The 57,671-nt window shown below is 61.2% G+C and carries 47 protein-coding genes (1 of these 47 only partly in view); 15 read left to right on the top strand and 32 right to left on the bottom strand.

The genetic code is table 11. From position 1 onward, the window contains the following. Positions 1–238 carry the beginning of a polyphosphate polymerase domain-containing protein gene (locus tag FTE24_RS03535; protein ID WP_150234199.1) on the bottom strand. It extends 590 nt beyond the left edge of the window, so only the first 238 of its 828 coding nucleotides appear in the window; the start codon lies at positions 236–238; the stop codon falls past the left edge of the window. A gap of 107 nt (positions 239–345) precedes the next feature. Here FTE24_RS03535 and FTE24_RS03530 point away from each other — a divergent pair, with 107 nt between their 5' ends. From FTE24_RS03530 to FTE24_RS03515, 4 genes are all read left to right on the top strand, one after another. Continuing rightward, positions 346–675, top strand: coding sequence for a hypothetical protein (locus FTE24_RS03530; RefSeq protein WP_237401608.1), 330 nt, complete (start codon positions 346–348; stop codon positions 673–675). A 166-nt stretch (positions 676–841) separates the two neighbouring features. After that, on the top strand, positions 842–1,231 hold the full coding sequence (locus tag FTE24_RS03525) for a toxin-antitoxin system HicB family antitoxin (protein WP_150234201.1): 390 nt from the start codon (positions 842–844) through the stop codon (positions 1,229–1,231). Between the two features lie 138 nt (positions 1,232–1,369). Beyond that, positions 1,370–2,050 (top strand): response regulator transcription factor, encoded by a 681-nt coding sequence (locus tag FTE24_RS03520; RefSeq protein ID WP_150234203.1) that lies wholly within the window; start codon positions 1,370–1,372, stop codon positions 2,048–2,050. Then, the gene (locus tag FTE24_RS03515; RefSeq protein WP_150234206.1) at positions 2,050–3,534 is read left to right on the top strand and encodes a sensor histidine kinase; all 1,485 of its coding nucleotides are present in this window, start codon (positions 2,050–2,052) and stop codon (positions 3,532–3,534) included. The genes FTE24_RS03520 and FTE24_RS03515 overlap by 1 nt, the downstream gene beginning before the upstream one ends. Positions 3,535–4,292: 758 nt before the next feature. Here the strand turns inward: FTE24_RS03515 and FTE24_RS03510 are convergent. The 5 genes from FTE24_RS03510 to FTE24_RS03490 all read right to left on the bottom strand — a co-directional run bounded on the left by FTE24_RS03510 (position 4,293) and on the right by FTE24_RS03490 (position 8,251). Continuing rightward, entirely contained in the window at positions 4,293–5,393 is a 1,101-nt protein-coding gene (locus FTE24_RS03510; RefSeq protein WP_150234208.1) for an S-layer homology domain-containing protein, read from the bottom strand. Between the two features lie 132 nt (positions 5,394–5,525). Next, entirely contained in the window at positions 5,526–6,239 is a 714-nt protein-coding gene (locus FTE24_RS03505) for a hypothetical protein (protein ID WP_150234210.1), read from the bottom strand. Continuing rightward, a complete protein-coding gene (locus FTE24_RS03500; protein WP_202111738.1) occupies positions 6,236–6,832 on the bottom strand; it encodes a sigma-70 family RNA polymerase sigma factor in 597 nt (198 codons plus the stop codon). Before FTE24_RS03500 ends, FTE24_RS03505 begins: the two co-directional genes overlap by 4 nt. Before the next feature lie 216 nt (positions 6,833–7,048). Continuing rightward, positions 7,049–7,627, bottom strand: coding sequence for an SEC-C metal-binding domain-containing protein (locus FTE24_RS22930; protein ID WP_337190007.1), 579 nt, complete (start codon positions 7,625–7,627; stop codon positions 7,049–7,051). Between the two features lie 42 nt (positions 7,628–7,669). Further along, the gene (locus FTE24_RS03490) at positions 7,670–8,251 is read right to left on the bottom strand and encodes a hypothetical protein (protein ID WP_141447682.1); all 582 of its coding nucleotides are present in this window, start codon (positions 8,249–8,251) and stop codon (positions 7,670–7,672) included. Positions 8,252–8,479: 228 nt separating this feature from the next. On the opposite strand from FTE24_RS03490, the gene FTE24_RS03485 reads away from it, so the two are divergent. Continuing rightward, complete coding sequence (locus FTE24_RS03485; protein WP_415663146.1) at positions 8,480–9,367, top strand: phosphatidate cytidylyltransferase; 888 nt, start codon at positions 8,480–8,482, stop codon at positions 9,365–9,367. Positions 9,368–9,461: 94 nt separating this feature from the next. On the opposite strand, the gene FTE24_RS03480 is transcribed toward FTE24_RS03485, so the two are convergent. After that, entirely contained in the window at positions 9,462–10,217 is a 756-nt protein-coding gene (locus FTE24_RS03480; RefSeq protein ID WP_150234215.1) for a class I SAM-dependent methyltransferase, read from the bottom strand. Positions 10,218–10,269: 52 nt separating this feature from the next. Beyond that, entirely contained in the window at positions 10,270–10,851 is a 582-nt protein-coding gene (locus tag FTE24_RS03475; protein WP_150234217.1) for a LysE family transporter, read from the bottom strand. A gap of 136 nt (positions 10,852–10,987) precedes the next feature. Between FTE24_RS03475 and FTE24_RS03470 the strand changes: the two genes are divergently transcribed. Beyond that, positions 10,988–11,542 carry a helix-turn-helix domain-containing protein gene (locus FTE24_RS03470; RefSeq protein WP_150234219.1) on the top strand — a complete coding sequence of 185 codons (555 nt, stop codon included), beginning with the start codon at positions 10,988–10,990 and terminating at the stop codon, positions 11,540–11,542. A gap of 29 nt (positions 11,543–11,571) precedes the next feature. On the opposite strand, the gene FTE24_RS03465 is transcribed toward FTE24_RS03470, so the two are convergent. Then, entirely contained in the window at positions 11,572–12,540 is a 969-nt protein-coding gene (locus FTE24_RS03465; protein WP_150234221.1) for a DMT family transporter, read from the bottom strand. 179 nt (positions 12,541–12,719) lie between these two features. Between FTE24_RS03465 and FTE24_RS03460 the strand changes: the two genes are divergently transcribed. Beyond that, positions 12,720–13,562 carry a TrmB family transcriptional regulator gene (locus FTE24_RS03460; RefSeq protein ID WP_150234223.1) on the top strand — a complete coding sequence of 281 codons (843 nt, stop codon included), beginning with the start codon at positions 12,720–12,722 and terminating at the stop codon, positions 13,560–13,562. 356 nt (positions 13,563–13,918) lie between these two features. Here the strand turns inward: FTE24_RS03460 and FTE24_RS03455 are convergent, their stop codons facing one another. From FTE24_RS03455 to FTE24_RS03445, 3 genes are all read right to left on the bottom strand, one after another. After that, a complete protein-coding gene (locus FTE24_RS03455; protein ID WP_237401614.1) occupies positions 13,919–17,587 on the bottom strand; it encodes an S-layer homology domain-containing protein in 3,669 nt (1,222 codons plus the stop codon). Positions 17,588–17,873: 286 nt separating this feature from the next. Further along, the gene (locus tag FTE24_RS03450) at positions 17,874–19,019 is read right to left on the bottom strand and encodes a response regulator (protein ID WP_150234227.1); all 1,146 of its coding nucleotides are present in this window, start codon (positions 19,017–19,019) and stop codon (positions 17,874–17,876) included. Further along, positions 19,016–20,791: a sensor histidine kinase gene (locus FTE24_RS03445; protein ID WP_150234229.1), complete on the bottom strand. Its 1,776-nt coding sequence runs from the start codon at positions 20,789–20,791 to the stop codon at positions 19,016–19,018. Before FTE24_RS03445 ends, FTE24_RS03450 begins: the two co-directional genes overlap by 4 nt. 154 nt (positions 20,792–20,945) lie before the next feature. Between FTE24_RS03445 and FTE24_RS03440 the strand changes: the two genes are divergently transcribed. Continuing rightward, the gene (locus FTE24_RS03440) at positions 20,946–22,085 is read left to right on the top strand and encodes a low temperature requirement protein A (protein ID WP_150234231.1); all 1,140 of its coding nucleotides are present in this window, start codon (positions 20,946–20,948) and stop codon (positions 22,083–22,085) included. A 188-nt stretch (positions 22,086–22,273) separates the two neighbouring features. Here FTE24_RS03440 and FTE24_RS03435 read toward each other — a convergent pair whose 3' ends face one another. The 4 genes from FTE24_RS03435 to FTE24_RS03420 form a co-directional block, all read right to left on the bottom strand. After that, the gene (locus FTE24_RS03435) at positions 22,274–24,676 is read right to left on the bottom strand and encodes a GH36-type glycosyl hydrolase domain-containing protein (protein ID WP_150234233.1); all 2,403 of its coding nucleotides are present in this window, start codon (positions 24,674–24,676) and stop codon (positions 22,274–22,276) included. A 198-nt stretch (positions 24,677–24,874) separates the two neighbouring features. Next, the gene (locus FTE24_RS03430) at positions 24,875–26,470 is read right to left on the bottom strand and encodes a protein adenylyltransferase SelO (protein WP_150234234.1); all 1,596 of its coding nucleotides are present in this window, start codon (positions 26,468–26,470) and stop codon (positions 24,875–24,877) included. Positions 26,471–26,675: 205 nt separating this feature from the next. Continuing rightward, positions 26,676–27,140, bottom strand: coding sequence for a VOC family protein (locus FTE24_RS03425; protein WP_150234236.1), 465 nt, complete (start codon positions 27,138–27,140; stop codon positions 26,676–26,678). Positions 27,141–27,176: 36 nt separating this feature from the next. Continuing rightward, on the bottom strand, positions 27,177–27,779 hold the full coding sequence (locus tag FTE24_RS03420; RefSeq protein WP_150234238.1) for a GNAT family N-acetyltransferase: 603 nt from the start codon (positions 27,777–27,779) through the stop codon (positions 27,177–27,179). Between the two features lie 218 nt (positions 27,780–27,997). On the opposite strand from FTE24_RS03420, the gene FTE24_RS03415 reads away from it, so the two are divergent. Further along, the gene (locus FTE24_RS03415; RefSeq protein ID WP_141447695.1) at positions 27,998–28,456 is read left to right on the top strand and encodes a hypothetical protein; all 459 of its coding nucleotides are present in this window, start codon (positions 27,998–28,000) and stop codon (positions 28,454–28,456) included. Positions 28,457–28,696: 240 nt separating this feature from the next. Here FTE24_RS03415 and FTE24_RS03410 read toward each other — a convergent pair whose 3' ends face one another. Beyond that, the gene (locus tag FTE24_RS03410) at positions 28,697–31,618 is read right to left on the bottom strand and encodes a glycoside hydrolase family 3 C-terminal domain-containing protein (RefSeq protein WP_150234240.1); all 2,922 of its coding nucleotides are present in this window, start codon (positions 31,616–31,618) and stop codon (positions 28,697–28,699) included. 228 nt (positions 31,619–31,846) lie between these two features. On the opposite strand from FTE24_RS03410, the gene FTE24_RS03405 reads away from it, so the two are divergent. Continuing rightward, positions 31,847–32,509 (top strand): GNAT family N-acetyltransferase, encoded by a 663-nt coding sequence (locus FTE24_RS03405; protein WP_150234242.1) that lies wholly within the window; start codon positions 31,847–31,849, stop codon positions 32,507–32,509. A gap of 360 nt (positions 32,510–32,869) precedes the next feature. Here FTE24_RS03405 and FTE24_RS03400 read toward each other — a convergent pair whose 3' ends face one another. Next, a complete protein-coding gene (locus FTE24_RS03400; RefSeq protein WP_150234245.1) occupies positions 32,870–33,946 on the bottom strand; it encodes a threonine aldolase family protein in 1,077 nt (358 codons plus the stop codon). 90 nt (positions 33,947–34,036) lie between these two features. Beyond that, complete coding sequence (locus FTE24_RS03395) at positions 34,037–35,119, bottom strand: hypothetical protein (protein WP_150234247.1); 1,083 nt, start codon at positions 35,117–35,119, stop codon at positions 34,037–34,039. 249 nt (positions 35,120–35,368) lie between these two features. On the opposite strand from FTE24_RS03395, the gene FTE24_RS03390 reads away from it, so the two are divergent. Next, positions 35,369–36,115, top strand: coding sequence for a DUF4386 domain-containing protein (locus FTE24_RS03390; RefSeq protein WP_150234249.1), 747 nt, complete (start codon positions 35,369–35,371; stop codon positions 36,113–36,115). Here FTE24_RS03390 and FTE24_RS03385 read toward each other — a convergent pair. Together FTE24_RS03385 and FTE24_RS03380 are read right to left on the bottom strand one after the other, a co-directional pair. Then, positions 36,090–36,668 carry a Crp/Fnr family transcriptional regulator gene (locus tag FTE24_RS03385; protein WP_150234251.1) on the bottom strand — a complete coding sequence of 193 codons (579 nt, stop codon included), beginning with the start codon at positions 36,666–36,668 and terminating at the stop codon, positions 36,090–36,092. The genes FTE24_RS03390 and FTE24_RS03385 overlap by 26 nt on opposite strands. 55 nt (positions 36,669–36,723) lie before the next feature. Further along, complete coding sequence (locus FTE24_RS03380; RefSeq protein ID WP_150234254.1) at positions 36,724–37,398, bottom strand: GDSL-type esterase/lipase family protein; 675 nt, start codon at positions 37,396–37,398, stop codon at positions 36,724–36,726. Between the two features lie 212 nt (positions 37,399–37,610). On the opposite strand from FTE24_RS03380, the gene FTE24_RS03375 reads away from it, so the two are divergent. Then, positions 37,611–38,294, top strand: a complete 684-nt coding sequence (locus tag FTE24_RS03375) for an S-layer homology domain-containing protein (protein WP_150234255.1) — start codon at positions 37,611–37,613, stop codon at positions 38,292–38,294. Between the two features lie 162 nt (positions 38,295–38,456). Further along, positions 38,457–39,314, top strand: coding sequence for a helix-turn-helix transcriptional regulator (locus tag FTE24_RS03370; protein ID WP_150234257.1), 858 nt, complete (start codon positions 38,457–38,459; stop codon positions 39,312–39,314). A gap of 359 nt (positions 39,315–39,673) precedes the next feature. Here the strand turns inward: FTE24_RS03370 and FTE24_RS03365 are convergent, their stop codons facing one another. Then, entirely contained in the window at positions 39,674–42,982 is a 3,309-nt protein-coding gene (locus FTE24_RS03365; protein ID WP_150234259.1) for a glycosyl hydrolase 53 family protein, read from the bottom strand. Between the two features lie 228 nt (positions 42,983–43,210). Between FTE24_RS03365 and FTE24_RS03360 the strand changes: the two genes are divergently transcribed. Beyond that, complete coding sequence (locus FTE24_RS03360; protein WP_150234261.1) at positions 43,211–44,203, top strand: alpha/beta hydrolase; 993 nt, start codon at positions 43,211–43,213, stop codon at positions 44,201–44,203. Positions 44,204–44,510: 307 nt separating this feature from the next. Here the strand turns inward: FTE24_RS03360 and FTE24_RS03355 are convergent, their stop codons facing one another. Next, on the bottom strand, positions 44,511–46,010 hold the full coding sequence (locus FTE24_RS03355; protein ID WP_150234263.1) for a malate:quinone oxidoreductase: 1,500 nt from the start codon (positions 46,008–46,010) through the stop codon (positions 44,511–44,513). A gap of 225 nt (positions 46,011–46,235) precedes the next feature. Between FTE24_RS03355 and FTE24_RS03350 the strand changes: the two genes are divergently transcribed. After that, on the top strand, positions 46,236–46,451 hold the full coding sequence (locus tag FTE24_RS03350; RefSeq protein WP_150234265.1) for a hypothetical protein: 216 nt from the start codon (positions 46,236–46,238) through the stop codon (positions 46,449–46,451). Positions 46,452–46,622: 171 nt separating this feature from the next. On the opposite strand, the gene FTE24_RS03345 is transcribed toward FTE24_RS03350, so the two are convergent. From FTE24_RS03345 to FTE24_RS23555, 9 genes are all read right to left on the bottom strand, one after another. Next, positions 46,623–47,633 carry a glycoside hydrolase family 43 protein gene (locus FTE24_RS03345; RefSeq protein WP_150234267.1) on the bottom strand — a complete coding sequence of 337 codons (1,011 nt, stop codon included), beginning with the start codon at positions 47,631–47,633 and terminating at the stop codon, positions 46,623–46,625. Between the two features lie 97 nt (positions 47,634–47,730). After that, entirely contained in the window at positions 47,731–48,750 is a 1,020-nt protein-coding gene (locus FTE24_RS03340; protein ID WP_150234269.1) for a Gfo/Idh/MocA family protein, read from the bottom strand. Positions 48,751–48,799: 49 nt separating this feature from the next. Then, positions 48,800–49,663, bottom strand: coding sequence for a M15 family metallopeptidase (locus FTE24_RS03335; RefSeq protein ID WP_150234271.1), 864 nt, complete (start codon positions 49,661–49,663; stop codon positions 48,800–48,802). 84 nt (positions 49,664–49,747) lie between these two features. Beyond that, a complete protein-coding gene (locus tag FTE24_RS03330) occupies positions 49,748–50,896 on the bottom strand; it encodes a sensor histidine kinase (RefSeq protein ID WP_150234273.1) in 1,149 nt (382 codons plus the stop codon). Then, entirely contained in the window at positions 50,889–51,584 is a 696-nt protein-coding gene (locus FTE24_RS03325) for a response regulator transcription factor (protein WP_150234275.1), read from the bottom strand. Before FTE24_RS03325 ends, FTE24_RS03330 begins: the two co-directional genes overlap by 8 nt. Before the next feature lie 134 nt (positions 51,585–51,718). Then, positions 51,719–52,585: a GNAT family N-acetyltransferase gene (locus FTE24_RS03320; RefSeq protein ID WP_150234277.1), complete on the bottom strand. Its 867-nt coding sequence runs from the start codon at positions 52,583–52,585 to the stop codon at positions 51,719–51,721. A gap of 3 nt (positions 52,586–52,588) precedes the next feature. After that, on the bottom strand, positions 52,589–55,453 hold the full coding sequence (locus tag FTE24_RS03315) for an S-layer homology domain-containing protein (RefSeq protein WP_150234279.1): 2,865 nt from the start codon (positions 55,451–55,453) through the stop codon (positions 52,589–52,591). 80 nt (positions 55,454–55,533) lie between these two features. Beyond that, positions 55,534–57,216 carry a hypothetical protein gene (locus FTE24_RS03310; protein WP_160441632.1) on the bottom strand — a complete coding sequence of 561 codons (1,683 nt, stop codon included), beginning with the start codon at positions 57,214–57,216 and terminating at the stop codon, positions 55,534–55,536. Further along, complete coding sequence (locus FTE24_RS23555; RefSeq protein ID WP_337190008.1) at positions 57,185–57,508, bottom strand: immunoglobulin-like domain-containing protein; 324 nt, start codon at positions 57,506–57,508, stop codon at positions 57,185–57,187. The genes FTE24_RS03310 and FTE24_RS23555 overlap by 32 nt, the downstream gene beginning before the upstream one ends. Positions 57,509–57,671 lie beyond the last annotated feature (163 nt).

Raw genomic sequence — 57,671 nt, 5'->3', positions numbered from 1 at the left:
CGCCAGGCACGCCGTAAGCGCGGAGGCGCAGCTTTTCCTTGTACTTCGGCTTGGCGAGGCTCTGGCGGATCAGCGAGTCGTGCGGCGTGTCGAAGTACAGATTGCTGATGCAGTAAAATTCGTTTTTGTTATATTCGTCTTTTTCCATATATTCCAGCAGCGCCGTGTAAATCCTGAGGTAAGCGGCGTGATCCATCACATATTTGCTCTCGTACCGGTTGAAGACTTCGATTGCCATGATTCATCGTTCCTTTCGCTGTGGGGTCGGCGTCGTCTTGCCCTATCCGTATCTTAGGCCGGTAACCTTTAGCGAATCTTAAACAAATCGAGAGTTTTGTAAAAGGCATGCGAGAAGATCTGTTTGTACATTTCTTTATAAAAGAAGGTCTTTCATTGTTGAAATATGATATCACAAGCGATATCATATTGAGTGGAGGTGATGATATGGCGGCGGTACACAAGATCATCGAAAAGATGAGAAGCCAGCCGCACGGGATTCGCTATGAAGAAGCCGTAAAAGTCTTGAATCATTATGACTATACGCTTGTTCGAAAACGCGGAACGTCCCATCGGATATTTAAGAATACAAGAGGAGACGTTTTTGTATTGAAAGATGCCTCTCCTGTGAAAATTTCTTACATAACCGAGATTCTGGCGATGGTAGAAGGGGAATAACCCCGTTCTACCTGCCAAGCTCGGTATGAATCAAAGGCTCTTACATAATCGGTACGTTGGCCGTAGCGAATTCGGGAAGGAATACCTGCGGCACCCGCAACTTCTCTTTTCCTATCGGTCAAGGTACTGGGTAAAATCCAATTAAACGAGGGAGGTTTTTCGATAGATGAACGAGCCTATTAAAGACCTTGAATACTACATGAATTTACCTTACACCACCTCTATTCAAAAAGTGGAAAACGATGCTGCCCCTTATTTTTTCGCCAAGATCGAAGAACTGCCGGGATGCCATACCGACGGTCGAACTCAAATAGAAGCCTTACAGGAACTTGAAGAAATCAAGCGCGATTACCTTGAGATCAAACTCGAGGCAGGTGTCGAAATCCCGGAACCGAACGACCTCCCTTCCGGAAAGCTGCTTTTGCGGCTTCCCAAGTCTTTGCACAAACAAATCTTGCAAGACGCCCAAAAAGAATCGACATCCGTCAACCAATTAATCGTATACCGCTTAGCCCGCCAGACCGGATATGAAGAAGCCGTTCACAACGCCGATTGACACAAAGCTCCCGCAGGGGAGCTTTTTATTTTGCCTGAATCGCTTAAGGTTCACTAAAGCCTTTCCCGATATAATGAAAGAAATTCAGCGCCAAGCGGCGAACGCACTCAACCAAACTCAAACAGAGGGTGACTACAGATGAGAATCCTGATCGTGGAAGACGAAGAACACCTGGCGGAAGCCTTGTCCCAAATTTTGAAAAAAAACAATTATTCGGTCGATGTCGTGCACGACGGCGAAGACGGCCTGGATTACGCGCTCAGCGGCATTTACGATCTGCTGCTGCTCGATATCATGCTGCCGGGCATGGACGGGATTAGCATTCTCCAAACGGTGCGCAGCCAGAACATGGCCGTGCCGGTGATCCTGCTGACGGCCAAAGGCGAGATTCCCGACAAAATCGCGGGGCTCGATCACGGGGCGGACGACTATGTGGCGAAGCCTTTTTCCTCGGACGAGCTGCTGGCGCGCATCCGGGCGGCCATGCGGCGCAAAGGCGAGGTCATGCCCGAAGACGCGCTGAAATACGGGGATCTGGAACTGAACGCGACCAATCCGAAGCTGACCGTGCGCGGCAAAGAGATCAAGCTCAATCCGAAGGAAAGCGAGCTGCTGGAGCTGCTGATTTTGCGCAAGCAGGCCGTGACGTCCAAAGAGCAAATCATCGAGAAGCTGTGGGGGTTCGATTCGGAAGCGGAGCATAATAACGTGGAAGTGTATATTTCTTTTTTGCGCAAAAAATTGAATTTTCTCGGCTCGGACACGCGCATCTCGACGATCCGGGGCGTAGGCTACGTGCTGGAGGAGGGTAAGGGCTAATGGAAAAAAGCATCCGCTCGAACGGCCGGCACGACCTGTCGAATCCGCTGTTCAAAAAACTGCGCGACCGCTTCCTGATCGTCAATCTGGTCACGATCGTCCTCCTGATGCTGGCGGCGTTCGCGACCATCTACACGATCACCTACCGGCAGGTGCAGGGCGAGATCAACATGGATCTTGCGCGCACGATCAATATGTACCGCGACGGCTTGAACGGCGGCATTCCCCGGGACGACGGCGGGGGGAACGGCGGCGGGGCGGGGGCGGGGGCTGGTGCGGGCGCAAGTGCGGGCGCGAATGCGGGTGCGGACGCGGGCAAGAATGCAGGCGCGGGCGATAGTGCAGGCGCGAATGCGGGCGCAAGTGAGGGTGCGAACGCGGGTGCGGGCAGCGGGGCTTTTGAAGGCGGGATGGGCGGGCCGCCCGAGGACGGCGGCTTCGGCGCGAACGGTACGCCGCCGCAGCGTTCCGTGTCGTTCATGCTGCGTACCGATTCGACGGGAACGCTGACGGAGACGGAGTCCCGTTTCAGCATGACCGACGAATTTTATGCCGCGGCGCTGGCGGAAGCTGCCGCGGCCGACCGCGAACGCGGCAGCTTCGTGCTGGACGACAGCCGCTGGACGTTCGGCCGGATTCAATCCGCAGACGGCACGATGTACGTCTTCATCGATACGACGGCCCGCCAGGAAATTCTGAAGACGCTGATCTACGCGTTTTCGGCCGTCGGTCTCGTCATGCTCGTCGTGCTGTTCTTCTTCAGCCGCTTCTTCGCGAACCGCTCGATTGCGCCGGTGCGCGAAGCGTTCGAGAAGCAGAAGCAGTTTATCGGCGATGCTTCGCACGAGCTCAAGACGCCGCTTGCGGTCATCAACACGAACGCCGACGTGCTGCTAGCGAACCGCGACGAGAGCATCCGCAGCCAGGAGAAATGGCTGCTGTACATCAAGTCGGAGACCGAGCGCATGGCGAAGCTGACCGGCGACCTGCTCTATTTGACCGAGATGGACGACTCGCGGACCGGCATGGTCCAGTCGCGCTTCGACCTAAGCGACGCGGTCGAGAACGTCATGCTGACAATGGAAGCCGTCATTTTCGAAAAGGATCTGTCGCTCGATTACGATATCGAGCCCGACCTTGCGATCGTCGGCAGCCGCGAGCAGATCGTGCAGGTGACGATGATCCTGCTCGACAACGCGATCAAATACGCCGATCCGCGCGGCGCCGTGACGCTCTCGCTCAAGCGCGGCCAGGGCGAGATCGCGCTCGCGATCCGCAACACCGGCGCGGGCATTCCCGCCGAACAGCTGCCGCGGGTATTCGACCGCTTCTACCGCACCGACCAGTCCCGCACCCGTTCCCAGGGCGGGCACGGCCTGGGTCTCGCGATCGCCAAATCGATCGTCGATCAGCACAAAGGCCGCATTTCCGCCGCCAGCACGCCCGGCGAACAGACGACGTTTACCGTGGAGCTGCCTGCTTGAAGCGGCTTCTTCAACGGATTCGCCAAGCTGTTAGCGGGCTGTGGCGAACCAAGCGGTTCGCTTCCCCCGCGCGCCGGCCCGTCGGCCCGTCGACGCTTCGCCAAGCCGAGTCCCTAACTGCGATAGATGCAGTCAGGGACTTTCTTCGGATGCAGTCCGCCTAAACGGCTGCGTCCGAACCCTTATCGGCGCTGCCTTCGCTGCTTTCACCCAAATAACTGCGAAAATACACTTATTCCTCCCATCCGCGCCGCCTTCGCTCAAATAACTGCCTGACAACACTTATTTCCACCCTTTCTGCCGAAACCGCCGGCTTGAAGGCGAAATAGCTGTATTCTCGCAGCTATTCCCGCTTTTCATCCAAACTGCGGCAAATTAAATGCATTCTCGCCGTTAATTTGCCGCCCGCCGCGAAAATTCCGCAGCTGCCGCCGAAGTTCCGCACGCGCCGCCGCAAAAGCGGCGTACCTCCTGGCGCCTTGGTGCTGTCACCCGAATAACCGCGCGAGGAGGCTTATTCGCACTATCGGATCGGCACCGCCTCCTATCCGTCCCGCCCTTCGTTCGTCCTTCGTTCGCCCTTCCGTTCTCCCTTGCAGGCTTCCTTCGCCGGCTCCCCGAACGCAAAAATACCGCAAGCCTCTATCCGGTCGATCCGCGAATCGGTCGGAACGGATAGAGAGTCGCAGCATTTTTTGGGCGGAATTCAGGTGGCTGTACTTGGGAAGCTCCCTTCCCTTACGCCTTGTGCGTCTTGATCAATCGATCGGACGAGGCGTTTTCGGAGCCGTAATTACGCCTTGTTCGCCTTGGATGGCCGAGCCGTCTCCGTTCGACGCGAAATCGAAGCCGTATCCGTAGGTCGCGGACGCTTTGAACGATTTCAACTGCTCGGCCGTAAGCACGGCCGCGATGTACGTGTAGTCCGCCTTTTCCCGGTCGCCCCGGTAGGTCCAGGCTTTGGCGTAGTCGATATCGTAGCCCAGCCGTTGAAGGCGTTCGAGTTCCGCCGCTCCTGCGGCGCTTTCGGCGTCGATCGGCAGGCCGTTTTGGAACAGCGTCACGGACACCCGATACCGTACGTTTTCGCCGGTATGCTCGTCGAGTGCCCGGCTCAAGCCGCCGACCGCGAAAAACTTGCCGTTGCCCGGCGAAGCATAGCTGCCAGATCCCGCAGTCTCGCTCGGCAGGACGCCGCCTTGATCTCGATCGGCGTCAGCATGCTCCAGATTGTCTACCGCGTTGTACAAAATGACGGCGGCTTCGGCACGCGTGATCGGCTGAGCCGGATTGAACTTTTTGCCCGGACCCGGCTTTGCGATGCCCAACGTGACGGCCAACTGTACGGAGTCGAGATAGGCCGGATTGACCTTGCCGAGATCGGCGATGTCCGGAGCGGCCACGTCGATCGCCGGCATTTTGCCGACGGCCTGCAGGCCGGTCATGACGTAATCGATATACTGCTCGCGGGTGATCTTGGCGGACGGATTCACGTTTTGCGGAATGTCCACGCCGCTGTTATGCGCGTAGCCGAACGCATTCGCGTACCAGGCGCTTTCTTGGACCGACGGGAACAGCGTGTTCAGCGCGACCAAGGCATCGGTTTGCTCTTTTTCGTCCAGTTTGAAGCCTTTGACAATCAGTTGAAGCGCTTCGGCCTGCGTAAGCGGCGACTGCGGCGCGAAGGAAACGGCGCTGACGCCGTTTACGATGTTTTTTTCGTGCAGCGCGAGGATCTTGGCTTGGCCAGGTACGTTTTCGAGATCTTTGAACCCTGCGGAAGCGGCGGCCGCGTAACCGTTCAACGAAGCGGCGATCAGGGAAGCGGACAGGACGGCGATTGCGATTTTTGAATTCATGGTAAGTTCCTCCCGGGAAAATTCGAATGGGTCATGCTTGGTTTGCGCTTGGGTCGTGCTACCCTACACAACGGATTTTTTCGATTTCGGTTATTTTTTATTTTTATTTCTGTTTTTACTTTTGTTTTTTCCTCAATTCAAATCGGTCCGAATTCCAGCTTCCGCCGATACCGGCGAGCCGTCGCCGTTAACCGCGAAGCGCACCGCATAGCCGTACGGCTGCGCAGGCGTCAATCGCGCGAGCTGCTCCGCCGTCAGGAAGCCCGCCGCGTAACGGTACGTTTCGCGCTCGCCCGCACCGGCGTAGGTCCACGCTTCGGCATAGCCGACGTTCAGCCCCAGCTCGCGCAGGCGCTTCAGCTCGGCCTTCGTGCCGTCGCTGCCCGCATCGAGCGGAACGCCGTTCGCGAATATGTCGATCGCGACGAAATATTCCGTTCGCGGATCGACGTTCGCGTCGATCGCGCTTCGCACGTCTTCGTCGTAGACGGTCTCTCCGCCGCGCGGAGCGGCCGTCATTCCGGATGCGGGACCGCCCGGAGCGGCATCCGCCGGACGGTCGACGACCGGACCGGAAGCGGTATAGACCGCCTCTCGCCCCGGATCGAACGGAATCCCGTTCACGACCCACAGAATCGCCGCCGCGAAGACCAGCGAAGCCGCGACCGCGCTCCAACGCTTGCGCCGCTTGGTGTGCCCCGCTCTCGGCGCTGACAACTGCGGGTCCGGCGCTCCCGCATCCGCCGACTGCCTTGCGGCCAGCACCCGCTCCAGGCGCTCCAGCAGCTCGTCGTCCGCTTCGCCGATTGCCCGATACAAGCGTTCTTCGTCCTCTGCGTCCTTCATGGCCGCATCCCTTCTTTCTTCAAGTATTCTTTCAGTTTGCTCCTCGTGCGAAACAAGGATGCTTTGATATTGTTTTCTTTGATGCCGAATACTTCGGACATCTCGGCCAACGGCATGCTGTGCCAATAACGGGCCAAAAACAGATTGCAGGCCGGCTCGGGCAGCGTGCGCAAAAAGCTGTTGACGACACCTTCCAGCTCTTTGCCCAGCACGATACTCTCCGTATCGGAGACGCCCGGGATCGCTTCGCTCAATTCTTCCAAGATGGGAGCCATCTCTCCGCCGCGCCGCTTGGCTTTTTTGCTGCGGAACTTGTCCAGCGACAAATTCCGGACGATGCGGCCGACGAAAAACGCGAGTTTGCCGGGCCGCTGCGGCGGAATGGCGTTCCAGGCGCGCAGCCATGTATCGTTGACGCACTCTTCCGCGTCTTCCCGGCTTCGCAGGATATTGTAGGAAATGGCCTGGCAGTAGCGTCCGTATTCGCGCGCGGCCTCGCCGATCGCCGATTCACTGCGGTTCCAGAAAAGGTCGATGATTTTCTCGTCCTGCGAGACGCTGTCCAAGCTTGAAGGTTCGTGGGGTCCGTTCACTGTAAGGCTCCTTTCCCGGTACGCATGTCTTTCACTTCTACAGACGGAAGAAACGGAGATCGGTTATTCGGGAAACGCCTCTTTTTTTATTTTTCGAAAAAAATGCGACGACCCAACAGACGGACGACAAAAAAAGCCGCCCGGAAGGCGGCTTTGTTCACTTGGTGCCTGCTTTTCATCAATGCGCGGATCGCTTTTCGCCAAGGCCGTTTCCCTTCAAGCCTCGGCCTTCTCCGTCCGCACGTCCAGCTCGAATCCGTCCGGCTCTGCCCCGTCTTCGCCCGGCGTCAGCCCCCAGCGCAGCAGATTGCCGTCCGCATCCGCGACCAGCCGCGCGCCCGCCGTCGGCGGCGTCTCGCCGAATCCGGCGGTCAGCGCTGCCGCGGCAAAAGCCGTCAGGGCGCGCAGCACGTCCTGCTCCTGGAAGCCGCCAAGCACGAGGCCGCCCCAGATCCGGTTCGCCAGCTCCTGCAGCAGGCGGCGTTCCGACGGGCGGAAGCCTTCGCCGTAACGGGTGAACGCGTGCAGGCGTCCGCTGTCCAGATCGTCCAGCAGGTCGCCGGCAAGCGTCATCAGCTCGGACTCCAGCTCCTCCGTGCGCTTTTCACTCTGCAAACGGGCGTCGAGCCCGGCGATCCGGTCTACGTAGTAGCGGCGCGGCGCGAACGCCGGGTCGGACTTTTGCAGCTCCGCGAACTTCGCGGAATCCGTGAAGGCGACTTCTTTGCCGATGCAGCATTTTTTGTACTTTTTGCCCGAACCGCAGTAGCACGGGTCGTTTCTTCCGATTTTCACAATCGACCTCTCCTTTTTGGCATGAATGCCTGTGCGTCCGTTCTATTTCGGCTCCGCGCCTTCGACCGCCGGTTCGTCCGGCGAAGCCGCGTGCTTATATTCGTTCAGCCGCCCTTCGTAGACCAGTTCCAGGCGCGGATTCTGGCGAAAATCGTCCGGCGTCACGAGCGCGGGCAGTTTGTTCCAGATCTTGATGCCCGACCGGTGCAAAATTTCCGCCACGAACTGCGAGCAAAAATACGAGTTGCTGAACTCCACCGGCTCTTTGAACGCCACGCCGACGATTCCGAGCAGGTTGTAGAGATATTTTTCCCGGCTGCGGATAAACACGTTCAGCACCCGGCGCATCTTCTCCACCTCGCGCGGGCTGACCTGCAGTTCGTAGATGACGCAGGTCGTGTTCGGATAGCGGCTGAACGTGCCCGTGCGGATGTCTTCGCGGACGAAGCCGCCGTCGATCGGATTGTACGGATTTTTGCGGCCGAAGCTGTACAGCTCCGTCAGTTCGCGGTTGAACGCGATCGAGGCATGATTGTACGGCGCCCGCGTGTACGTCCGGATCATTTTCGTGAAAATCGTCCCCGTATTCGTCAGCAAAATGTACACGGACCGTTGATCCGTCATCGCAAAGGTCCCCTTCCGGCACGGCGTCAAGCGCGTAAAATCGCGTTCCTGCCCAAGCAGGTCGCCCCGCTTCGATTCGGCGTTCGCCGAGGAGTGCGGACCGGGCCGATTTTCGCCTTGCGCCTTTTTCCATGATTCCTTTATGATAGCATAGTCAAGCGGACTCGACTGCTACTTTAACCCTAAGTTGGTGATGATTTGTTCAGCTCCTATATCGTGCTTCTGCTCGTGCTCGCCGTGCTGATCGCGGCCAATCTCGTGTACGCGTTCGTCAGCCGTCGGCACCGCGACAAAGATTATGCATCTATCGGCGTCCGGATCAAGACGTGGTGGGGCATGTTCTTCATCTTCTGCCTTGCCACGCTGTTCACGCCCGCCGTGTCGCTCGTCTCGCTTATGATTCTGTGCTTTTTCGCGCTCAAAGAATACTTCTCCATGATCCGCGGCACGCGCAAAGCGGACCGGCGGCTGTTCCTGTGGGCGTATCTCGCCATTCCGGTGCAATTCTACTGGATCTATACCGGCTGGTACGGGATGTTCATCGTGTTCATTCCGCTGTATGTGTTCCTCGTGCTGCCGATTCCGCGCCTGATGGGCAAAGGTACGTTCGGATTTCTGCGCAGCGTCAGCTCGACCCAGTGGGGCCTCATGCTCATGGTGTTCGGTCTCAGCCATCTGGCGTATTTCCAGTTCGCGACGCCGGAATTCGGAGGCGGGCTCGTGCTGTTCCTCGTCGTGCTCACCCAACTGAACGACGTGATCCACACTGTCGTGTCGCTCTACTTCGGCAAAAGAAAAGTGGTGCCGACCGCCAATCCGAACCTGACGTGGGAAGGGTTTGTCTGCGCGCTGCTTGCGACGACGGGCGCTTCGCTTGCGCTCGCTCCCTACCTGACCCCGTTCGGTCCCGGCGCGGCCGCGTGGTTCGGCGTGCTGCTGGCGCTCGCGGGCTTCTTCGGCAGCCTGACCGTCTCCGTGCTCAAGCGCGACCTGCTCGTCGGCGACGAAGACAAAGCGTCCACGCTCAAGAAAAGCTACCTCAGCCAGATCGACAGCCTGACGTACACGGCGCCGGTATTTTTCCACGTCGTCCGGTATTTCTTCGATTTTATGTAAAAGAGTGCCGGACAAGCGAGCGCCAAAAAACCGCCGACCCCGATCGTTCCCGATCGGTCAGCGGTTTTTTTCATCTGTCTATCTGCCGATCTGCCTACAGCGTACCCCAGTAAATCTCCGTCTCATACTCGAAAAAGACCTGGCCGTCTTGCTCCGTCCGATCGAAAAGGCGGCGCAGCTCTTCCATCATCGGTTCGTACCGGGGATGTCCCGGCGCGGGCGCGTACGACGAAGAATTCAACCGGCCGCTCAGCCCTTCGAAATCGAACACCTGACGGTTGCCGAACTTGGAGAGCGTCATCGGGTTGTCCCCGAAAAAGTGCTGCAGGTCATCCGGCGAAATCCGGCTGTGGTTCACCTCGGTGTAATCGGTGCCGTACGTCTGCAGCAGCTCTTCGTACCCTTCAAGAAACGGGGAACCGTGCGTCAGGCGGTTGTTCCAGATCAGCGCGACGGGACCGCCGGGCTTCAGAATCCGCTTGAACTCCGCCCGCGCCGCGGCCCGGTCGAACCAGTGGAACGCCTGCGCGCAGACGATCGCTCCCGCAGCGTGCTCCGGCAGTCCGGTCTGCTCGGCCGAACCTTCGATCGCCCGGAAGCCGGGGTGTCCGCCGAGTTCTTGGGCCGCCGCTGCCCGCATGTCCGCGTTCGGTTCCACCGCCGCGACGCGGCTGCCCCGCTCCAGCAGAAGCTTGGAGAAGATACCCGTGCCTGCTCCGACGTCCGCAATCTCTTCCGCTTGATCCAACCCTACCTCGCCGTACAAATAATCGAGCGCCGCCTGCGGATAATCGGGGCGGTATTTGATATAGGCTTCTACCCGTTCGGAAAAACGCTGTTTGCTGTCCATGCTCCATCACGCTCCTTTCCTCTATTTTACCCAATGAAACCGGGTTTCGTAATCAGAGCCATACGGCTGCCGCGCTGTAGAGCATCAGCAGGGCCATGACCGCATTGAAACTCCGCTCGTGCCGCAGCAGAAAAGGCTGGAACAGCGCGCCGAACAGCGCCCAGCAACCCGACGAAGCGAGCGCGACCGTTCCGAGCAGCAGCGAAGTCCCGAGCAGGCCGGCCGGGGACGGTTCGTACGGCATGACGAAGGTCGAGATGGCCGTAATCCCGTACATCAGCAGCTTGGGATTGATGAACTGAAGCAGAAATCCGGTACGCCAGGAGTAGATCTGCCGCGCTTTTCCTTTGTCCGCGCCGCCCGGGCCCTGCACGATTCTGAACGCCAGCCACAGCATATAAGCGGTGCCGAGCAGCCCCATCGCAATCCGGATCCCCGGAAGCCAGCGGTACAGCATCAAATTCAGCAGGCAGGAGAGCAGGATCACGCCGAAGCAGCCGACCGATACGCCGAGCACGAACGACCGCATACCGCGAAACCCGAATCTTCTCGCTCCGTCGAGCGCCATTAGATTGTTCGGTCCCGGCGTGAAGCTGGCAGCAAAAGCATAAGACAACAACGGCAAAAGCATCATTCATCCCAACCTCCCGTATGTTATAATGGATCAAATTGTACGTTGTAACGTACGTTAGATTCGTATTATAGACTTGTACGCTAAAAAGATCAATACAGACCTTTTAGCGCACAAAATACTTGGGAGGAATACCGATATGGAACCGATCAATCTGATCCTTAGCCAAAATCTCAAACGCCTGCGCGCCGAGCGCAAACTGAGCCTCGACAAACTCGCCGACCTGACGGGCATCAGCAAAACGATGCTCGGCCAGATCGAACGCGGCGAATCCAGTCCTTCGCTGACGACCGTGTGGAAGATCGCCAACGGCTTGAAGATTTCTTTTACCTCGCTGATCGTCGAACCTCCGGCGGAAGCCGTGGTAGTGCGCCGGCACGATACGCAGATGATGCAAGATCCGGAGCTGCAATACCGGCTGTACCCGATGTTTCCGTACGACGCGGAGACCGGATTTGAAGTGTACACGGTCGAGATCGATCCCGGCGGAACGCTTGGATCGCAGCCGCACCGCGCAGGTACGGAAGAGTGGATTACGCTGTTTGCGGGCGCGCTCGAACTGGAAGTCGGCAGCGAGACGTACCGGCTGGAGAGCGGCGACGCGATCCGGTTCAAAGCGGATCGTCCGCATCGTTACCGCAGCGCAGGTACGGACACGGTGCGCCTCAGCATGACGATCCGGTATCGGGATTGAGTGCAAGCGGCCTGGGCGGCCAACCCTCTTCAGCCCTCGCCGCGCGGCCGGGGACGCTCCCGCACGCTCAAGGCGACGCCCAGGATGACGATCAGGCCGCCGATCCAGTCGCCCGGACGCAGGCTCTCGCCGAGCAGGCCGATCGACAGCGCCACGCCAATGATCGGGACGAGGTTCATCAGCGCCATCGCGGTGCCGGCCGTCAGTCCCCGCAGGCCGAAATTGTACAGCATAAACGCCGCGACCGAGCAGAAGACGCCCAGATACAGCAGTATCCACAGCGATTCCGTCGTTGGAACGCGCCACTGCGGCGCCTCGATCAGCGCAAGCGGGACAAAAGCGATCGTGCCCGCGACGGTCTGGTAGAACGACACCGTCACCATCGAGTAGCGGCCGACGACCTGTCGCGTAGCAAAATTGTAGAGCGCGAACACGAAGCCGGCCGCGATCAGCAGCAGGTTGCCGGTCAGCTCGTGCGGGCCTCCCTGCTCCGCGCCGCCGCCCGAAATCCGGTATACGCCGAAGATCGCAAGCGCGATGCCGAGCCCCCGCATCCACGAGATTCTCGTCCGGTAGAAAAACAATTCCAGCAGCGCCGTCACGGCCGGATACGAAGCGACGATCAGCGCGGCGCTCGACGCCGTCGTCAGCTGCACCCCGATATTTTCCAGCGCAAAATAGACCGTCGTCCCGAGCAGCCCGCTCAGCGCCATCAAGCCGAGGTCGCGGGGAGCGGGACGCACGAACTCGCGGCGCAGCAGCACGATGCCGCCCAAAATAAGCGACGCGATCGCGAACCTTGCGGCGCCGAGCGTCAGCGGGGGAAACGAAGCGTAGGCGATCTTCGTGCCCACAAAAGAAGTGCTCCAAAACACGATAGCGATTAACGCGGCGATCAAGTAAAGCGTGCGGCCGCGCCGAAGAGAGTCCGCCGGTTCGGCGCTTGTATGCGCTGCGCCGATTGCTGACGCCGGCCGTTTTCTAACGATAATTCCCATTCTGCACCTCCATAATTGGACCGATCGATGTCTGTTTATGTAGTCGCTACTCTAGTAGTCACTAGTATACAGATATATCATCGGCGCTATACGGTGTCAAGCGGGATGTGGGATAATGGGGTCAGCTACCTTCGATGAAGAAGGGGAAGACGCAAGATCAATCGCTGGGAGGCTCACGCATGAAACCCGAGATTATCAAACTGCTCCAGGATCTGAATTTTACCGAATACGAAGCCAAGGCCTACCTTGCGCTGCTGGATAAATCGCCGCTGTCGGGCTATGCCGTGTCGCTCGGTTCGGGCGTTCCGCGCTCCAAAATTTACGAAGTGCTGAACGGCCTCGTCGAACGCGGGGAAGTGCTGATCAGCCACGAAGAACCTTCGCTCTATACGCCGCTGCCGCCGCAGGAACTGGTCCGGTTGAAAAAAAAGCGCGCCGAATCGTCGTTCGAAGCGGCGGAGACGGCGCTGGACCATTATGCGTTCGTCTCGTCCAACCGCGAGAACATCTGGAACATTACGGGCGCGGACGCCATTCTTGCGCGGGCGGCCGATACGATCGAGCGGGCCGAGACCCGCGTGCTGCTGGAGATCTGGCCCGAGGAAGCGCGGCTGCTGGAACCGCGGCTGCGCGCCGCCGCGCAGCGCGGGCTGGACGTGCTGCTCGTCGTCTACGGCGAGCTGGATTTCGACTTTGCGCAGGTGTATCCGCACGATTCAAGCGACGAGATCACGCGCGAATACGGCGGCCGCTGGATCGTCGTCAGCGCCGACGACCGCGAAGTCGTCGCGGGTATCGTATCGCTGGGCGCGGACAGCCGCGCGGCGTGGACGCTGCACCCGGGACTGGTCATGCCCATCACGGAAGTGATCGTGCACGACCTGTACATCTATGAGCTGATGCAGGCGCATCGCGAGACGCTGGAAGCGACGTTCGGGCCGAACCTGATCGAGCTGCGCCGGCGCTACAACGCCGGGCCGACCGGCTACAGCATGGCGGCCCGGCTCGGCTTGGGCGGCTAGCGGGGACTTGTCCGCGGCCGGACGCAGGTCCGCCGGCGCCTGGCCGCAGGAGACCTGCCGTAGGGACTAGTCGTAGAGGCATGTCCGCCTAATGCGGACGTTCGCTGTCCATCAGCCGAGGACACCAAGCGTCGCCCGCGGTCGGCGGACTACGCCGCTTCCGAACGCAGCAAAAAGGCCCGTCATCCTGGAGGATGACGGGCCTTTGGCGTGCGGAAGGAGCGATTGAAGCGAATCGGTTCGCGCGAAGCGGCGAAGCGGGGGACCGGCGCCGCGCCCGTTCGGGCGTTCCCGGGGAACGCCGAAAGCGGCTGCGCGGCGCCGGGTCAAACCGTGATCCATTCATTCAGGATCGATTAATCCTCGATCACGTTGCCGAACAAATTCATGTTCGGGATGGAAGTTCCCGGCGTCAGGCGGTAACCGCCGCTTTGGGCGCCGTCGCCGAGCATGCCGGAGCTTCCGGAGCCCCACGACATGACGCGTCCGTCGGCCATCAGGGCGAACGTCGTGTTGCTGCCTCCGCCGCTGATTGCCACGATCTTCGATAGATTATAGTTGATCGCTTGCGGCACGGGATTGGAGTAATTCGTGTTACCGAGTCCCATTTGGCCGGTGTAGCCGGCACCCCAAACGTACACTTTGCCGTCCACGCCTTTGGCGAACGTGCTGTAGTTGCCGGTACCGATCAGCGTAATCTTGGGCAGACCCTCGACCTTGATCGCGTGCAGACTGTTCGTCAGCGTGCCGTTGCCGAGTTGGCCCATCTCGTTCAAGCCCCAGGCATACACGTCTCCGTCTTCCGTCAGCGCGACGCCGTGCTGGTTGCCTCCGCGAATCTCCGCCACATTGGTCGGCAGGCCGAGTACGCGCACGGGGATCTGGCTGCCTGTCGTCGTGTCATTGCCGAGCTGTCCGTTGTCGTTATAACTGCCCCATGCCCATACCGTTCCGTCCGTTTTCAGTGCATAGGCGGAAGAGTATGTGCCGACGATCGCTTTGACGTCGGTCAGTTCCATATTTTTGCGCGTGCCGTAAGATTCCATGTACAAGACGGTGCCGTCGCTTTTCAGCGCGACTTCAAGCGTTCCGCCTTCGGAGCCGATCGCGACGATATGGTCGAGTCCCGAGACCTGGGCCGGAAGCGCGCCCGCTCCGCGGCCCCATTTCCATACTTTGCCGTCCTGCGTCAGAATCATCGTATGGTCGAAGCCGGCCTGCACCGCAATGATGCCTGTCGGCAGACCCGGTACGTCGTAGATCGCCGGATGGATCGTGGTCGTGCCGTCGCCGATCTGTCCGGCATTGTTATAGCCCCACGTGTAGACCGACCCGGTTACCGACAGGGTAACTCCGTGCATCGAACCTGCGCTGATCTGGGAAGCCGGCCGGATAGCGGCCGGCAGCGCTTCGTAATTCAGGACGTTCGAACCGATCGCGGACGGCATACTGCCGTTCGTGACCTGAACGGTCAGCGCATGCATGCCCGGCGTCAGATAATCCACGCTGACGGAAGCGGTAGGGCCGTTCGAGTTCGCGGAACCGATCTGCTTCTGGCCGTCGTAGACGAGAATACGGTTCGCGCCTGCCGGCAGTTCGGTCACGCGGATCATCGGAAGGCCAGAAGAGAGCGAACTTTCCGCCTGGATATTCACTTTTACGATGACCGAGGCCTTGAAGTCCTGATCGGCTTTGGCCAGCGCGGCGACAAACGCATCGACCTGGGCCTGTGTCGAAGCCGGCGAGGTCAATGCCCGGTTGGCCTGCTCCAGCACCGCGCGCATTGCTTCAGCGGCGGAAGCCGGAACTTCGCCGTTCGCTTCGCCGACTGCATGCTGGCCGAGCAGCTTCGCCGAAGCGTTGAAGCGCTGCTTCAGTTCTTCCAGGTTCACGATCACGTATTGGCCCTGGAACGCCGATTGGGCGACCGCCAGACGGTCCAGCGCTTCATAGACGTTCGGCTGCGTCGAGGCCGGGCTGCCGAGCACGACGGCCGCAAGCTGCACGGCCGATTCGAAGTCGGCATAGACCTCGTCCGTCACGTTGCCGTTCGCTTCGCCGACCGGATGCTCGACCAGCAGTTGGCGGGCGGACATTACCGCTTCGTTCAGCGCCTTCGTATCGACGACGATGATCGAGCCTTCTCCCTGGAAGACCGCGACCGCTTTGGCCAGCTCGTCCAGCGCCGCTTGTACCCGGCCCTGGGTCAGATTGGGAGCGTCCAGCAGAACGGAATCGGCCGCTTTGATCGCCGAAGCGAGAGCGTCATGCGTGTCTTGGCTGACGTTGCCGTTCGCTTCGCCGACCGGATGGGCGCCGAGCAGCATGCCGGCTTCCGCAATCGCGGCGCTCAGCGCGCTCGTATCGACGACGATGAAGGAAGCGCGGAACACGTTCGTGGCCGAGGATAACGCTTCAACGGCCGCATTGATTTGGGCTTGCGTCGATGCGGTATTGCCCAGCACCCCGCGAGCCGCCTGAACGGCGTTCTTGTAGGCGTCGTAAGCTTCGACCGCCACGCTGCCGTTCGTCTCGCCGGACGGATGGGCCTGCAGCAGTTCGCCGCCTGCCGCGATTGCGGCACTCAGCGCGCCCGTATCGACAGCCGGGACGCTTGGCGTCGTCGGAGTCGTCGGGTTGGTCGGAGCCGGATTGGAAGGCACCGACGGGGCCGGGTTCGGCGTAACCGGAGCGGGAACGGCCGGAGTCGAAGCGCCCGAACCACTGGAAGTCTGCGGCGGCGTCTGGAACGTCGATCCGCCCGTGTTCATGACGGCGGCGACGATCGTGCCGCGGCCGAGCACTTTGACGATCGCGTTCAGCACGAGCGAGTTGACCGTCGTACCCGCGTTCAGGTTCAGCGACAGGTCCGACGCGGTCGCAGCCGCGTTCAGGTTCTTGACCGTGCCTTCCGGCAGGTCGACCTGAATCTGCTTGGCGCTGACGTTCAGCGTCTCGAACGAGCCCTGCAGCGTGACTTTGGAGCCGGCCGGGAGCGAAGCGTTGACATTGACGTTGCCGAAGCCCGCCGCCGTGGAACCCGCTTCCTGAATAACGGCCGGGGAATTCACGATGACCATCGCGACCGTGGTCGTGCCTTCGGACACGATGCGGACCGTTCCGAAGCCGGAAGCTTTGTCGATAATGACGTCGACCAGCACCGAATCGTTGAAGTGGATACTGTTCTCGCCGCCGCCGTGAACGAGTACGCGGCCTTTGACTTCGATGCCGTCGAGGAACGCGTCGCCGGAGCCGATGCCTTCGCCGAGGATCAGGTCGCCTTCGATGACCATGTTCTTCAGCGTTACGCCCGGCACGTTCACCGATACGCTGCCCGCCACCGTCTCTTTGCCGGAAGCCGGACCGTACGTGCCGGCCGCGTCATACTTGCGGTTCGCCTGCGAAGCCGCGTAGGCGAGGCCCGCGCGGTCCAGCGTTACGACCGCTTCGCCGCGGGTGATAAGCAGGCCGGGACTGAAACGGCCGCTCGAACCGCGCATGATGTCCGAAGCCGATACGGCCCGGATCGCCTGATCGGCCCAGCTCGCGAACTTGTCGGCATCGGAGAAGTCCGCGCCGGCCGCGTCGCCCTTCAGGTCGAGCAGGCGGGCCACGATAACCGCCGCTTCCTGCCGGCTGATCGGATCGGCCGCGCCGACGCTGCCGTTGCCGTAACCGGATACGTAGCCGGCTTTGACCGCTTTGGACACTTCGTCGTAAGCCCAACTGCCCGCGGGCAGGTCGCCGAATTTTACGTTTTCTTTTTCGGTAAACCCGAACGAACGGTTGATCAAGGCGAAAAACTCCGCGCGCGTAATTTGTCCGTTCGGCTTGAAGCTGCCGTCCGTGTATCCGGTCACGAGTCCCCGGCTCATCCAATCCGCGATTTGGCTCTCCGCCCAATGTCCCTTAATATCCGATTTAGCCTGTCCGGCGGCCGGCGCCTCCGCGCCAAAAGCCGTTCCGTACGACGAAAACAGCACCAACGCCGCCATCGCGGACGCCGTCCATTTTCCACCCCTCATTTTAACCAAAACCATTCCCCCTCAGTTATGAATTCGCTGCCTGTTATTGAATACCAAGCAAGTATAAACGGCCTCAATGACAAACCAATGACAAAATACCTCCCCTTTCGACCTATAAATCCGCGACAAAAGGCTTGTTCCATGACAAAAATCGCTTTTTTGTTTATTTTTTCGACAAAAAAACGCTTCGGACGTCCTATCCGGCGGCTTGGGCCGACGACAGGAGTTCCGAGCGTTTGTGGGCTTTCATACTTTAGAGACTTTAGAGACTTTCAGGCGTCAGGAGTCAGGTCAGGCCGCCTAGCAGTTTGCGGTACCGGGCAGCCAGCGGCGGCGACGGATCGACGCCCAGTTCGCGGCGCAGCGCCCGGGCGTAGTCTTCGTACTGCCGCACGAGTCCCGCCCGGTCATGCTGCATCGCCGAAGCTTCCAGCAGCAGCAGTCTGGGCGCTTCGTCCAGATCGCTGCGCCCGATCAGCTTGACCGCCAGGTCGGCGGCCGCCGAAGCTTCTCCCCGATCCAGCAGTTCTTCGCCCAGCCGGCGGCCGAGCGCGAGATACATCCGGTCCAGACGTTCCGCTTCCCCGGACGCCCAGACGAAATCGCGCTCGCCGAACAGCGGCCCGGCGTACAGTTCTTCAAGGGCCGCCGCCCGCGGCAGGTCGAAAGCGGCCGCAGGCGCAAGCACTTCCCGGCAGCCGGCTTCGAACTCCAGCAGGTCGACCGAGTCCGAGGCTCCCGGTTCCAGCGCGTAGTGGAGATTGTCGGAAGTGAGCATGTCTTTGCGTCCGAAACCTTCGAGCAGTTTGCGCAGCTGGTAGGCGGTCGTGTTGAGGTACGTCTCGGCGTTTTTTTGCGGCATGCTGCCGAACAGGTCTTCGACGAGCCGCTCGCGGGAACAATGCCGGCCGCGGCGCAGCAGCAGGTACGCGAACAGCTCGGCGCTTTTGCGGGATTTCCATTTGGCGCGCACGTCGCCCGGCCCGAACAGCTCGATGCCGCCGAACACGCGCACCGTCAAGCCGGCCGCAGCCGGCGGCGGGTGCTCGGCGGGCCTCGGCGGTTCGGCGAAAGTTCGTTCCGAGGCGGCGCGCAGCAGCGTCCGGTGCAGCTTCTCGCGCACGACGGGCTTGATCAGGTAGTCGAACGCATACACGTCGAACGCGTCCAGCGCGTATTCCTTGTGCGAGGTGAGAAACACGAGCCGGATCTGCCGGCCTTCGGCGCGCAGGCGCGCGGCGAATTCCAGCCCGCTCTCCCGCGGCATGCTGATGTCCAGCAGGATCAGGTCCGCGTCCTGCGTTTGCAGGTAGGCATGGGCCGAAGCGGTATCGGAAAAAGCGCCCGCTACTTCAAAGCCGCCCAGCTTCGACAGCATGCGGGTCAAGACGAGGTGCATGGCGGGTTCGTCGTCGATCAAAATGACTTTCATGGCTCTCCCCCTTCCTGGTCTTCCGCGGGCGATACGGGCAGCGAGAAGTAAAACGTACTGCCGAGATCAAGCTGGCTGTCGAACCAGATGTCGCCGCCGTTCAACCGCAGGAAAGAGCGGCACAGCGACAGTCCCAGCCCGATGCCGCGTTCGCCCGCGGTGCCTGTCTCCGATACCGGATACGTCTCGCGCAGCAGGGCGGCGGCCCGTTCCGGCGGCATGCCCGAGCCCGTATCGCGGACGTACACGACGCAGCGATCCGCTTCGAGGCGCGCGCCGACTTCGATCGTGCCGCCTTCTTCCGTGAACTTGATCGCGTTGGACAGCAGGTTGCGCAGGACCAGGTCCAGCATCTCCTTGTCCGCGTACACGAGCGTTCCGGCGCGGACCGAAGAACGCAGCGTCAGGCGCTTGCTCTCGCCGCGATGCCGCAGCCGGTCGAAATGCCGCTCCACCGTGCGCGGCAGATCCCGCTGCATCGGGTGGAAAGCCATGCCGCCGCCCTGGCTGCGCAGCCAGTCCAGCAGCCCTTCGATCAGCGCGAACGTTCCGCGGATCTGCCGCCCGATCTCGTCCGCGACCTCGCTCCGGCTCCCGCGGTCCTCGCTTTCTTCTTCCAGCAGTTCGGCGAGGTTGACCAGCACCGCCAGCGGATCGCGCAGGTCGTGCGCCACGACCTGGAACATTTTGTCCTTGAACGTGTTGAGCTGTTCCAGCTTCGCGGAATCGTCGAGGATTCTACGTTCGGCGCGCACCGCTTCGCCGATATCCGTCAGCAGCACCATGCTGCCGGCCGGCCGCTGAAGCCGGTCGCGAAGCGTCGAGAAGCGGACGTCGTAATGCCCGTCGCCGCCGTCCGCGGCCCGCTGCCGGAAATCGGCCGCTCCCGTCCGGACGATGCCGGACAAGGCCGGCATCGCGGCCAGTACCTCTTCCGGGGACAGCCCGATCTGGTGTCCCCCGAGCCCGGGCAGCATCTGCCGCGCGGACGGGTTGAAGCCGATCAGCCGGTCGTCGGGCCCGAACAGCAGCACGGCATCCGGCATCGACGCGAACACCCGGCGCAGCGCGAGCGGCGCGAGCCGGAGCAGGTTGAACTGGTAGATGCCCCACAGGTAGAAGATCCCGGCGACGACCAGCCCGAACGGGGAAAGATCGATCGACAGCGGCAAAAAGCCGACCACGTACACGAACGAAGGGATATAGGCGATAAGCGAACCGAAGATCATGAACACGATCGGTTTGCGGGTACCGGGCTTCGCCCGCAGCAGCATCTGCACGAGCAGCAGTATCCCGGCGACGATCAGCGCGTAATTGTACGCGATATGCAGCTTGTACAGCGGTCCTTTTTCCGTGGCGATCAGCGCCAGGCCGTCTACGTGGACCAGCGATACGGACGAATAGAACCAGCCGGTCCACGGATTCGTGTAGTGGGCGACGAACGTGAGCAGAGGCACGAGCAGCAGCGGCAGCACGATGCGGGCGCGCAGCCGGCCGACGGAGCCCGTATACTGCATGACCATCATGATCCACAGCGCAGTGCCGAACGCGATGCCGACGTACTCGACCCGCAGCCAGAACCGAATATCGTCCAGACGGTCGGCCAGCAGCTCGAATGCGTAGCCGAATGTATAGAAAGAGCTGGCCAGCATGCTGAGTCCGTAACTGACGGCGATCGGGAACTCCCTGCGCCGCCAGGACAAAGCGACCATCGCCAGCGAACAGCCGGTTGCCGCGATCAGCAGGGCAAACAAAAGCATTTCGTATTTCATGGCGCGCAGCTCCCGGACCCAATTTGAATTTGAAATTCGTCGTGGCCTCTATCATACGGCACGCCCGGCGAAATCACACGATATTTTCCGCCCCGAACGCAATCGCTGATATACTGGCTGTAACCGCCCGGCTAAACTTCCAAAGAAAGGATGCGTGGCTTCCATTTCGTCTATCGCGCACAAAAAAGTAACCTGGCTCGAACTGTTCTACGATCTGATTTACGTCGCGGCCATCTCGATCACCGCGCACGTGCTGTCCCATTCGCATCACGGCGCTATCGCGCCGGACCTTCTCCTGAAATACATACTGATCTTCGTGCCTCTGTGGTGGGCTTGGACCGGCTTCACCGTCTACGTCAACCGCTTCGGCCGGGACGATACCGTTCAACGGATCGCCTATTTCCTTCAAATGGCGTTCGTAATCGTCATGGCGGCCAGCATCAACCCCGACTTCGACGCGTATTTCCTCGCGTTCATGCTCGGGTACGTCGGCATCCGTCTGTCCACCGCGGCGATGTACGTGCGAACCTGGCTGGAAAAAGACGGCGAACCGCGGCGCATCGCCCGCTTTCTCGCCCTCGGCTTCACGGGCGGCGCCCTGGTCAGCTTCAGCTCCGTCTTCGTGCCGGGAGACGCCAAGTTCTTCGTTCTCTATCTCGGCATCTTCGCCGATATTGTGCTGCCGCTGCTGGCGCGCCGCCGCGTGCTCGGGCATCTGCCCGTCCATCATCCGCATCTGCTCGAACGCTACGGCCTCGCGACGATCATCCTGCTGGGCGAGCTGATTCTCGTCATCGTGAACGGGCTGCGGGAAGGACATGCCGGCGCGCCGCTGATCTTCCCGGCGCTGGTCGGCTTCGGCATCGCCGCGTCGATCTGGTGGCACTATTTCGAATCGTCGGAACATATCGCCGGCGAAGAACGCCAGAGCTCCGGCCAGTCGGTCATCTACGGACATCTGCTGACCTTCATGTCGCTCGGCCTCGTGGCGAACGTCGTCCACTACGGCTTCCACCACGAGCTGGCCGTCCGCAATTTCGCCTGGCTGTCGCTGGCCGGCTTCGCGCTGTACGCCGCGTCGTCCGCGATCGTCTTCCTGCCGGGGCACAGCCCGGCCCATGTCCGGCGTTCGCTGCTGCGCACGGCCGCGTTCGTACTGGTCGCGGCTGTCGCCCTGCCGCTGCTGCCTTCGACCGACGCCGTGTACGTCATGCTGCTGGCGTTGTTCGCCGCCTATGCGCTGGCGGAAGGTCTCGTCCGTCGGCGGCGCAAATCCGCCGCCCGGGCCGCCTGATCGAAGAGGCGCGGCCTGACGGGCCGATATGCCGCCGGCGGCCCGCCGCACGGACAAAAAGCTCCTTCCCGTTATGGGAAGGAGCTTTTTGCCGCGCCTATGCTTGCGGCTGCGCGCCGGCTTCTCCCGGCCTCCCGGCGCAGCCCGCCGCCGCACTCGCGGCCGGACCGGCCGCGAGCCCCGGCGCCCTACAGCGGCAGCTTCACCGTCACGTCGTACGACTCGCCCGCCTGTACGCCGCGCACGATGCCGCCTTCGATCCGCTCGCCGCCGGCCGTGCCGCCGAGATACACTTCCGTCTCGCTCACGCCCGCTTCGCGCCGGATCGCGATCCGGAATTCCGCGCCCCGGAAAGTCCGGACCGCCGAAGCTTCGTTCCAGTCCGCCGGCAGCTGCGGCGCGATGCGCAGGCCGTCCGGCGTGCCCTGCACCCCGAACAATCCGTCGATGACGCAGCGGTACACCCACGGCACCGTGCCCGTGTTGAACAGATGGCTCGACCGTCCCGCCGTGCGCGGGAACTGGCGGTAAGCGCCCCGGTAATAGTTCGGGATGAATACCGGCAGTTGGCCGCGCTGCTTGATGTCGGCCGGATCGGTGCCCGGCAGCATTTTGCGCAGCAGCCGGTAGGCGTTCTCTTTCTCGCCGACCGCGTACAGCGCGTAGATGTAGAAAGCCGCCGCGTGGTTGTACACCGCCCCATTCTCCGCCGAACCCGGATGCTTCTGCGTCACCCGGCCGACGTCTTCGCGCATCGCCGTATACGAAGGCGCCAGTTTCTCGACTCCGTAAGGACTTTCGAGCTGCTCTTCCACCGCGCGGATCAGCTTCTCCTTTTTCTCCGCGTCCGCCGCGCCGCTCAGCAGCGACCAGCCCTGCGGATTGATGAAGATGCGCCCTTCCTCGTCCGCGCTGATGCCGAACGGCACGCCGTCGTCGGTAATGCCGCGGGCATACCAGTCGCCGTCCCACAGATGGCGGTTGACCGCGCCGTTGATCTCTTCGGCCTGCTGCCGGTAGTTCGCCGCTTCTTCCGTTCGGCCGTACTGCTCGCACATATCCGCCCAGATCCGGCAGGCGTACGCCGTCGCGATCGTCAGCCAGCCGGACACACCGCGGCCTTTGTGGCCGACCATGTTCATCGGGTCGCACCAGTCGCCCTGATTGATATAGTTCAGTCCGCGTTCGTCGCGGTCGCCGATCAGCCATTGGACCGCCAGATCGATATGCTCGAACACGGTACCCGTCTTGTCTCCGCCGGCGTACGCCACTTCTTCGCCGAGCAGCGCGTAATCGTTCGTCTCGTCGAGATACGTGCTCAGGCAGACCGGCAGCCAGACGCAGTGGTCGGTGTGCGGCACCTGATTGATGTATTTCAATTGCGCGCCTTCGTACAGCACGATGCCGTCCGGCATCGAACCGTCGGGACGCTGCTGGGACAACGCGGTGAGAAAAGCTTTCCTTGTCGTACCCGGATCGATATAACTCATGCCCATATGGTCCTGCAGGTAATTGCGCGTCTGCGGATCGGTCGACAGCCGGTTGGTCACGCCGTGGTAGTAGACCTGGCGCGGCAGCCACTGGTTGACGAAGTTGTCGAGCCCTTTGTCCGGCGTGTCGATCGTCAGGCAGCCGCGGCCTTCGGCGACGTACGCCGCATAGGCACTTGCCGCTGCGTCGAAACCGTATTCGGTAGAAGCCGCGCCGGACTCTTTTTCCGTGCCGAAGTACAGTTCCCGAATGTCCGCGATCTCGGCTTCGTCCCTGGCGGGCCCGAACACGAAGCGGTACTCCAGTTCTTCGCCCGCTTCCGGTTGAATCCGGTACTGCATAGCCGCGGTCGGCATCTCGTAGCGGGCGTCGCCGCACGCCAGCAGGCCGCTCTCCAGCGCCGACGGACGCATGATGCCGCCTTCGCCTTCAAACGCTTCCTGGCTCACTTCCCACGCGTCCGGTTTTTTTTCCGCGAGCAGATACGTCTTGTCTTTCAGGTTCTTGATGGCCGGATAATCCTGCACTTTCTGGTACGGCGTAATCGCAGAGCAGACAATGGCTCCAAGCTTCTCGTCGTAGACGCCGGACTGGTTCATCCACGACATGTAGCCGACGCTGAAATACGGATACAGGCTGATCTTGCGCTTGCGCGCGCCCGTGTTTTTGACTTTGATCTTCCACAGCTCGGCCACGCCGTCCTTCGGAAGCGTCAGCGTCATCTCGATGCGCAGGTTCCAGTGCTCGATCGTCCAGCGGATATCGTGCTTGCCCGCGGCGAACGTGTATTTCTCGGGCAGCTGGCGGGTCGGCTCGTACGGCGCAGAGAAAATGTAACCGCTCTCCTCATCTTTGATAAAAAGAAAACGGCCGGGATGATGCGCGTAATACGGCTGTTCCGGCTGCATAAACGTTTTGGCTTCCAGGTTCGGCGCATACGAATACTTGGCCGGCTCCGGCTGCATGAATTGGGACACCGCGTATCCGCGGCAGTTCATATGGATCATCATCTGGTTATTCCACAGAAATCCGGACGCTTTGGGCAGCTCGGTCGGGCTTGTCAGTTCGTAATACTGCTGGTCTTCGGTCGGTCTGATCATGATCGTCGTACCCTCTTTTCGGAGAAATTTCGCCGGGTCGGCTGTTCTTCGCAAACGCTTTCGGAAAATAGCGGACCCGGGCGGCGGCAATCGTCCCGTCCATTATATCCCGGATCTGCGGCGGCGTGGGCGGATCGACGAAAAAAAGCAGGAAGAGGATATCGGGAATCCTCTCCCTGCTTGGCCAATGCGTGCCAATCACGTGCCGCAGAACGTCCGGTAGCCTGCGTGATCGTCGGGCGCAAGCTGCGCGTACGGCGCCTGCCGGGCGGAATGCGCGTACGGATCGGCCAGCGCGGCGACCAGCCGGTGCAGCGGCTCGTAATCGCCTTCGCTTGAAGCGGCGGCCAGCGCTTCTTCCACGCGGTGGTTGCGCGGGATGATCGCCGGGTTGCGGCGGCGCATAAGCGCTTCCGCTTCTGCGCGGGATTCCGTCTGGCGCTCCAGCCGCTGCTGCCAGCGCTCGCGCCACACGCGGTATTCGCCGCTTGACAGCAGCGCGTCCGCGCCGGGGAAATTCGCCGGGCGGTCTTCGCCGCCTTCCGCGTCGATACCGGCGTAGTCAAGTTCGGCGTTGCCCGCTTCGTCGTCGAACGCCGGCACGCCGAACGTCAGGCCGACGAACGTGTTCGTATAGTCGGCCCGGAACGCTTTCATCAGATCGAGCAGATCGGCGATCAGCTGCTCGTCTTCGTCTTCGCGGCCGAACAGGCCGAGCTTGCCGCGCATGCCGTCGAACCAGGCGTCCAGATACAGCCGTTCGAAGCGGCCGAGGATGCCCTGCGCGATCTCGACCGCGCGTTCGGTGTCTTCGTCCAGCAGCGGAATGAGCGTCTCGGCCAGCCGCGTCAGGTTCCACAGCGCGATCGGCGGCTGGTTGCCGTAGGCGTAGCGGCCGCCCGTGTCGATCGAGCTGAATACGGTCGCCGGGTCGTAGGCGTCGAGGAACGCGCACGGCCCGTAGTCGATCGATTCGCCGCTGATCGTCATGTTGTCGGTGTTCATGACGCCGTGAATGAAGCCGGCCAGCATCCACTGCGCGATCAGCGCGGCCTGGCGCTCCACGACGCCGCGCAGGAAGGCCGCATAGCGCTCGCCGTCCGCACCGGCGACCGGATCGCCGACCGGATTGGCTGCCTCGATCTCCGGGTAGTGGCGTTCGATCGCGTAGTCCGCAAGCGTCCGGACCGCGTCCGGTCCGCCCCACTGCGCCGCGTACTGGAACGTGCCGACGCGCAGATGGCTGGCCGCCGTGCGCGTCAGCACCGCGCCGGGCAGCTCCGTTTCGCGCCGGATCGGCTCGCCGGTCGCGGTGACGGCGAGGCTGCGCGTCGTCGGGATATTCAGGGCGTGCATCGCTTCGCTGATGATATATTCGCGCAGCATCGGGCCGAGCGCGGCGCGGCCGTCGCCTCCGCGCGAGAACGGCGTGCGCCCGGAGCCTTTGAGCTGGATATCGACGCGGCGGCCGCCTGGCGTCAGCTGTTCGCCGAGCAGCACCGCGCGGCCGTCGCCCAGGCGGTTGAAGCCGCCGAACTGATGGCCCGCGTAAGCCTGCGCCAGCGGGTACGCCCCTTCCGGCAGCGTATTGCCGCCGAATACGGACGCGGCTTCTTCGCCGTGCAGCCACTCGGGATTCAATCCGAGTTCGGCGGCCAGGGCGTCGTTCAAGATTACGGCCTCCGGCTTGCGGACCGGCACGGGCGGCAGCGAACTGTAGAACGTCTCGGGCAATTTGGCATAGCTGTTATCAAAATTCCATCCGGCGGTCGGGTTGGCGGAAATATCGGTCATGGAAAAGGCCTCCTTGTTGAGCTTATGCTCTTTTTTACGGCATGGGGCAGGATCAATATAAACCGGTAGAATCAATAAATTCATTGGATTGAATCCGATCAAGTCCGTTTACGGCTGCACGGCGCGCAAGGTCCGGGTACGGAAGATATGCCCTGCGGCACACTTTCTATTTACCCGCCCTGCTCGTCGCCTTTTCTTTTTCTTGTTAACGGCCGGCTCTTCCGCACGTGTATTCCCATTCCGGCCAAGGCAGGATGCCGAGTTCCGGCTTCGGCTCGTCGCCGAGCATGGCCAGCAGCTCGACCGAATGGCCGTCCGGATCACTGAAGTAGACCGATACCGCCGGCATAAAAGAAAATACGCTGAGCGGAGCTTCTTTTTCCCCAAAAAAATTCGTCGTCTCCACACCGCGCTCCTCCAATCGGGCCCGCGCCGTCTCCAGGTCCTTCAACGCAACGCGGAACGCAAAATGCTGGCGCTGTACGAGCGGCGACGGATCATGCTCGCGAATGCCGAACATCGCTTCGCCGGGACGGCCGATCCAGTAAAATTTCGATTTGCGCGCCGGGTCTTCATGCAGCGGGATCAAGTCCAGCACCCGTTCGTAAAACTCGGCCGAAACTTCATAATTGCTCACGTTGATATGGGTCTCGAATAGTCCTTGGATCATTGGCTTCGATTGTCCTCCTTCCGCTCCGGCTCCACTCTAAATCTCCGAAGCTTCGAATATTTTGTAAAAATACAGCGTCGTGCCGATCTCCGGGTTGAACGCCTGCTTGAGCGTGTCGACGCCGCCGAGAATCAGGCCGTGCTTCAGGTAAAAGCGGCAGGCCGCCAGATTGTCGTCCTGCGCTTCGAGCGACAGCCCGTGCAGTTCCTGCTCGCGCGCCCAGCGTTCCGCCCGCTCAAGCAGCAGGGCGGCCGTGCCGCTTCCGCGGTGCGAGCCGCGAACGGCGATGTTCTCGACGTACGCGTAGCCCGTCCAATCCTGCACCAACCGGACCTGGCCGATGCAGCGGTCGCCGCGGAACGCGAGGAAGATCGCTTTGCGGTCGCTGCCGACATAGCTCTCCCAGTCCAGGCGGTCGTCGGGAAAGCTAAGAAACGATGGGCGCTCGAACCGCTCTTCCGTATAGGTCCATACGCCGCCTTCGAAGCTCGGCACGAGGCGGCCGAAGATCGGGAACGCTTCGTTCATGTCGTTGACGTACGGGATATGTTCGGCTTCGAACGGGACGATGCGGATTTCGGTTTGGTTTGGTTGTCCGGGTTGGCTCTGTTGTTTGGATGCGTCTTGGATCGGTTCCATTTGTTCCTCTTTTCTGCGGGTGTGAGTCGTCTGTCTTTTATTATAAAGAGTATAAAGCAAAAAAGCCTTTCCGGCCTCGTCCGCGTTATCGAAAAATTTGATTTAAATTTGATCTAAATCGAATTGTTTATTGGGTGGGCATGAGATAAGCTTGCGGAAGCTACCAAGAAGTAACAGGTATCCATTACTTGAAGAGATGGGGAAACAGAATGAAAAACATGAAAAAAGCAATTTTCGCTTCGGCTTTCGCGGCCGTGGCAGCAGTCTCGATCGTGGCTCCGGCTTCCGCGACGACCGTGAACGGCACGGGCGGAATGACTTCGGTCAATATGCAAAATATCCAGTCGATGGATATCGAAACGGCTCTCATGATGGTACAGTCGGAGCGTTCGCGCCTGCTGGAACAGCAGCTTCAGGCGCAGCTCACAGCCGTTCAAGACCGCAACGCGCAGATCGCTCTGCTGAACTCGCAGTTGGCTTCGGCCAAACAGAGCGGAGACGCGGAGACGGCTGCGGCTCGCCAAGCGCAGATCGACGCGGCCAGCAATTCCCAGCAGATGGATATGCTTCGCCTGCAGTCGATGAGCAACAAGCGCAATGAAGCGTTCGACGTAATGACGAACTTCGTCAAGAAGATGCAGGACTCGAGATCTTCGATCATCGGGAACATGAGATAAGATCTCCTTCTTCAGAGCCTGCTTTTCAAAAAGCTTGCTTGCCCAAGCGAAAATCCGGACATGTGCTGTCCGGATTTTCGCTTTTTGGCGTGTTCGGAATGTTCGTTTCCGGCCCCGGCGGAGGACAGCCCGCGCTATACGCCTATAACCCATACGCCAAACAGCCCGATTCTCCACTTGGAGAACCGGGCTGCCCGACAAGCAGGCTCCCGCTAACCGGGAACCTTCCCATAGGATCATTTACGCAAAACGGATACTGCTGACGGAGACTTTGCCGTTCAGCATGACGTAGACGTCCTGACGGCCGCTTACGTCCGCGAGGCTGATCGTCACGTCATTCCACTGCTGCACGCCGCTCGCTTCGACGGAAGCGGTACCGGCCAATTGGCCTTCCGGTCCGCCGAGGCGGACGTCGAGCGTGCCGCCTTCCGCGCTTGCGGCGCGGATCGTCACGGAAGCGGCGCCGGAGCCGAATTCGGCATCTTTGAACGAGATCCAGCCTTCGCTGCCGGTCACTTCGATCGCGCTGCCGCCTTCGTGGCATTCGCCGAGAATGACGCCTGCGTAAGCGTCGTAATTGACCGCGCGGGTGAGCTGCGTCAGATCGCGCGGCGGAATAGTCTCGCCGGACACTTCAAGCGCCGCGCTGACCGGCAGTTCGCCGGAAGACGGGCCGGCCGACAGCGTGTAGGCGCCGTTCTCGATCACGAAGCGATCGCGGGTGACGTCCCATACGGCCAGTTCCGACAGCGGAATGTCGAAAGACACTTCGGTCGTCTCGCCCGCGGCCAGCTTGATGCGGCGGAACGCGAGCAGCTGCTTGAGCGGACGCTTCACGCGGGATTGATCCACGCGGCCGTAGACCTGCACGACTTCTTCGCCGTCCAGCTCGCCCGCATTGGTCACTGTAACCGTCAGCGAAATCGTCGCTTCGGCGGAACCTTCGAGGCTCGGGCTGCCGAGCGTCAGGCCGTCGTAGCGGAACGTCGTGTACGAGAGGCCGTAGCCGAACGGATACAGCGCGTCGCCTTCGAAGTAGCGGTAGGTACGATTGCCCTGGATGATATCGTAATCCATGAATTCTGGCAGCTGTTCGACCGATTTGTACCAGGTCATGCTCAGGCGGCCGGCCGGATTTTCTTCGCCGAACAGCACGTCCGCGATCGCGCGGCCCACTTCCTGGCCGGCATGCGTCGAATAGAGCACGGCCGGCACGTTGTCGTTCACCCAGTTCAGGGCGTACGGATAGCTGCCGACCACGACGACGATCGTGTTCGGATTGACGGACATGACTTCCTTAATCAGCTGCTCCTGCGACTCCGGCAGCGTGATGTCCGGACGGTCGACCGTCTCTTTGCCGTTGATCAGCGGATGGTTGCCGACGAAGACGACGGCGACTTCCGCATTGCGGGCTGCGATGCGGGCCGCTTCGAACTTGTCCGTGACGGTCTCCACGTCGAAAGCATCCGCCTGCAGCGCTTCGGCCGCGGAATTGTCGAGCGCGGACGTACCGCCCGCGTCGATCTCGTTCGACGTTTCTTCGGCCCGGCCGTCGCCCGACAGCAGTTCGCCGCTGTCGCCTACCGTGACCGGCGTGTCTTTCCACGTCGAGAACGTGATCGAAGCCGCATCCTGCGACGCTGCGCCGTTCTCGGGACGAACGAGGAACACTTCCTTCGTGAACCATTCCCAGATGCGGTTCGCCGAAGCTTTGACGATCCGGTCGTCGGTCGTCACATACAGGCCGTTCTCTTCGGCGATCAGCGTCGCGTTGTCCCAGCCCCAATCGGTCAGCTCGAATACCGACGCTTCGTCCGCCGATTCGGCCGATGCCGCAAGCGGCGCTTCTTCCGCAGTTTGCAGCTTGACGTATTTGCCGTTCTTTTTCGACTTCAGCTTGATGCGGTCCGTTCCCCCGGCAAACTGCACCTGTCCGCCCTGCCCCGCGCCGTCCAGCTTCTGCCGGATGCCTTCGAGCGGCGTGATCGCGTACGGCAGCTCGCCGCTGTACCAGTCGCGGTAGACGGTGCCGCCGAGCGGTCCGATGACGGCGACTTTACTGAGCTTGTCCGCCTGCAGCGGCAGCGTTTTGTTGTCGTTTTTGAGCAGCACGATCGCTTTGCGCGCCGCGGTGCGGGCCAGTTCTTCATGCTTCTTGTTCATGATGACGGATTCGTCGATCGACGCGTACGGATTGCCTTCTTCCGGATCGAATTCGCCCAGACGGAACCGCACGCGGAACGTGTTGCGCAGCGCGACGTCGAGATCGGCTTCCGTAATCTGTCCGTCTTTGAGCGCTTCGCGCAGCGAACTTTTCATCAATTCGCCGTCGTCGGTGAGGCTGTCGATGCCGCCTTCCTTGACCGAGCGGGCGACCGCTTCCGTATGCGACTCCAGGTAGCCGTGGTCGCGCACCGTGCCGGACACGTCGAACGCGTCGCTGACGACGAAGCCGTCCATGCCCCATTCTTCCTTGACGATGCCGTTCACGTCCGGGTTCAGGTTGGCCGGCACGCCGTTGACGGCGTTGTACGACGTCATCATCGACTGCGCGCCGCCTTCCTTGAACGGAATCTCGAACGCTTTGAGGTAATATTCGCGCATATTGCGCGGATCGATGCTGACCGAAGCGTCGCCGCGGCCCACTTCGTTATTGTTGCCGATAAAATGCTTCAGCGTCGCAACCGCTTTCAGATACTTGGGATGGTCGCCCTGAATGCCTTTGACGAGGGCGGACGAGAGCTTGCCGGCCAGAACCGGGTCTTCGCCGTACGCTTCTTCGGTCCGTCCCCAGCGCGGATCGCGCTCCATATCGACGGTCGGCGCCCACAGCGTCAAGCCGTTGATTTCGGGATCTCTTTTGTAAAAGCCGCGGGCTTCGTCGCCGATCGCGCTGCCGATCTCCCGGAGCAGTTCTTCGTCCCAGATGCTCGACAGGCCGATCGGCTGCGGATAACCGGTCGCTTCGCCGAGCCAGGCCATGCCGTGGGCAGCTTCCGTGCCGTGTTTGTAAGGTTTGACGCCAAGCCGTTCGACGGCGGTCTGGTATTGGATCATCAGGTCGACTTTCTCGTCTTGCGTGAAGCGGGAGACGAGGTCGTTTACGCGCTCCTCAAGCGGAAGCGATGTATTCTGAAACGGATAGTTGGTTTCGGCAGACATGGTGATCCTCCTTATTTAATGCGCTTTCTTCTCTATATTTTATGATAGACCGGGGCTTCGGCACTACCGGGATAATTGGAGGCGTTTTCATGCGAGATTCGGGGATCGCGGCTTTTCGTGTGGAATCGTGCATACATTCCGCTTCCGAATTCATTCCGGGCCGGCGTGTTCTTTTTTATACTGGAAAAAAAGATCGCCCCCCATCCCACACCCAAACAGGAGGACCCCATGCCCATCAACCTTGATCAAGGCCCCGACTTCCTCACGGACCGCATCCTGCCCGGCGACGCGCAGCGCGAACCGGCGGAACCCGGCATTTTGCAAGGCTCCCTCGTCTCTCTGATCCCGATCGAAGAACACCACCGCGAAGGTCTGTACCGGGTGCTGCAAAGGCCCGAAATCTGGCAAGACACCTGGCTGAACGTTCCTTCCGGCGCCGAACTCGAACGAAGCTTCGACGACATGCTCGCCCGGCGCGCCGATCGGAGCCGTCTCCCGTTCGTCATCGAAGATCGCCGGACCGGCGCCGTCCTCGGCACGACGAGCATCGGCGACATCGACGCTTTCCACCGCAACGCCGAGATCGGCTGGACGTTCCTGTCTCCGGACTACTGGCGCACCGGCGTCAACACGGAATGCAAATATTTGCTGCTGCGATACGGCTTCGAACGCATGGACACGATCCGCATCCAGCTCTCCGTCAGCAGCCTCAACCTGCGTTCGCAGCAGGCCGTCGAGCGGATCGGTGCTGTCCGCGAAGGCGTCTTCCGCCGCCACCGCATCGAACCCGGCGGCCTCGTCCACGACAATATTTTCTACAGCATCCTCGATACGGAATGGCCGTCCGTGCGCCAGCGGCTGCTCGGCCTGATGGCGAAAAAGTACGAGTAGGGCGGTTGGGCGGAGCGATGGGCGGGGCGGCATTCCAATGCCTCGGTCCCCGGCACCCGAACGAATCCTGATCACGCTATTCGGCTGTTTTCGCGGGTTTTCCAAAACTAACGAATCGTCAGAACGCTATAGGGCCAAAAAAGCCGGTTTGACGCTAAAATCGGCGGCATAACGATAGGACGATTCGTTGGATTTGCTGCGGCGGTCAAAATGTCGTTTTAGCGTGCTGACGATTCGTTGTACTCGTCGCCGCGCCTTTTTTTCGCCGATTCCGCCTCCCCAAAAACCCAACAAAAAGAAGGCCGCTTTGTAACAAAGCCGCCTTCTTTTTTTCTAGGCAGAGGCTTGAAGCCCGGCGAATTACGCGTTTTCCAACTGCCGCACCTCAAGCCCTTCCGGAAAAGCCAGTGCCCGCACATCCCCGATCAGCTCGTCGATCTCCGCTTCCGTCGTGCCCCAGCTCGTGCAGAAGCGCACGGCGGTGTGTCCGGCGTCGACTTTGGCCCAGGTCGAAAACGTATGCTGCTTCCGCAGTCCGTTCAGCAGCGCATCCGGCAGAATCGGGAACTGTTGGTTGGTCGGCGAAGCGTGCAGGAACCCGAAGCCCATGCCGCCCAGCGCGTCTCTCAGCTTGACCGCAAGATTGACCGCATTGCGCGAAATGTCGAAATACAGCCCGTCTTCGAACAGCGTCTCGAACTGGATGCCGAGCAGCCGCCCTTTGGCCAGCAGGCCGCCGCGCTGCTTGATCAGATAGCGAAAATCGCGCTTGAGCGCTTCGTTCGAGATCACGACGGCTTCGCCCATCAGCGCGCCGAGCTTGGTGCCGCCGATGTAGAACACGTCGGTGAGCCGCGCCAGGTCGGCCAGCGTCACGTTGCTGCCTTCGGCGGCCAGCGCGTAACCGAGCCGCGCGCCGTCGACGAACAGCGGCAGGCCGTATTCGCGGCAGACCTGGCTGAGCGCTTCGAGTTCCGCAAGGCTGTAGACGGTTCCGTTCTCCGTCGACTGCGAAATATAGACCATGCCCGGCTGCACCGTATGCTGGCGCGCGTCGTCGGTCCAGTGGTCGAGGCAGGCTTGACGCACCTGCTGCGCGGTAATCTTGCCGTCTTGATGCGGCAGCGTCAACACTTTGTGCCCGGTCGATTCGATCGCGCCGGTCTCGTGCCCCGCGATATGCCCCGTGTCCGCGGACAGCACGCCCTGATACGGGCGCAGCAGCGCGGCGATCACGGTCGTGTTCGTCTGCGTGCCGCCGACGAGGAAATGGACGTCCGCCTGCTCCGACCGGCACTCCCGGCGGATCAGCGCGCGGGCGCGGTCGCAGTATTCGTCGGTGCCGTAGCCGCTCGTCTGGTCCATATTGGTCTCAAGCAGTCGCTGCAGGATGCGCGGGTGGGCGCCTTGGGTATAATCGCTCTCAAATCGGGTCATGGGTCATCTCTCCGTTTTCTGTATGGATATAAGCCGATGCCTCCATCATACTCTCTCCGGCGAGAAATTTGTATATTTATGCGTTAAATTTTATCGAACTTGTTTGCCTGGTGCGGACGAATCGATCACCAACCTGCATACCCAGAGCACTACCTCCGCGAAAAATAGAACCGACAGCATCCATACCCCGCCAACCAGTATCCACTCACGAAGGACACTGAGTCCATGCTGTGCATTTTCCGGGAACAAGCGTCCGCCCTGCTGCGTGAAGAAGTAGAACATCCCGAGCGTAAACAGTCTGGACCACTGCGCCGGAGCATACACGCCGATCCCTTCGGCCCAGCCGTATTGGCGGACGCGCAGCACGCCGCGCACGATCTCCGCGCTTTCCACGAGCAGCAGAAGCAGCAGGGCGAAGATCCAGATGCCCAACAGCACGCCGTCCGGGAAGACGGACGATTTCAGCGCCGCGGCGCCCGTAATGGCGACGGCTCCGTACAGGATGCAGTTCGTCTCCGGCCAATCGTCGGCCAGCGTCCAGTCTTTGCGCGCATAGCGCAGCACGAGCAGCGCCGCCGCGGCCAGATAGAACAGGATACCGAGCAGCACGAGCACCCGGTAGACCATATACTCTGTGGCCCCGAACAGCTCGTGCAGCATGAGCGAGACCGACTGGATCGCGACGGCCGTCAGCAAAATAACGCCGTGCAGCTTCAGGTTCCGCCACTGCCCGGCGATCTCGCCCGCCGCCAGCGAAGCGGCGAACAGGTAGAAGATCAGCAGGCCGGCGTTCAGGATGCCGAGCGGCACGAGCACCGGATGCAGCTCGGGGAAGTTGACGTGGGCCGCCGTCAGCGCCGACGACGTGCCCGCGACCCACGTGCCGATCGCGAAGCGCCCGACCGGCTCGTCCCAGTGGCGGCTCCGGAAGCTGCGGTCGCGCACGCTGCCCAGATAAGCGGCCAGCAGGCCCAGCCAGAGCAGCAGCGTCAGCCCGGCGGCAATCTGCGCTCCGATCGAGCCTTTCCCGGCAAAATGGACCACGACCCCCTGCGTGAAAATGGCGCACGCCATCACGCTTGCGGCGGACGCGGTCGGAATTTCGGGCATGCGGACCGTCCAGGCCAATACGCAGGCCAGCAGCAGTCCGATCCCGAAAAGGGTGATCAGCATACACATTCTCCTTTCGCGCTTCGGCTTCCCGACAGCGGGCGTTCTCTGTAAATAGAAGGACCGGATCGCGGCTTTTGAAACAGGTTGCGGCCTCAAGGCGGGATTGCGGCAGCCGTCTTCGCACGCAGCGTGCATAGCGATTCCCAAACCTATCCCCACGCAGGAAAAGCCTTGACTTAAGTCAAGGCTTTTCCTGCGTCCGCCCTCTACAATGAAGACAAGACCAAGCACCCAAAAGGAGAGAAATCCATGCAAAACACGACTCATCCCCACACCACGACGCAGCGGGGCGCGGCATTGACGGCGGGCGTATCGCTGCTGCTGATGGCCGCAATCGCCGGGCTCGGCTACGGCTGGATTCACGGCATGCTTGTCGTGCCGGACGACGCTGCCGCCACCGCGGCCAATCTGCGCTCCGCATCGGGTTGGTTCAGGGCGGAAATATTCGGCTGGCTGCTCATTCTGATCTGCGACGCGGCGGCCGCCTGGGCGCTGTATGTGTTCTTCAAACCGGTCCACCGCGGCGGGTCGCTGCTCGGCGCCTGGCTCCGCCTGACCTACACCGCGCTGCTCGGCACCGCGATCGCGGCTCTCGTCGCCGCTCTGCTGCTGGCCGGCCAAGCCGGCCCGCTACCGGGTGCTGCCGGCTCGAACGCCGCCCTCGTCAAGCTGGCGCTGGACGCTTTCGACCTGATCTGGTCGATCGGCCTGGTCGTGTTCGGCCTGCATCTGCTGACGCTCGGCCTGCTGGCGCTGCGCGCCGCGTCGATGCCGCGCTGGATCGGCTTCCTGCTGCTCCTCGCGTCGTTCGGCTACATCGTCGTCCATTCGCTGCGCATCCTGCTGCCCGAAGGAACCGAAGCGCTCGGACTGCTCGAAGCGATCCTTGCCGTTCCGATGGCGGCAGGCGAACTGGGGCTCGCCCTCTGGCTGCTGGCACGCGGCGGCAAAGAACAGGCTCCCCGGACGGTTACGCGTCCTGAAGCCGTTTCTTGATCCGGCTCAGCGACTCGGGCGTCATGCCCAAATAGCTGGCCAGCTGATGCTGCGGTACGCGGCCCGGCAGGTCCGGGCGGCTGCGCAGCATGTCGCGGTAGCGTTCTTCCGGCGAAGAAGCGGCAAACGCGGCGAATTCCCGCTGGACTTTGCCCAGATGCTCTTCCATCATGCGCCGGGCCATCGATTCCAGCTGTCCGTGCCGGCCGAACATCGCCTGCTCTTCCGCAAAGTCTCCGACGACCACGACGCAATCTTCCACGCACGCCACGAAGCAGTCCGACCCTTCGGCCGGCGCATAGCGGCTGAAGCCGGCGACAGCCTGTTCTTCCGTATAGAAATTGGACGTATGCTCCCGGCCATGCTCGTCGATCGCGTACTGCCGGAGGCAGCCCTGCAGCACGAAATAGCATTTGCCCGACACTTCGCCCTGCTCCAGCAGCAGCGTGCCCCGGGCATATTTGCGGATATTCAGCTCGTCCAGAATGTCTTGGCGTTCCCGCTCCCCGAGCGAAGTGAGCCGGGTCAGGTACCGGTCGAGAATAGGCTGCATCGCTTTCCGCTCCCTTCGCCTACGATTCTGTGACCTCTATACGGTGTGGATGCGTTCATAGATAGGGCCGCAGATTGTCCCATACGACTTTGTAGCCGTTCGCGTACATGTGGATGCCGTCCATCGTATACTCGGCCCGCAGATTGCCGGCGTCGTCCGCAAGCCCGTCGTTCAGGTCGAGATGCTCGATGCCGAGCCGGCGCGACAGGGCGGCGACCGCTTCGTTCGCTTCGCGGATCGCCCGGTTGCTGCGGCGCGAGAACAGATCCGCTGCGGCCGCCCGGTCCACGCCGTCAAAAACGTCGTCCGCGTTGACCGGATAATACGCCAGCGCCACGATCCGGCAGTCCGGCAGACGCTCCCGCACCCGCCGCAAAATCTCTTCGTAGCGGGCGATCAGCCCCGGCAGCTCGTAATCCGGTTCGCCGATGTCATTGGTGCCGATGTTGATCAACAGCCGCGACGGCGCAAGGTCCAGCACGCATTCGTCCAGGGCAGCCAGCAGCTCGCGCGTCACGAAGCCGGCCACGCCGCGATTGCAGCAGGCAAACGATGGCCCGAACGCCTGCTGCAGCTCATGGATCGGGAAAAATTCCATCAGGGACGAGCCGGCAAACACCGTTTGTCCCCGGGCGGCATAGCCGTTGAGGATACGGTACGCTTGCACTTTGGCTCGTTTGTCGGGCGGCAGTTCGGGTTCGTCAAGATGACGGTCGGGATTGGCGGTCATGCTTCATTCCTCCTTCAATAGGGAAAGTCCGAATCGCGCACACCGATCCGGGAAAGGTCCGCTCGGACCTCTTCTTGTCCATTTATCTTAGCGAAAAAAAGGGCAAATCGCCATGTCCGCCGCAACCTTTTCCGAAAACGCTTCGTCTGGGTAGGCAAGAAGCGGAATCCGACGATTCCCGTATCCGAACAGTTCCTTAGGAGGTTATATCGATGAAAAAGAAATTCGCGGCATCTCTCATGTCCGTCTCCCTGCTGACCGCTTCGCTCGGCGGCTCGCTGCTTGCGGCAGCTCCGGCGTTCAAAGATCTGGGCAGCGTGGCCGGACAGCAAAAGATCGAAGCGCTCCAGCAAAAAGGTATCGTCAAAGGTGTCGGCGCGCAGTCTTTCGCTCCGGGCGCGGCGTTGACGCAGGCCCAGGCGCTGCAGTTCATCTCGAACGGCCTCGGCCTGTCGGCGCTTGAGACGCCGGATGCCGATCCGTCCAAGACCGCTCACGACCTGTTCCCCGCCGTCAAGAACGACGCGTGGTACGCCCAGGCTTTCCTCGATGCCGCCCACAGCGGCGTGAGCATTCCGGGCGCGGTCGATCCGTCTGCCAAAATGACGCGCGAAGACTACGTGGACTACCTGATGGACGCGCTCAAGACGGCCGGCAATCTGCCGATGATCAACATCCTCGTTCCGGAGATCGCCGATCAGGATCTATTCGACACCGACAAGCTCGGCTCCACGCAGCTCGCTATCGCGCTTGAGATCGCGGAGCTGGATGCGGACCAAAAGTTCGATCCGCAGGCGGAGATCACGCGCGCCGAAGCGGCCGTTCTGCTCTACAACGCGGTCGATTATTTCAACGGGCTGAAGCTGCCCGCGACTATTCTGCCGATCGAAGAATAAGAGACGCTTGGCAGCGACTTTCCCGTATGACCAATACGCATGACGCAAAAACAGCCCGGGCGATCCCCCCACCCTTGCCCGGGCTGTTTTTTGTGCGTTCCGTTCATATGTTCTACAATGAAGTCGACGATCCCCATTACGGAGAAAGGCGGAACCCCGATCATGAAAACTTACCGTTCGTCCGCCGCGCTCGGCGAATTTATCCGCTCCCGGCGGCAGCGGCTGAAGCCGGAAGACTGCGGCATCGACCCGCTGCCGGGCCGGCGGCGCACACCCGGTCTGCGCCGGGAAGAAGTCGCCTATCTGGCCAATATGAGCGTCACGTATTACACGTGGCTGGAGCAGGGCAAAGACCTGAATCCGTCGCCCGATATCCTGCTCGGCATCGGCCGGGCGCTGCAGCTCGGCGATTCCGAGCGCAGCTATATGCTGTCGCTCGCGGAGACCGATCTTGCGGACGAGCCGCTCTCCGCGGCTCCGATCGACCTGCCGCTGCTGCGGACGCTCGCCGGGCAGATGCGCTACCCCAGCTTCATCACCGACGACGACACGAACGTGCTGGCCTGGAACCGGGCCGCCGAGCTGACGCTCGCGGACTTCGGCCGCATGCCCGAGCGGGACCGGCATATGATGCAGCTGGCGTTTCTCGACGCGGATTACCGGCAGCGGCTCGTCAACTGGGAAGAGTTCGGGCGCTACACCGCCGCGTGGCTGCGCACCCTGTTCGAGCGTGCCAAGCACAGCCCGGTCTACATGGAGCGATTCGAGCAACTGAACCGCGAAAGCGAACACTTCCGCCGCTGCTGGGACCTGTACGAGATCAAGCAGAACCACGCCTTCGCCGCCGAGCTCCGCCTGCCGAACGGCACGGAGATGCACTTCGATATCCGCTCCGCCGGCTGCGTCGACCATAACCCGGCGCTGATCTGGACGATTCTCGTGCCTCAAGCCGGCAGCGGGACGGAAGAACGCCTGACTCGGCTGCTGGCCGAAGAGGCGGCGGGCGAGCGGGAAGGGTGAGGGCGGGTTGAGCTAAAAGAGAGCGGTAAGAAAGACCCAGTTACCCGTTTACGAAAATCTCGAACTCAACATTTATCCCTTTGGCCGTCTTCTTTCAAATAGCTGCGTGAGAGCAGTTATTTCCCCTTAATCGTCACTTAACCCCCCTTTTCCTGCAAAATAAGTGGATCTGTGCAGCTATTTGCGATCCCGTTCGCTTGTTGTCCATAATAAGTGTCCGCCTGTCGTTAATTAGGACTGCTTCTCGCAAAGGCTCTAATCTTCCGGATCTTCACGCCCGTATTGGTCGAAAAAAATGCGCACCCTGTATGCAAATAAGCATACAGGGTGCGCATTTTCGAGCATCAAGAACCCCTCTTCTAGCGGAAAGAACCCCCGGCGGCGGCTTCGATATCCGCGAGTGCCCAGTGTCCCGCCGGCACGTCCGGCCAGCGCGAAGCGTCCGGCGCAGCCGGCAGGGTCCGGCCCAGGACCCGGTTGAACACGGCCGCGGCTTCGGCGCGGCTCAGGGCCCGGTCCGGCTCGAAGCGGCCGTCCGGCAGGCCGCGCAGATAGCCGGCCTGCCGCGCGCGGGCCAGATCGCCCGCGGCCCAGTGCCCGGCGGTATCGGAGAATTCCGCCGATTCAAGCCCGGCGCCGCCCGCCGCAGGCAGCGCCTTCCAGCGCGCCAGTACGGCGGCCATCTCGGCCCGGGTCACGGGCCGGTTCGGGCCGAAAGCGTCTGCGCCGGTGCCGCGCATCCAGCCGGACTCCGTCACGGCCCGAACCGCTTCCGCGGCCCAACTGTCGGCCGCCACGTCGGCGTAGCCGACGCCGGCACTCGCTGCCGCAAACGGCGCGCCCGCAGCGCCGGTCGCGCCTCCGAATGCGGATGCCCCCGCATTCGCGCTCGACGCGGCTGCCGGGCCGCCGCTCACCCGCAGCAGCATCGCGGCAAGTTCCGCCCGCGAGACCGCTTTGGCCGGACGGAACGTGCCGTCCGGATAGCCCTGCATGTACGGCTGCGCAGCCGCCGACGGCTCCCTGCCCGGCTGCGCAGGTACGCCGGGCTCATTGCCGGGCACCGCCGGCTGCGCCGGAACCGGCGTGACGACCGGCGAAGGCGGCAAGGTCGGCGTCGGATTCGCCGGTACGGCCGGCTGCGGCGCTTCCGGCACCGAAGGCGCCGGATCGGTCGGCGCACCGACGTCCGGCGAAGGCGTCGGCGTCTCCAGTTCGCGTGCGAACGTCAGGTAGAAATCGTCCAGCGTGCCCCACGCGCCGGCATTCGCATAGACGGAAGCTCCGACCGTGATGCGGCCGTCTTCGACGCGGATGCCGGAGATCTTCGGCTCGTTCCACTGCTGCCAGCCATTGACCGCGGCGGACGCTTCGCGTGTGTTCCCCCCGCTCGAAGCCAGCAGCTTCAGGTCGCCCTGCGTAAAGTCTCCGCCCTGGATCGACATGGACAGGTCGTAGTAGCCCGGCGCAAGCCCGCTGACCGTCTGCTCGACCCGGAAGTCCGTGCCTTCGGACGAATAGAAGTGCAGCGAATACCGGCCCGATTTGGCGTCGGATTCTTTGTTCGGATAAGCCGTATGCGGAATACGGCCTTCGCCGTACGCGATATGCCACATGCTGCGGTCCGCCTGCTCGAAGCTTCCGTTCGACAGCAGGTTCGCAAGCTTGATCTCAAGCACAGCCGACACCGGATGTCCCCCTTCCGCCGTGCCGCCGATGACGTAGCGGCCCGGTCCTTGTTGCGTAGCCGCATTCAGGGCGGCTTCGTCCCATGCGGCAGGCAGCGGACGGACGCTGCCGTCGTTGTAGACCGCTTCGACCGTCGCCGGCAGCGTGACCGGTTCGCCGGCATTGACCGACAAGCCGACCGGACGCACCACATCGACTTTGAGCGGAGCGACGGCTCCCGTGTCGACGTACTTGAACACGTTCAGCGAAGGCAGCGGCCGCCCGGCAAAATCGAACAGCGCCTGATTGTCGACCGCGCTGCCTCCGTACCAGACGCCGGCGTCGTGCGGATCGTATTCGGCCGCGTAGCTGGACGCCCAGCCGGAACCGTACCGCTCCCACAGCGCTTTGTTGCCCGCGAGATCGGCGGCCGGTCCGACCGGCAGCCAGGCCGGTTCCCAATAGAACACGCCGATGCCCGCTTCGCCGACCTGCGCGACCGCATCGATCACGCCGCGTACCGACGTCGCCTGTCCCTGCACGCTGATCGGATAATCGAGCGTCTGCCCCGATTCTTTTGGCGCCGTATTGCCGTGGCCGTCGCCGTCTTCCGCCGTGTAGGCGTACGACGTCTCGGCCACCATTACTTTTTTGCCGTACGTATCCGCGACCTGCTTGAGTACGGCGGTCAGATTGCCCAGCGACCCGTGCCAGAACGGATAATAGGAGCTGGCGAACACGTCGTAATCGACGTTATGCTTCGCCAATTCGGCCGCGTAATTCGTGTAGCGGCCCGACGATTCCGGATTGGTAAAATGCAGGGCGACAAGGATCGACGGATCGGTCTCGCGCACCGCGCGGCTGCCCTGGGCGAACATCCCGGCGATCGCCTTCCACTCTTTTTCCCCGACAAAAAAGCCGTTCGTCTCGTTGCCGATCTGCACCATGCCGACGTCGACGCCCGCGGCGCGCATCTGCTGCAGGCTATTTTTCGTATAAGCGTAGATCGCTTCGCCTTTTTGCTCCGGCGTGTAGCCGGCCCAGGCTTTCGGCGTCTGCTGCTTGGCCGGATCGGCCCAGAAGTCCGAATAGTGGAAATCGACCAGCACTTTCATGCCGTTTGCGGTCGCTCTGCGGCCGATGTCGATCGCCGTGGCGAGATCGTTGTCTCCGCCGCCGTAGCCTTGCCCGTCCGCCGTATACGGATCGTTCCAGACGCGCACCCGCACGTAATTGACGCCCGATTGGTGCAGCGTCGCGAACAGGTCCGTCGGCGTTCCCGCCGCATCGCGGAACACGACGCCGCTGCGCTCAAGCGCCGTTACGCTGGAGACGTCGACCCCTTTGATGAAGCCGCTGCCGAGCCCTTCGACCTTTTGCACGAAAATATCCGCCTGCACCGGCTGAACCGTATCCGCGCCGATCCGCGTCAGCCGCAGGTCGTCCAGATAACCCCACGCTTTGGCCTGCCCGGAGACGTAGACGCCCAGCCGCAGTTCGGACACCGGTTCGCCCAACGTGAATTCCAGCGACCGCTTGTTCCAGCCGTTATAGCCGGTCGTGACTTGTTCGGTGCCTGCTTCCGTGCCGGCGAACAGTCGCACCTGACCCGCTTCGGTGCCCGCGCCGCCCATCGACTGCGCGGTCAGCTCGTACCGGCCCGCCGGCAGATCGTACACGCTTTGGCTGACCGTGACGCTTCGCGTCGAGACGGCGGCGTCTTTGATCCAATATTTGAGCGCGTGCCCGCCTTCGCTTTTCGTGATCCACGAATCGGCCGCGTACCCAAAACGGCTCACTTCCGCCTGATCCCAATCGTCTGTCGCGACGTTCCACGAACGATCGGCCCAGAAGTCGGTCTCGAATCCTCCGTTCACGATCTGCGGTGCGGCCGCCGAAGCGGCAGGCTCGGCCGAAGCCTGTCCGGCTGCCGTCGGCAGCGTACCGAGCAGCGTGACCAACGCCAGCATGAGCGGCCATACCCGTCTTTTTCTGTTCATTGCGATCGATCCCCTCTCTTCTTATGAAGCGGTTACATTTTGACTGTGCTCAATATAACAATCGCCGAACGCCAGAGATACGGGATTATTGCAACATTTCGTGTGTTTCGGAAAGGGATTGTCATCGTTCGCCAGGCGGGCGGTCCGAAATTTGAAGCGAGCGTTCGAATCCGTTTAAAATAAAGCCGAAGCACGTATCGAATCCGTAACGAACAGGAGGCTTCGTCCATGAAAGTCACGCTTCGCATGATCGATCGGCAGCTGCGGCTCAAAGGTCTCTTCATGAAAACTCTCACGCAAAAATCGACCGAAGCGAAGTATATCGCTTCGGCCAAAAGCGCCGGCAAAGCGCTGCAAGGACGCAAAGGCAAAAATATCGACGGGCTTCGCTGCGACGAAAGGTGGATTCCGGCGCGCGGCGGCCGGCAGATTCGCGTCCGCATCTACCGTCCGCGACGCGAAGTCTCGCAGGTGCCCGGCATCTTGTGGCTGCACGGCGGCGGCTATTCGCTCGGCCTGCCCGAACTGAACGCCGACATGTACAAGAACCTGATCGGCACGCGGGACTGCGTGATCGTCGCGCCGGATTACCGGCTGTCGGTCGAAGCGCCTTATCCGGCGGCGCTGCATGACAGCTACGACGCGCTGCTCTGGATGAAAGAGCACGCCGCGGAACTTGGCATCCGTACCGACCAGCTCATGGTCGGCGGAGAAAGCGCCGGCGGCGGATTGAGCGCGGCGCTGGCGCTGTACGCCCGCGATCTGAACGAAGTGAAGCTGGCGTTCCAGATGCCGCTCTACCCGATGATCGACGATCGGATGCAGGGCGAATCTGCGCAGGGCAACAACGCCCCGATCTGGGATTCCAATTCCAACGGATGGGCCTGGCAGTTGTATCTGGGCGAGCTGCACGGCCGCGAAGACGTTCCGCCCTATGCCGCCGCGGCCCGGGCGACCGACTACTGCGGCCTGCCTCCGGCCGTCACGTTCGTCGGCGAGCTGGAGCCGTTCCGCGACGAGACGGTCGCCTACGTCGAGAACCTGCGCGCCGCCGGCGTGCCGGTACGGTTCGAGCGGTACGCCGGCTGTTATCATGCGTTCGACATGATATGCCCCCGAGCGGACGTCAGCCGCCGGGCGACGGCTTTCCTGATGCAGGCATTCGGGGAAGCCGCGGATCGGTATTTCGCGGCGCAGCCGGAGGAGACGCGCGCGGACTAAGCGAGCGGCGGCGGCAAAGCGGAGAAAAGCACGCTTGCGCTTAGGCGGCAAAAAGCCGCTTTTCCTGCCAGACGAACCTTTTTCCGTTAAAAGGTCCGATTCGCCGGGCGTGCCTCTGCTCCGTCTGCCTCTGCTCGCCCTGCCGCCTGAAGCCGCCCCGACCGCACGACAAAAAGCCTCCGATCCCCATAGGGATCGAAGGCTTTATCCGCTTGGCGCTGCGGCCCACATCGTGCTGGCCGACTTCTCGGCCGGGCCAGAGAGGCGGGTCCGGACAGATCGGTCCAGAAGCCCGGTATACGCTCGCCTAGCGCCGGACCGCCGCGATCTTCTCAAGCTTCAGCGCGTCCGCCGTCGTATCGAACAACTCCTGGAACAGCTCCGGGTGGTCCGACAGGCGCTTGCCGTAAGACGGGATCATCTCTTTGATCTTCGGCTCCCACTGCGGCATCTGCTGCGGGAAGCAGCGCTGCATCAGCTCAAGCATGACGTGCACCGCGGTCGAAGCGCCCGGCGAAGCGCCGAGCAGCGCGGCGACGGAACCGTCGGCGGCGCTGACCACTTCTGTGCCGAACTGCAGCGTGCCTTTGCCCTGAGGCGTGTCCTTGATGACCTGCACGCGCTGGCCGGCCGTGACGACTTCCCAATCTTCGTCCTTCACGTCCGGAATAAACTCGCGCAGTTCGCTGATCCGCTGGGCGTTCGAGAGCATGACCTGCTGGACGAGGTACTTGGTCAGGCCCATTTCCTTGGCGCCGGCCGCGAGCATCGTGAACAGATTGCTCGGCTTGACCGAACCGATCAGGTCCATGTTCGAGCCGGTCTTCAGGAACTTGGGCGTAAAGCCCGCGAACGGACCGAACAGCAGCGCTTTTTTGCCGTCGATGTAGCGCGTATCCAGATGGGGAACCGACATCGGCGGTGCGCCCAGCTTGGCTTTGCCGTACACTTTCGCATGATGCTTCTCGGCGACTTCCGGTTTTTTGCACACCATGAACAGGCCGCTGACCGGGAAACCGCCGATATGCCGCGATTCCGGAATGCCCGTTTTTTGCAGCAAAGGCAGACTGCCTCCGCCCGCCCCGATAAAGACGAACTTGGCATGATGCCGCTCGACCCTATTGTTGTCCAGGTTCTGCACTTTGACGATCCAGCCGCCGTCCGGCGCGCGCTTGATATCCTTGATGCTGTGACGGTAATTCACCTCGACGCCCTTCGTCTTGAGGTGATCGAACAGCAGCCGCGTCAGCGCGCCGAAATTAACGTCCGTACCGGAGTCGATCTTGGTCGCCGCTACCGGCTCTTTCTCGTCGCGGCCCTGCATCATGAGCGGAATCCACTCTTTGAGCCGGCTTTTGTCTTCCGAATATTCCATGCCCTGGAACAGCGGATTTTGTGATAGCGCTTTAAATCGCTTATTGAGGAAATCGACGTCTTTCTCGCCGGTCACCCAGCTCATGTGCGGAATCGGGCGGATGAATTGGTCCGGATTCGAGATCAGGCCGCGCCGGACGAGGTCCGCCCAGAATTGCCGCGACAGCTGAAACTGCTCGTTGATATTGACGGCCTTGCTGATATCGATCGAACCGTCCGCTTTTTCCGTCGTATAATTGAGTTCGCACAGGGCCGCATGGCCCGTACCCGCGTTATTCCACTCGTTGGAACTTTCTTCTCCGGCGCTTGCCAGCTTCTCGAATGTTTTGATTTCCCATTCCGGCGCCAGTTCTTTCAGCAAGGTTCCGAGCGTCGCGCTCATGACTCCGGCCCCGATTAAGATCACGTCTGTTTTTTTGAGTACGCTGCTCATAACAAAACCTGCCTTATCCCGTATATTTGCAAAAAGTAAGGCTCCACTCCGGAACTATCGACCCTTCTATGTCTATATCGTGTCTACTTTTACTATAAACCAAAATCCATGCAATTCCTATTTCCTTTTCGTTTCGCGCGTGCTTTCGCGTGCTTTGTTGAAACCCTTTGCGCTTTTTCGCGTAGCTAGACGATACCGTTTAAATTCAAAGGAGAATGATCGATTTTGATGAAATACAAGCGTTCCCTGATTCGTTTCGTGCTCGCCGCGATCATGTTCGTCACCGGCATCCTGATGCTGGACAATCTCGTCGCCGGCATCTTCGTCCTGTTCGTGGGCGTATACGCGCTCGTCAGCGGCATTTTGTGGCTGCGGGTGGAACGTCGGCCGCCGGGCACCGAGCCCGCCAACGTCAAGCCGGGCACGCGCCGCGGCAAATAATCGGACGCAAGGATCGATTTTGATGGAAAAGAAACTTTATAAAAAAAGAAAACCGGACGCAGCGCAGCGGATCTCCCGCCGTGCCGCGTCCGGTTTTGCGTATGGGCTTGGGCGGCCGCTGCCGTCTGCCGCGGATCGAACGCGGCGGACGATAGATGCGCACCGCTGCGCTCAGCCCACGACCCGGAAGGTGTCTCCCGTATCTTCCATCTCGTAAAGATAGCCGCGCGATTCCGGCATGCTGAACGGACGATGCAGGATCAGCAGCAAGCGGCCGTCGAACGCGCGGAACAGCATGCCGTGTCCGCTGTCGCCTCTGACGAGCGGATCAAGCTGCTCCCACGGGCCTTCGAGGCGGCCGCTCGTCGAGCGCGCGATCGTCTGCACGTATCTGCCCTGCTCGTAGCTCGACCAGAGCATGACGAGGCTGCCGTTCGACGTCCGGTAGAGCTGGCAGCCGTCGGTCACGTAGACGGCGGCTTCGCCGGCGGAGGCCTCCGGGGCACGCGCGGTATCCGCCGCGGGCGCCGAGCCAAGCCACGGCGCGGACGAAGCCCGCAGCAGCAAGATCGGCTCGCCGGCGGCGGACGACAGATCTTCCGTCAGCCGCGCCGCTTCGATCGTGCCGTCCAACGTCTGAATCCATTCGTGGCAGTAGACCATCCACGGCGCGCCGGCTTCGTCGACGTACAGCGTGCCGTCGAGCGTCATCCGCTCGAACGGTACTACCGGCGAGTCCGGCTTCAGCAGCTCGAACGGCCCTTCGGGCGTATCGCTCACCGCGGTCGCCGTACCCCGCCAATGCTTGGCGTAGCCCTGCACCGGCTCGCCTTCAAGCGGGCGTTCCTCGTTGTGCAGCGTCACGAACAGATAATACTTGCCGCCGTATTCATGTACTTCCGGCGCCCAGGCGCCGTGCTGCGGATGGGCCCAGACGCTGTCCGGAACGGCGAATACGGCGTACGGCCCTTCCCATTCGTCCAGATCCGTGCTTTTGTACACCAACACCCCGTGGCGATCCACGCCGTTCAGCGTCGGCGACGCTCCGCTGTACAGATAGTAGGTTCCGCTGCGGAAATCGGCGAGCACGAACGGATCATGGACAGGCATATCGGACAGGCGATGGCCTGTTCGCGGATGCCGGATATCGGAAGCTTCATTGTAGGCAGGCGGGACGGACATGGAATCAGCTCCTTTTGAATACGGTTACATGCTGATTCCACTATAACGGCGCCTGTTCCCGGAACGCAAGCCCGTTCAGTCTGCCGGGCTGCCCGGCTTAAGCATCCGGGCCGATCAACCGCTCCGTCAGATCGACGAATCCGCCGCCCGGCGCCGGATCGCGCAGCGCTTCGAGCACGACCTGCGCGTTGTAGCCGTCGCGGAAATCGTACGCGGTGCCCGGTTCGCCGCGCAGCAGGCGCAGCACCTGCTTGAAGATCGGCAGTTCGCCGTCTTCTTCCGGCACTTCGACGGGCTGCGGCTCCTCGCCGGCCGCGCCGGCGTACAGGCTGCCCCAGTTCTCCAGCGCCACGGTGCCGCCGGAACCCTGCACGACGAGCGATACGCGCTCTTCGCCGTGTCGGCGGTCCGTGCCGGACAGATGAATCTCCGCGCCGCTCTGCAGCCGCAGCACGGCACGGGTCACGCTCTCGCTCAGCCCCGGGTCCGCCGGGAACTCCACGTCGCTGCGCACGGCGACGATCGGGCCGAACGCCTGCTGGATCATCTGGATCCAGTGGATGCCCACTTCGAGCAGGTAGCCGCCTTCGCGCCGCGTCGCGATCCAGTCGTTCTGCTGCCACGCGCGCGGCCACTGCGGAAATTCCAGGTACAGGTCGATCCGCCGGATCTCCCCGGCATCGCCGCGTTCCAGGCGCCGCCGGAATTCCAGCACCGCCGCCTCCAGTGGGAACGAGAAATGGACCACGTTCAGCAGGCCGTCCGCCTGCCGCGCGAGTTCCAGCATCTGTTTCGCTTCTTCGAGACTGTTCGCGAGCGGCTTTTCGCAGAAGACGTGAATGCCCCGCGCAAAAGCCTCCCGAGCCACTTCGTCATGCATGGACGGCGGCACCGCGATATAGACCAGATCCGGTTCGTTCTGCTCAAACAGTTCGCGGTAATCCGTATGCAGGTTCAGGCCGCCGCCCGCCGCTTCGCTCTCGCGCCGCAGGCTGTCCGCGCTGCTGTCGCACAGCGCGATTAATTGTACCTGCTCCGCATACTGCGGAACGAGGCGGTGAACCATATTGCAGCCCATATTGCCGAGGCCGATCACGGCCAGTCTGATTTTTGCCATGCGCTTATGAATCCTCCTTGTTCGTTCGCGGCTCTTCCCTGATCGCGCTCTATGGATAGAGCGTCAGGATCAGGCCGCCTTTGTTGTCGCCCGACAGCGCGTATTCGCGCCCTTCGGGCACGCGCAGCTGCGGAATCTCGCCGGAATCGTAGTATCGAATCTCGTACGAACGGCCGTCCACCGTAGTCGAGACCGCTTTTTTGTCCCGCAGCAGCTCCACGTATTCTTCCAGCGCCAGATTGCTCCGCTTCATGATCAGGCTGTGCGGCAGACCGACGTACCGAAAATGCCACGGTTCGAACGAAATGCCGGTCACGTCGGTCTTGTCCGCCGGATAGCGCAGCACGAAGCCGTACCGGGCCGCGTTCTGCTCCAGCCATTTGCCTTCTTCGGCGTCGGCCATCCGGCCGCGCGTCGAGCCGATATCGAGCGCAAGCCCCATATTATGCTCGCTATAGCCGGCCGGCAGCGCGTAATCCGCCCCTTTTTCCTTGTACAGCCGGCTCTGCTCCGCCCGGTCGCGGTAGCCGCTGCTGATCATGAAGCGGTTCACGCCTTCCTGCGCCGCCGCTTCCGCCATGACGGCGAACTTCAGCGCCACCCCGCGCGACAAGCGGATATCGTTATCGAGCAGCACGGCTCCGCCCGTCAGTTCCGGACGGCCGCTTAGCTCGACCACGTCCGGCGCTTCGCTCTCCGGATGCATCGGATATTCGCCGTTCACGAGCAGCAGATCGCCTTCGTACAGCTGCTCCTCGCTCGCCAGCAGCTTCTCCCCGCTGCTTCGCAGCGCGATCTCCTGAATCAGTCCTTCCGCCGCGCCGTACCCGTCGTCCCCCCGCTGCATGCCTTTGACGATCGCAGCCGCAAGCAGCAGGGCGATGACCAAGACCAGAAACCCGCGCCTTTTCATGCCTGTGTCCTCCCTCTGTTTCTTTTCTGCTTTTAGCATAGAAGAGACAGCTTAAGAAAAAAGGCGGCAAAGTTTAAGTTTCTCTTAAATCGGTTTCGACTCGCGCAGGGCGGAAGCTTCTGCCGGCACGCCGCTGTCTGCCCTTGGCAGCCGCACCTCGAACGACGTCCGCACGACATCGCTGCTCGCGACGATGACCCCTTGATGGCGTTCCACGATATTTTTCGCGATAAACAGTCCCAGGCCCGTGCCTCCGCCCTGCTGATCCTGCACGCGCGCCCGGTCGCCGGTGTAGAACATCTCGAACAGATGCGGCAGATCGCTTTCGGGGATCGAATCGCCGTAATTGGTCACGCGCACGACGGCGTCGCCGCCTTCGATCCGGCAGTCGATATCGAGGTAGCGGCCGTCCCGGCCGTAGCGTGCGCCGTTGATGAGCAGATTCTCGAACACCCGCGCGAGCATTTCCCCGTCGCCCTGGATGCGTACGCCGGGATCGATCCCGAGCCGCGCCGTCAGCCCGTTCTGCTCGAATACCGGATACAGTTCTTCGTTCATCTGCACCAGCAGTTCCCCGAGATCCAGCTCCCGCGTGTCGAGCGTCAGCATGCCGTAATTCATGCGCGTGATCTCGAACAGCTCGTCGATCAACTTTTCCAGCCGCCGGGATTTGGTAAAAGCGATCGTGGTGTAGTGCTTGATCTGCTCCGGCGTCAGTTCTTCGTTGCGCAAAATGAAATCCAGATACCCGAGCACGGACGTCAGCGGGGTGCGCAGATCGTGGGCCAGGTTCAGTACGAGCTGGTCTTTGCTGCTCTCGGCGAAGTCGCCGCGTTCCACCGCTTTCTTCAACTTTTCGCCCGCCGCGTTCATGTCCGCCGCGATGCTGCCGAACTCGTCGCTCGACCGAATCTCCACGCGCCCTTCGAAATCGCCGTTGGCCAGCCGGTGGATACCGGTCGAAATCTCGCGAAAATAGCGGGAGTACGGCTTGGTCAGCCAGAAGAAGAACAAAATGGCCAGCGGCACGAAAAAGATCAGGAAAAAGTTCAAATCGCCGAAATCCCGGATGAACGTGCGGAACCGGCTGAGCGGATCGCCGAATTTGGCGTTCTCCACGTAGTACACCTGCAGCCCTTTGTAGATCGCGTACGTGACGCCGCCGGACAGCAGCATGCTCAAGCCGAGCAGCAGAATCATGCGGAAGCGGAAGCTGCTCGCCACTCTAGCCATTGAACGCGTACCCGACGCCCCAGACCGTTTTGATCCATTTGTTTTTGTCGTCGTCCTCTCCGAGCTTGCGGCGCAGCGTGCGGATATGGACCATCACGGTGTTGCCGCTCTCATAGTAATCGTCTTCCCACACGTGCCTGAAAATATTTTCCGCGCTGAACACTTTTTTCGGATGTCCGGCGAGCAGGTGGAGAATATCGAATTCCTTCGGCGTGAGTTCGACCACCCGGCCGTACACGGTCACTTCGCGCTGCTCGGGATCGATCGTCAGGCCGCCCGCTTCGAGCACGGCGCTGCGCTTCTCCGGCACGTTTAGCTGAGTGGACCGGCGCATCTGCGCATTGACCCGGGCGACCAGTTCCATCGGGTTGAACGGCTTGGTCATGTAATCGTCCGCGCCGATCACAAGTCCCGTGATTTTGTCCAGATCCGACGTCTTCGCGCTGAGAAAAATGATCGGCATCCGGTGCTGCTCGCCCCGAATCTGCCGCGTCACTTCGTATCCGTCCAGCTCCGGCATCATAATATCCAAAATGATCAGGTCGACCGGCTGCGATTGCACGAACCGCACCGCTTCGCGGCCGTCCGCCGCCGTAAGCGTGCGATATCCTTCTTTTTGCAAATGCAGCGCGACGAGGTCGGCAATCTCCCGCTCGTCGTCGGCGATCAGAATCGTGGCGCTTTTCATCGTGCGACCCCCTCCTTGTATGCAGACCTGTTTGGTTTCTATTTTACGCGGAAAAGAAAAAAGCGCCAATGAGGCGGTCGCACGTCAAAAAACCCGGTCCGCCCCGAGGGGCAAACCGGATCTTTCGCTTCATGTTACAGACTTTTGAACGTGCGCCACATGCCGTTTTCCTGCATGGACGGATGGGACAAATGCTTTTGCATGAAGGCCCGCATGTCGGCATTGTCGCCTTCGACGCAGAAAATGCCTTCGGTATACCGTTCGTCCGTCAGAAAACGCCGGAACGCTTCCGCCATCAGGGCGATGCCGCGTCCTTTGCGGCGGTACGTCTCATGCACGAACATCGAGGTAAACGTGAGCGTGCGCTCGTCGAACGGCTCCACGATCATCCAGCCGACGACCCGCTGACCGTCCCGAAGCAGCAGACTGCGTTCGCGGTCCACCTCTTCGGTATCGATCAGCGGCGACAGGATCGCCGGATACCAATCGCCTTCGCCGGAGCGAACGGCGGCATGCTGCTCCGGCGTCAACGCCGACCACGGTTCGACGGACAACCGGCTCGGCAGCGGCATGCGCCGGATCCACGGCAGATCGCTGAAAATGTTCAGCGGTCCGTTCCAGACCGCCACGCCAAGTATCGGCGGAGCAAATCCGGCCGCTTGCAGGAACGAGCCGACATCGCCCGGATCGTTGTCGCCGGCCATGTACTCCACAGCCAGAAAACGGATTCCGTTCGCCGCCAGCAGATTGCCGAGCCCCGCCAGCAGATGCCGGCCGATCCCGCTGCGCCGGACCTCTTCCGCCACCACAAGCGAGACGACGTGCGCCGTCTCGTCTCCGGCGGCGCGGCGGACGATGACCAGACCGAGCGGCCGTTCCCCGTCCGCCGCGCCGACTGCCAGGCAGTCATGCGCAAGCGCGGGCACGAGCGCCTTCGCTTCGGGAAGCACGAACTTCGTCCAGCTCTCCGGCAGAGTGCCTTGAAAAGCCTGCAGCTTCATGGGTTAAGGCGCGATCGGGAGCGGAGGACCGGCGTTTATGGTGACGGTCGAATTGACGGCCGCGTTGTCTCCATAGTCTTTGAAGTTTTGCAGCTCGGCGCGGAACTTGCTGCCCGGCTTCATGTCCGGATGGCTGCTTACCCACGCATCGCTCAACTCGATCACCACGGTTTTGCCAAAAGCATAGGTTTTTTTTATGTCGCTGCTATAGGTAAGCACTACCGTATCGCTGCTATCGGAAAAGCCGGAAGCGGAATAAGCCAGATACGGAACCTCGGCCGTGTAACTCGCAACCTTTTCGGTGCTGGTAAAGGTCAATTTTCCGTTTGCGTACGTGCCGCCCGTCCATGTCGGCGCGACACGGTCGACCTTGACCGGCACTTTCACGTCCGAAATTTCGGTGCTGCCGTTCATCAGATTGAATTCGATCACGGCCGTCGTGTCGTCCTGCAGGTTGTTCTGCTTGACGAATGCTCCGCTGCCGTCGCGGGTTATGTTCAGTTCGGGAGACGTCGACGAGAGCGTAATCGATCTGCCGGTGTCTCTCTGACCTTGCGGCGTTTGGGCGTAGATCCTGAACGTTTGGGTACCCGAATCGTACTTGATGATCTCTTTCTCGCTGCCGCTTGTCACTTTGATATAATTCAAAATGCTGCGTTTGCCATACTCGTAACTCGTTTCCCCCTCTGTCAGCGCGCTGGCGTTTATTTTCACTTGATCTGACGGCTTGGTATTATTGAGAATAAAGTCCGCGTCCGGCTGCAGCGTAATCGTGAGCTCCGGCGTTATGGACTGCCCGAACTTCACGATCGCCTGCGCCAATTCGGCGGCAGCCGCATCGACTGCGGACTGTTTGGCGTTGGAAGTGCCGCGAACCCCCTGCGCTTTTTGCAGCGCCAGATTCAGTTCAAGCTCCGCGCCGGGCTTGATGTTGCCCGGCACATAGCCCACGGTTGCGGTACCCAGAGCCGAGTAGCCGCTATCGATTTGGACAATCAGGCCGCTGAAATCGGCCGTAACGATCGCATCCCGGGCGGCTTGAACTTTCAGGTCCAGTTCCGACACGGCCGCGTCGACTTCTGTCTGGTCGGCGGAATCCTTGTTGTAGACGGAAGAGGCCGAAGCGATCGCGGCTTCCAGGTTCAGATACTCGGATTCGGCGATCTGTCCCTGAGCCGTTCCGATTTTAAGGCTGTTGAACAGAAGCGTCGCTTCATCCAATTTCGCGGACAAAATCTGTTTGTTGACGGCGGCGGATTCCTGCGCTTTGACGATAAAGTCGAAATTTTTGGAAGTAACGGCGCTGCCTTTGGTCAGCGTCGCCGTCAAGGTCACCGGCGTATCGCCGGAGCCGTACACGGCGCGGGTCACCGTTCCGTTGGAAGACAACGTCTCTTCTTTGTTCGACATCCAGGAGACCATCGAACCCTGCGCGCCCGTAAGCGGCAGCAGGATCGACTGCGTCACCCGGTCCGCGGTATCGCCGTTCAGGTAGCCGATCGCGAGGTTGGCCGAATCCTGTTCGACCGCAAGCTTGTTCGAATCGACCGGAGGGGTGACCGGGGGCGTGACCGGAACGGAAGGCGTCGGCGCGGCGTCCGAGACGGCAGGCGTCAGCGCGACCGGCGGAGCGACGACCGGCGGCGTCAGCGGCAGATTGACGCCGGCCGTCGATACGGCCTGCTTGATCTGCGTGCTGACCTGCGCCAGGTTCGCGATGACCGAGCCCGGCGCGACGTTAACCGGAAGGACGATTTGATTGATCCGCACGTTCGAGCCGATCGTGACTTTGACGGCCGGGTTCGAGATTCGAACTTCTTCGAACGCCGCGGTGCCCGTCAAATCGAGGGCGCCGGCGTTATCGACTTGAAGCTTGCCTACGTTGGCGTTCAGTTCGATATGCGCCGCCGCTTTTTGCAGCTTGACGTTCGGGATCGAAGATCCGTTCACGGCGATCTGGTCGCCCGACAGCGCAAGCGTCGCGGAAGACGGCAGGCCCGAAGCGTTCAGCTTCAATTTTTGCGAGTTCGTGCCGGAAGCGACGATCTCCAGCTCGCTGATGTCGCTGACGCTGTGGCGGGCCGATTTGAACTTGAGCACGGCACCTTCAAGCGCCTGGGCGTTACCGCCGTTCAGCAGAAGCTGCTTCAGCGATTCCGTTACGAGCAGCGGTTGATTGTTGATCATGATCGTGTCGCCGTCCACGGAAGTAACGGTAGCGGTCACTTCTTTGGCCGGGAAAATGTCGACCAGAAGCGGCGCGATGTCTGCACGCGTCACGCTCCCTTTGAGGTTGGCGCCGGCGAACTGCGCGTCGAACAGGCCGAGCCGCAGGGCCGACTCCACCGAGCCTTGCGCCCAACGGCTCACCGGGCCGATGCTGCCGGCGTCAACCGCCAGTCCGCCGCGGGTGTTCTGTCCTTCGATCGCGCGCACCAAGACCGAAGCGAGCTCTTCGTTCGATACGGGAGCCTGCGGCCGGAAGTTCGCGCCGCTGCCCGTCATCAGTCCCGCCGCGCGGGCCGCTTCGATATAAGGCGCTCCCCAACTGGAAGATTTGATATCTCCGAACGAAGAGACATTCGAGGCAGGGAGAGGAAGATCCAACGATTTGACGAGCAGAATCGCGAACTCTTGGCGCGTCAGCACCTGATCGGGTCGGTATTCGTTGTTCGGGAAGCCCGTAATCAATCCGAGGCGGGCCGCTTCGCGTACCGCTTCCGCTTTCTCGGGCGACAACCCCGCAAGATCCGTAAACGCGGTATCCGAACCCGGGGCTGCCGGCGTGGCGGCCGATGCGTGATTCACTCCTGCTGCTGCCGTCAAAACGGCACTTGCGACCAGCCATACTTTCCAATTAATCTCCATTAACAAGTCTCCTCTAGGTGGGTTGGGATATCGTACACTTTAACATCGACAAAACGTGGGCAAGCTTGAAGCCTCGCCGTTTAAGGCTGCGAAGGGTTTGAACCGGAAGAAGCCGCATCAAAGTCGAACGTCTGGATATCGGCTTCATTGTAAGCGTAGTCGGTGATATCGTTCAGGATCACGCGGAATTTACTGCCCGCCGGTCGGTTCAGTTTTTTCAACTCAGGGTTCAGCAAGAACGTAAGCTGATTGCCGTTGATGACGGGGATCGCGCTGGTGCGCACGATATCTCCATCTTCAAAGGTTCCTTTTGGTGAGTACTGGAAATCTATTCTTGCGGATTTGGTGCCACCGGTCTGTCCGTAATTCGAGTTCGGAGCGGACACGCGTTCGCTGCTGGTCAGCGTAAACTGCGTCGTACTCGGATCGTATACGGTACTCGTCCATACCGGTTTGTCATGATCGACCGTAACGGGAAGTTTCACGTCGGAAATCTCGCGGCCTTCTTTGATCAGATTGATCTCGATTTCCGCCTTCGTGTTGTCCGACAGATTGATTTGCGAGATCTGAGCCCCTTTGGACGCTGCGATGATCCGCAGCTCCGGAGAAACGCTGGTGACCGTCAATGTGCGGCCGGTATATTTTTGGAAATTGGAGTCATCGTATATTTTGAAATTTCCCAGCTGCGCATCGTATTTAAGGAACTGCTCCTGATCGCCTTTTTTTACCCGTACCAGATCCAAAATGTTTCTTTTGGTGTATTGGTATGTCTTATCGTAGTTTTTGCCTTCCAGATCGGAAATATGCACTTTTTCACTGGTAACATTGTTCAAGACGAACTCTGCGTTCGGCGCGAGCGAGATCGTCAGCTCCGGCACTCGGGACTGTTCGAATGCCGCCAAAGCCAGAGTCAGCGAGTCGATCGCGGCCGTGATCTGCGTCGCGGTAGAAGCCGGTTCATCGCTCACTTCGATCGCAGCCAGCCTCGCATAAGTCAAAGCATTCACTCCCGGAACTGTTGCGTTCCACGGCTCGGTGCCGATCACCGCATACTGCACCATCAGCTCTGCTTCGCGGATTTTCAATCTCAGGAATTCAATATCGGTCAGCGCGATCGAATCTTTCAGCGCCTGGATTTTCCCGCCCAATTCCGCGATACGGTTGTTGATCGTTTGCTGCGAAACGGTCTCGTCGCTGTAGGTTGCTTGGGCTGCTTGGAGCGCTGTGCCCAATTCCTGATAAGGAACTGGTGCGACTTGTCCCTGGCGTATACCGACCTTCAGATCGCTCAGCAGGAATGCCGCTTCGTCGATTCTGCCCGACAGCGCCTTTTTGTCGACAACGATCTTGGACCCATTGAATGTATCCATCGCCTGCGACAAAGCGATTCGGGCCGCGATCATCGCCTGCTTGCCCGAATTCGAATCGCTTATCACGCCCTGCGCACTCGTCAGGGAGAGCTGGAACGCCTGCTTCGCTTCTTCCGGGACGCTGCCATTTCTGTCGCCTACCGGGGTATTGAACAACAGCGCCTGCGCGTCGTAAATCTTCTGCAGCAGCAGCTGCGTGCTTACGCCGTCAACCACTTGCTCGAAGTCGGTAATCGCCGACCCCAGCACGACTTCCGCCAGATTGATTTCGTCCTGCGAGGCAAATCGATTGTCGATCACCTGCTCGGCATTTCGAATAGACGAAGCAAACGCGACAGAGACATTTTCGGGCGCTTGGCCGTCATCGCTGCCTACCGGCGTAATCTCTAGCACAAGCCNTAACCGGGAATTCCGCCGCTTTCACCGTCAACGTAAAGTCGCGCGATTGCGTCACGTTTCCTTTGATCAGCGTCGCCGCCAGTGTGACGACCGAATCGCCGGAACCGTACACCGCGCGGGTCACCGTCCCGTTCGAAGACAAAAGGCTTTCGTTGTCGGATATCCAGGAAATGGCGGAACCCTGCTCGCCCATACGAGACAGTTGAACTGAACTCGTTACGGAGTCCGCGTCGTCGCCTGCCTGGAACCCGATCGCCAAGCTTGCGCGATCCTGCTCGACGGCCAGTCGATTCGAATCGACTGGCGGCGTGACGATTACGGGATCGGAAGGTGTAGGCGTAGGAGCGGGAGCAGGGGTAGACAGCGGCGCGGCCGTTGGCGTCGGAACCGAAGGTTGAGCCGCTGCCGCTTGACCCGGCAGATTAACCGGAGTCCCCGAAGTCGTGACT

Origin of the sequence: Saccharibacillus sp. WB 17 (assembly GCF_008634075.2) — a bacterium.
Classification (GTDB): Bacteria; Bacillota; Bacilli; order Paenibacillales; family Paenibacillaceae; genus Saccharibacillus; species Saccharibacillus brassicae.
Note: the sequence above shows the minus strand (reverse complement) of the source record. Positions and strands in the feature narration are given on the sequence as shown.

Coding starts and splice junctions, on each gene's coding strand:
- FTE24_RS03530 (WP_237401608.1), top strand. CDS start 346: ATGCGAGAAGATCTGTTTGTACATTTCTTTATAAAAGAAGGTCTTTCA.
- FTE24_RS03525 (WP_150234201.1), top strand. CDS start 842: ATGAACGAGCCTATTAAAGACCTTGAATACTACATGAATTTACCTTAC.
- FTE24_RS03520 (WP_150234203.1), top strand. CDS start 1,370: ATGAGAATCCTGATCGTGGAAGACGAAGAACACCTGGCGGAAGCCTTG.
- FTE24_RS03515 (WP_150234206.1), top strand. CDS start 2,050: ATGGAAAAAAGCATCCGCTCGAACGGCCGGCACGACCTGTCGAATCCG.
- FTE24_RS03510 (WP_150234208.1), bottom strand. CDS start 5,393: ATGAATTCAAAAATCGCAATCGCCGTCCTGTCCGCTTCCCTGATCGCC.
- FTE24_RS03505 (WP_150234210.1), bottom strand. CDS start 6,239: ATGAAGGACGCAGAGGACGAAGAACGCTTGTATCGGGCAATCGGCGAA.
- FTE24_RS03490 (WP_141447682.1), bottom strand. CDS start 8,251: ATGACGGATCAACGGTCCGTGTACATTTTGCTGACGAATACGGGGACG.
- FTE24_RS03480 (WP_150234215.1), bottom strand. CDS start 10,217: ATGGACAGCAAACAGCGTTTTTCCGAACGGGTAGAAGCCTATATCAAA.
- FTE24_RS03475 (WP_150234217.1), bottom strand. CDS start 10,851: ATGATGCTTTTGCCGTTGTTGTCTTATGCTTTTGCTGCCAGCTTCACG.
- FTE24_RS03470 (WP_150234219.1), top strand. CDS start 10,988: ATGGAACCGATCAATCTGATCCTTAGCCAAAATCTCAAACGCCTGCGC.
- FTE24_RS03465 (WP_150234221.1), bottom strand. CDS start 12,540: ATGGGAATTATCGTTAGAAAACGGCCGGCGTCAGCAATCGGCGCAGCG.
- FTE24_RS03460 (WP_150234223.1), top strand. CDS start 12,720: ATGAAACCCGAGATTATCAAACTGCTCCAGGATCTGAATTTTACCGAA.
- FTE24_RS03455 (WP_237401614.1), bottom strand. CDS start 17,587: ATGAGGGGTGGAAAATGGACGGCGTCCGCGATGGCGGCGTTGGTGCTG.
- FTE24_RS03450 (WP_150234227.1), bottom strand. CDS start 19,019: ATGAAAGTCATTTTGATCGACGACGAACCCGCCATGCACCTCGTCTTG.
- FTE24_RS03445 (WP_150234229.1), bottom strand. CDS start 20,791: ATGAAATACGAAATGCTTTTGTTTGCCCTGCTGATCGCGGCAACCGGC.
- FTE24_RS03435 (WP_150234233.1), bottom strand. CDS start 24,676: ATGATCAGACCGACCGAAGACCAGCAGTATTACGAACTGACAAGCCCG.
- FTE24_RS03430 (WP_150234234.1), bottom strand. CDS start 26,470: ATGACCGATATTTCCGCCAACCCGACCGCCGGATGGAATTTTGATAAC.
- FTE24_RS03425 (WP_150234236.1), bottom strand. CDS start 27,140: ATGATCCAAGGACTATTCGAGACCCATATCAACGTGAGCAATTATGAA.
- FTE24_RS03420 (WP_150234238.1), bottom strand. CDS start 27,779: ATGGAACCGATCCAAGACGCATCCAAACAACAGAGCCAACCCGGACAA.
- FTE24_RS03415 (WP_141447695.1), top strand. CDS start 27,998: ATGAAAAAAGCAATTTTCGCTTCGGCTTTCGCGGCCGTGGCAGCAGTC.
- FTE24_RS03410 (WP_150234240.1), bottom strand. CDS start 31,618: ATGTCTGCCGAAACCAACTATCCGTTTCAGAATACATCGCTTCCGCTT.
- FTE24_RS03405 (WP_150234242.1), top strand. CDS start 31,847: ATGCCCATCAACCTTGATCAAGGCCCCGACTTCCTCACGGACCGCATC.
- FTE24_RS03400 (WP_150234245.1), bottom strand. CDS start 33,946: ATGACCCGATTTGAGAGCGATTATACCCAAGGCGCCCACCCGCGCATC.
- FTE24_RS03395 (WP_150234247.1), bottom strand. CDS start 35,119: ATGCTGATCACCCTTTTCGGGATCGGACTGCTGCTGGCCTGCGTATTG.
- FTE24_RS03390 (WP_150234249.1), top strand. CDS start 35,369: ATGCAAAACACGACTCATCCCCACACCACGACGCAGCGGGGCGCGGCA.
- FTE24_RS03385 (WP_150234251.1), bottom strand. CDS start 36,668: ATGCAGCCTATTCTCGACCGGTACCTGACCCGGCTCACTTCGCTCGGG.
- FTE24_RS03380 (WP_150234254.1), bottom strand. CDS start 37,398: ATGACCGCCAATCCCGACCGTCATCTTGACGAACCCGAACTGCCGCCC.
- FTE24_RS03375 (WP_150234255.1), top strand. CDS start 37,611: ATGAAAAAGAAATTCGCGGCATCTCTCATGTCCGTCTCCCTGCTGACC.
- FTE24_RS03370 (WP_150234257.1), top strand. CDS start 38,457: ATGAAAACTTACCGTTCGTCCGCCGCGCTCGGCGAATTTATCCGCTCC.
- FTE24_RS03365 (WP_150234259.1), bottom strand. CDS start 42,982: ATGAACAGAAAAAGACGGGTATGGCCGCTCATGCTGGCGTTGGTCACG.
- FTE24_RS03360 (WP_150234261.1), top strand. CDS start 43,211: ATGAAAGTCACGCTTCGCATGATCGATCGGCAGCTGCGGCTCAAAGGT.
- FTE24_RS03355 (WP_150234263.1), bottom strand. CDS start 46,010: ATGAGCAGCGTACTCAAAAAAACAGACGTGATCTTAATCGGGGCCGGA.
- FTE24_RS03345 (WP_150234267.1), bottom strand. CDS start 47,633: ATGTCCGTCCCGCCTGCCTACAATGAAGCTTCCGATATCCGGCATCCG.
- FTE24_RS03340 (WP_150234269.1), bottom strand. CDS start 48,750: ATGGCAAAAATCAGACTGGCCGTGATCGGCCTCGGCAATATGGGCTGC.
- FTE24_RS03335 (WP_150234271.1), bottom strand. CDS start 49,663: ATGAAAAGGCGCGGGTTTCTGGTCTTGGTCATCGCCCTGCTGCTTGCG.
- FTE24_RS03330 (WP_150234273.1), bottom strand. CDS start 50,896: ATGGCTAGAGTGGCGAGCAGCTTCCGCTTCCGCATGATTCTGCTGCTC.
- FTE24_RS03325 (WP_150234275.1), bottom strand. CDS start 51,584: ATGAAAAGCGCCACGATTCTGATCGCCGACGACGAGCGGGAGATTGCC.
- FTE24_RS03320 (WP_150234277.1), bottom strand. CDS start 52,585: ATGAAGCTGCAGGCTTTTCAAGGCACTCTGCCGGAGAGCTGGACGAAG.
- FTE24_RS03315 (WP_150234279.1), bottom strand. CDS start 55,453: ATGGAGATTAATTGGAAAGTATGGCTGGTCGCAAGTGCCGTTTTGACG.